Annotated in this window: 60 protein-coding genes, 1 other RNA gene and 1 riboswitch (1 of these 62 running past the window's edge); of the genes, 39 read left to right on the top strand and 22 right to left on the bottom strand. The window is 46.5% G+C overall.

From position 1 onward, the window contains the following. The 5 genes from NLX73_RS23850 to NLX73_RS23830 all read left to right on the top strand — a co-directional run. On the top strand, positions 1 to 31 hold the 3' portion of the coding sequence (locus tag NLX73_RS23850) for an NAD(P)-dependent oxidoreductase (protein ID WP_254327530.1). 917 nt of this gene lie to the left of the window's left edge; 31 of the gene's 948 nt are visible here — the last part of the coding sequence; its start codon lies beyond the left edge, outside the window; it ends in the stop codon at positions 29 to 31. A 377-nt stretch (positions 32 to 408) separates the two neighbouring features. Next, positions 409 to 750, top strand: coding sequence for a hypothetical protein (locus NLX73_RS23845; RefSeq protein WP_029514958.1), 342 nt, complete (start codon positions 409 to 411; stop codon positions 748 to 750). A 28-nt stretch (positions 751 to 778) separates the two neighbouring features. Continuing rightward, entirely contained in the window at positions 779 to 949 is a 171-nt protein-coding gene (locus tag NLX73_RS23840; RefSeq protein ID WP_007428073.1) for a hypothetical protein, read from the top strand. A 72-nt stretch (positions 950 to 1,021) separates the two neighbouring features. Then, the gene (locus NLX73_RS23835) at positions 1,022 to 1,177 is read left to right on the top strand and encodes a small acid-soluble spore protein P (protein ID WP_029514956.1); all 156 of its coding nucleotides are present in this window, start codon (positions 1,022 to 1,024) and stop codon (positions 1,175 to 1,177) included. Positions 1,178 to 1,375: 198 nt separating this feature from the next. Further along, a complete protein-coding gene (locus NLX73_RS23830; RefSeq protein WP_254327529.1) occupies positions 1,376 to 2,452 on the top strand; it encodes a hypothetical protein in 1,077 nt (358 codons plus the stop codon). Positions 2,453 to 2,566: 114 nt separating this feature from the next. Here the strand turns inward: NLX73_RS23830 and NLX73_RS23825 are convergent, their stop codons facing one another. Together NLX73_RS23825 and tadA are read right to left on the bottom strand one after the other, a co-directional pair. Next, positions 2,567 to 3,133: a GNAT family N-acetyltransferase gene (locus tag NLX73_RS23825; protein WP_254327528.1), complete on the bottom strand. Its 567-nt coding sequence runs from the start codon at positions 3,131 to 3,133 to the stop codon at positions 2,567 to 2,569. 60 nt (positions 3,134 to 3,193) lie between these two features. Next, positions 3,194 to 3,694: a tRNA adenosine(34) deaminase TadA gene (gene tadA / locus NLX73_RS23820; RefSeq protein ID WP_254327527.1), complete on the bottom strand. Its 501-nt coding sequence runs from the start codon at positions 3,692 to 3,694 to the stop codon at positions 3,194 to 3,196. 329 nt (positions 3,695 to 4,023) lie between these two features. Here tadA and NLX73_RS23815 point away from each other — a divergent pair, with 329 nt between their 5' ends. Together NLX73_RS23815 and rluF are read left to right on the top strand one after the other, a co-directional pair. Then, positions 4,024 to 6,300, top strand: a complete 2,277-nt coding sequence (locus tag NLX73_RS23815) for a PAS domain S-box protein (RefSeq protein WP_254327526.1) — start codon at positions 4,024 to 4,026, stop codon at positions 6,298 to 6,300. A 50-nt stretch (positions 6,301 to 6,350) separates the two neighbouring features. Further along, complete coding sequence (rluF, locus tag NLX73_RS23810; RefSeq protein WP_069290781.1) at positions 6,351 to 7,052, top strand: 23S rRNA pseudouridine(2604) synthase RluF; 702 nt, start codon at positions 6,351 to 6,353, stop codon at positions 7,050 to 7,052. 135 nt (positions 7,053 to 7,187) lie between these two features. On the opposite strand, the gene motB is transcribed toward rluF, so the two are convergent. Both motB and motA read right to left on the bottom strand, forming a co-directional pair. Then, positions 7,188 to 8,015: a flagellar motor protein MotB gene (gene motB / locus NLX73_RS23805; protein WP_254327525.1), complete on the bottom strand. Its 828-nt coding sequence runs from the start codon at positions 8,013 to 8,015 to the stop codon at positions 7,188 to 7,190. Continuing rightward, positions 8,008 to 8,802, bottom strand: coding sequence for a flagellar motor stator protein MotA (motA, locus tag NLX73_RS23800; protein ID WP_025723780.1), 795 nt, complete (start codon positions 8,800 to 8,802; stop codon positions 8,008 to 8,010). The genes motB and motA overlap by 8 nt, the downstream gene beginning before the upstream one ends. A 187-nt stretch (positions 8,803 to 8,989) precedes the next feature. On the opposite strand from motA, the gene NLX73_RS23795 reads away from it, so the two are divergent. Together NLX73_RS23795 and NLX73_RS23790 are read left to right on the top strand one after the other, a co-directional pair. Further along, positions 8,990 to 9,283 carry a hypothetical protein gene (locus tag NLX73_RS23795; protein ID WP_061831817.1) on the top strand — a complete coding sequence of 98 codons (294 nt, stop codon included), beginning with the start codon at positions 8,990 to 8,992 and terminating at the stop codon, positions 9,281 to 9,283. 117 nt (positions 9,284 to 9,400) lie between these two features. After that, positions 9,401 to 9,700 (top strand): 4a-hydroxytetrahydrobiopterin dehydratase, encoded by a 300-nt coding sequence (locus NLX73_RS23790; RefSeq protein WP_007428083.1) that lies wholly within the window; start codon positions 9,401 to 9,403, stop codon positions 9,698 to 9,700. A 78-nt stretch (positions 9,701 to 9,778) separates the two neighbouring features. On the opposite strand, the gene NLX73_RS23785 is transcribed toward NLX73_RS23790, so the two are convergent. The 4 genes from NLX73_RS23785 to NLX73_RS23770 all read right to left on the bottom strand — a co-directional run bounded on the left by NLX73_RS23785 (position 9,779) and on the right by NLX73_RS23770 (position 14,363). Further along, positions 9,779 to 10,285, bottom strand: a complete 507-nt coding sequence (locus NLX73_RS23785) for a GNAT family N-acetyltransferase (RefSeq protein WP_254327524.1) — start codon at positions 10,283 to 10,285, stop codon at positions 9,779 to 9,781. A gap of 305 nt (positions 10,286 to 10,590) precedes the next feature. Beyond that, positions 10,591 to 11,091 carry a C40 family peptidase gene (locus NLX73_RS23780; RefSeq protein ID WP_061831815.1) on the bottom strand — a complete coding sequence of 167 codons (501 nt, stop codon included), beginning with the start codon at positions 11,089 to 11,091 and terminating at the stop codon, positions 10,591 to 10,593. Between the two features lie 5 nt (positions 11,092 to 11,096). Continuing rightward, positions 11,097 to 11,234, bottom strand: a riboswitch (cyclic di-AMP (ydaO/yuaA leader). Between the two features lie 277 nt (positions 11,235 to 11,511). Further along, positions 11,512 to 12,339, bottom strand: a complete 828-nt coding sequence (locus NLX73_RS23775) for a hypothetical protein (protein ID WP_235306874.1) — start codon at positions 12,337 to 12,339, stop codon at positions 11,512 to 11,514. Between the two features lie 11 nt (positions 12,340 to 12,350). Then, on the bottom strand, positions 12,351 to 14,363 hold the full coding sequence (locus tag NLX73_RS23770; RefSeq protein ID WP_254327523.1) for a M1 family metallopeptidase: 2,013 nt from the start codon (positions 14,361 to 14,363) through the stop codon (positions 12,351 to 12,353). Between the two features lie 124 nt (positions 14,364 to 14,487). Between NLX73_RS23770 and NLX73_RS23765 the strand changes: the two genes are divergently transcribed. Together NLX73_RS23765 and NLX73_RS23760 are read left to right on the top strand one after the other, a co-directional pair. Then, entirely contained in the window at positions 14,488 to 14,994 is a 507-nt protein-coding gene (locus tag NLX73_RS23765) for a YwhD family protein (RefSeq protein ID WP_013368743.1), read from the top strand. A 238-nt stretch (positions 14,995 to 15,232) separates the two neighbouring features. Continuing rightward, a complete protein-coding gene (locus NLX73_RS23760) occupies positions 15,233 to 15,784 on the top strand; it encodes an NAD(P)H-dependent oxidoreductase (protein WP_250259947.1) in 552 nt (183 codons plus the stop codon). 9 nt (positions 15,785 to 15,793) lie between these two features. Here NLX73_RS23760 and NLX73_RS23755 read toward each other — a convergent pair whose 3' ends face one another. Then, entirely contained in the window at positions 15,794 to 16,153 is a 360-nt protein-coding gene (locus NLX73_RS23755) for a winged helix-turn-helix transcriptional regulator (RefSeq protein WP_103050231.1), read from the bottom strand. A 295-nt stretch (positions 16,154 to 16,448) separates the two neighbouring features. Between NLX73_RS23755 and NLX73_RS23750 the strand changes: the two genes are divergently transcribed. Further along, positions 16,449 to 16,955: a PTS sugar transporter subunit IIA gene (locus tag NLX73_RS23750; RefSeq protein WP_254327522.1), complete on the top strand. Its 507-nt coding sequence runs from the start codon at positions 16,449 to 16,451 to the stop codon at positions 16,953 to 16,955. A 99-nt stretch (positions 16,956 to 17,054) separates the two neighbouring features. On the opposite strand, the gene NLX73_RS23745 is transcribed toward NLX73_RS23750, so the two are convergent. Continuing rightward, on the bottom strand, positions 17,055 to 17,804 hold the full coding sequence (locus tag NLX73_RS23745) for an MBL fold metallo-hydrolase (protein ID WP_254327521.1): 750 nt from the start codon (positions 17,802 to 17,804) through the stop codon (positions 17,055 to 17,057). Positions 17,805 to 17,945: 141 nt separating this feature from the next. Between NLX73_RS23745 and NLX73_RS23740 the strand changes: the two genes are divergently transcribed. Together NLX73_RS23740 and NLX73_RS23735 are read left to right on the top strand one after the other, a co-directional pair. Further along, the gene (locus NLX73_RS23740) at positions 17,946 to 18,491 is read left to right on the top strand and encodes a histidine phosphatase family protein (RefSeq protein WP_254327520.1); all 546 of its coding nucleotides are present in this window, start codon (positions 17,946 to 17,948) and stop codon (positions 18,489 to 18,491) included. Positions 18,492 to 18,548: 57 nt separating this feature from the next. Beyond that, positions 18,549 to 18,902 (top strand): YunG family protein, encoded by a 354-nt coding sequence (locus tag NLX73_RS23735; RefSeq protein WP_069290787.1) that lies wholly within the window; start codon positions 18,549 to 18,551, stop codon positions 18,900 to 18,902. 270 nt (positions 18,903 to 19,172) lie between these two features. Here the strand turns inward: NLX73_RS23735 and NLX73_RS23730 are convergent, their stop codons facing one another. The 3 genes from NLX73_RS23730 to NLX73_RS23720 all read right to left on the bottom strand — a co-directional run bounded on the left by NLX73_RS23730 (position 19,173) and on the right by NLX73_RS23720 (position 20,625). Next, entirely contained in the window at positions 19,173 to 19,238 is a 66-nt protein-coding gene (locus tag NLX73_RS23730; RefSeq protein WP_323873446.1) for a putative holin-like toxin, read from the bottom strand. 62 nt (positions 19,239 to 19,300) lie between these two features. Next, positions 19,301 to 20,113 (bottom strand): pentapeptide repeat-containing protein, encoded by an 813-nt coding sequence (locus NLX73_RS23725; protein ID WP_254327519.1) that lies wholly within the window; start codon positions 20,111 to 20,113, stop codon positions 19,301 to 19,303. A 119-nt stretch (positions 20,114 to 20,232) separates the two neighbouring features. Further along, positions 20,233 to 20,625, bottom strand: a complete 393-nt coding sequence (locus NLX73_RS23720; protein WP_254327518.1) for a VOC family protein — start codon at positions 20,623 to 20,625, stop codon at positions 20,233 to 20,235. A gap of 119 nt (positions 20,626 to 20,744) precedes the next feature. Between NLX73_RS23720 and NLX73_RS23715 the strand changes: the two genes are divergently transcribed. Both NLX73_RS23715 and NLX73_RS23710 read left to right on the top strand, forming a co-directional pair. Then, the gene (locus NLX73_RS23715; RefSeq protein ID WP_254327517.1) at positions 20,745 to 21,794 is read left to right on the top strand and encodes a hypothetical protein; all 1,050 of its coding nucleotides are present in this window, start codon (positions 20,745 to 20,747) and stop codon (positions 21,792 to 21,794) included. A gap of 135 nt (positions 21,795 to 21,929) precedes the next feature. Continuing rightward, the gene (locus NLX73_RS23710) at positions 21,930 to 22,394 is read left to right on the top strand and encodes a hypothetical protein (RefSeq protein ID WP_028542587.1); all 465 of its coding nucleotides are present in this window, start codon (positions 21,930 to 21,932) and stop codon (positions 22,392 to 22,394) included. Positions 22,395 to 22,532: 138 nt separating this feature from the next. Here NLX73_RS23710 and NLX73_RS23705 read toward each other — a convergent pair whose 3' ends face one another. Continuing rightward, positions 22,533 to 24,590: a transglycosylase domain-containing protein gene (locus tag NLX73_RS23705; protein ID WP_254327535.1), complete on the bottom strand. Its 2,058-nt coding sequence runs from the start codon at positions 24,588 to 24,590 to the stop codon at positions 22,533 to 22,535. Positions 24,591 to 24,872: 282 nt separating this feature from the next. Here NLX73_RS23705 and speE point away from each other — a divergent pair, with 282 nt between their 5' ends. Both speE and NLX73_RS23695 read left to right on the top strand, forming a co-directional pair. Continuing rightward, a complete protein-coding gene (speE, locus tag NLX73_RS23700) occupies positions 24,873 to 25,700 on the top strand; it encodes a polyamine aminopropyltransferase (RefSeq protein WP_053324352.1) in 828 nt (275 codons plus the stop codon). A 272-nt stretch (positions 25,701 to 25,972) separates the two neighbouring features. Further along, positions 25,973 to 27,265: an MFS transporter gene (locus tag NLX73_RS23695; protein ID WP_254327516.1), complete on the top strand. Its 1,293-nt coding sequence runs from the start codon at positions 25,973 to 25,975 to the stop codon at positions 27,263 to 27,265. A gap of 214 nt (positions 27,266 to 27,479) precedes the next feature. Here NLX73_RS23695 and NLX73_RS23690 read toward each other — a convergent pair whose 3' ends face one another. The 4 genes from NLX73_RS23690 to NLX73_RS23675 form a co-directional block, all read right to left on the bottom strand. Beyond that, positions 27,480 to 28,061, bottom strand: coding sequence for an LOG family protein (locus NLX73_RS23690; RefSeq protein WP_254327515.1), 582 nt, complete (start codon positions 28,059 to 28,061; stop codon positions 27,480 to 27,482). Between the two features lie 13 nt (positions 28,062 to 28,074). Next, positions 28,075 to 28,389, bottom strand: a complete 315-nt coding sequence (locus NLX73_RS23685; protein WP_254327514.1) for a MazG-like family protein — start codon at positions 28,387 to 28,389, stop codon at positions 28,075 to 28,077. 208 nt (positions 28,390 to 28,597) lie between these two features. Continuing rightward, positions 28,598 to 30,337: an ABC transporter ATP-binding protein gene (locus NLX73_RS23680; RefSeq protein ID WP_254327513.1), complete on the bottom strand. Its 1,740-nt coding sequence runs from the start codon at positions 30,335 to 30,337 to the stop codon at positions 28,598 to 28,600. Further along, positions 30,334 to 32,088, bottom strand: coding sequence for an ABC transporter ATP-binding protein (locus NLX73_RS23675; protein ID WP_061831791.1), 1,755 nt, complete (start codon positions 32,086 to 32,088; stop codon positions 30,334 to 30,336). The genes NLX73_RS23680 and NLX73_RS23675 overlap by 4 nt, the downstream gene beginning before the upstream one ends. Positions 32,089 to 32,241: 153 nt before the next feature. Between NLX73_RS23675 and NLX73_RS23670 the strand changes: the two genes are divergently transcribed. From NLX73_RS23670 to argS, 3 genes are all read left to right on the top strand, one after another. After that, positions 32,242 to 33,132 carry a LysR family transcriptional regulator gene (locus NLX73_RS23670; protein WP_254327512.1) on the top strand — a complete coding sequence of 297 codons (891 nt, stop codon included), beginning with the start codon at positions 32,242 to 32,244 and terminating at the stop codon, positions 33,130 to 33,132. 92 nt (positions 33,133 to 33,224) lie between these two features. Further along, positions 33,225 to 33,659 (top strand): YwiB family protein, encoded by a 435-nt coding sequence (locus tag NLX73_RS23665; protein ID WP_081112515.1) that lies wholly within the window; start codon positions 33,225 to 33,227, stop codon positions 33,657 to 33,659. A 2-nt stretch (positions 33,660 to 33,661) separates the two neighbouring features. Then, positions 33,662 to 35,341: an arginine--tRNA ligase gene (gene argS, locus NLX73_RS23660; protein WP_254327511.1), complete on the top strand. Its 1,680-nt coding sequence runs from the start codon at positions 33,662 to 33,664 to the stop codon at positions 35,339 to 35,341. A gap of 111 nt (positions 35,342 to 35,452) precedes the next feature. Here argS and NLX73_RS23655 read toward each other — a convergent pair whose 3' ends face one another. Then, positions 35,453 to 36,313 carry a hypothetical protein gene (locus NLX73_RS23655; protein ID WP_235306888.1) on the bottom strand — a complete coding sequence of 287 codons (861 nt, stop codon included), beginning with the start codon at positions 36,311 to 36,313 and terminating at the stop codon, positions 35,453 to 35,455. A 126-nt stretch (positions 36,314 to 36,439) separates the two neighbouring features. Then, positions 36,440 to 37,333 (bottom strand): LysR family transcriptional regulator, encoded by an 894-nt coding sequence (locus NLX73_RS23650; RefSeq protein ID WP_254327510.1) that lies wholly within the window; start codon positions 37,331 to 37,333, stop codon positions 36,440 to 36,442. Positions 37,334 to 37,534: 201 nt separating this feature from the next. On the opposite strand from NLX73_RS23650, the gene NLX73_RS23645 reads away from it, so the two are divergent. From NLX73_RS23645 to NLX73_RS23630, 4 genes are read left to right on the top strand one after another with little or no spacing between them, the layout of a single operon-like run. After that, entirely contained in the window at positions 37,535 to 38,533 is a 999-nt protein-coding gene (locus tag NLX73_RS23645) for an ABC transporter ATP-binding protein (RefSeq protein ID WP_254327509.1), read from the top strand. A gap of 20 nt (positions 38,534 to 38,553) precedes the next feature. Continuing rightward, complete coding sequence (locus NLX73_RS23640) at positions 38,554 to 39,624, top strand: ABC transporter substrate-binding protein (RefSeq protein ID WP_254327508.1); 1,071 nt, start codon at positions 38,554 to 38,556, stop codon at positions 39,622 to 39,624. A gap of 4 nt (positions 39,625 to 39,628) precedes the next feature. Beyond that, positions 39,629 to 41,299: an ABC transporter permease gene (locus NLX73_RS23635; protein WP_254327507.1), complete on the top strand. Its 1,671-nt coding sequence runs from the start codon at positions 39,629 to 39,631 to the stop codon at positions 41,297 to 41,299. Then, positions 41,296 to 42,681, top strand: coding sequence for an MBL fold metallo-hydrolase (locus NLX73_RS23630; RefSeq protein ID WP_254327506.1), 1,386 nt, complete (start codon positions 41,296 to 41,298; stop codon positions 42,679 to 42,681). Before NLX73_RS23635 ends, NLX73_RS23630 begins: the two co-directional genes overlap by 4 nt. 14 nt (positions 42,682 to 42,695) lie before the next feature. On the opposite strand, the gene NLX73_RS23625 is transcribed toward NLX73_RS23630, so the two are convergent. Next, on the bottom strand, positions 42,696 to 43,856 hold the full coding sequence (locus NLX73_RS23625; protein WP_254327505.1) for a S8 family peptidase: 1,161 nt from the start codon (positions 43,854 to 43,856) through the stop codon (positions 42,696 to 42,698). Positions 43,857 to 44,260: 404 nt separating this feature from the next. Between NLX73_RS23625 and rpoE the strand changes: the two genes are divergently transcribed. From rpoE to NLX73_RS23555, 14 genes are all read left to right on the top strand, one after another. After that, on the top strand, positions 44,261 to 44,812 hold the full coding sequence (gene rpoE, locus NLX73_RS23620; protein WP_013308216.1) for a DNA-directed RNA polymerase subunit delta: 552 nt from the start codon (positions 44,261 to 44,263) through the stop codon (positions 44,810 to 44,812). A 402-nt stretch (positions 44,813 to 45,214) separates the two neighbouring features. After that, a complete protein-coding gene (locus tag NLX73_RS23615; protein WP_013368772.1) occupies positions 45,215 to 46,816 on the top strand; it encodes a CTP synthase in 1,602 nt (533 codons plus the stop codon). Between the two features lie 212 nt (positions 46,817 to 47,028). Next, complete coding sequence (locus NLX73_RS23610) at positions 47,029 to 47,397, top strand: response regulator (RefSeq protein ID WP_013308218.1); 369 nt, start codon at positions 47,029 to 47,031, stop codon at positions 47,395 to 47,397. Positions 47,398 to 47,643: 246 nt separating this feature from the next. Next, entirely contained in the window at positions 47,644 to 48,498 is an 855-nt protein-coding gene (gene fba / locus NLX73_RS23605; protein WP_013308219.1) for a class II fructose-1,6-bisphosphate aldolase, read from the top strand. A gap of 227 nt (positions 48,499 to 48,725) precedes the next feature. After that, positions 48,726 to 49,979, top strand: coding sequence for a UDP-N-acetylglucosamine 1-carboxyvinyltransferase (locus NLX73_RS23600; RefSeq protein WP_013308220.1), 1,254 nt, complete (start codon positions 48,726 to 48,728; stop codon positions 49,977 to 49,979). 259 nt (positions 49,980 to 50,238) lie between these two features. After that, the gene (gene rho, locus NLX73_RS23595; protein ID WP_069290792.1) at positions 50,239 to 51,576 is read left to right on the top strand and encodes a transcription termination factor Rho; all 1,338 of its coding nucleotides are present in this window, start codon (positions 50,239 to 50,241) and stop codon (positions 51,574 to 51,576) included. 97 nt (positions 51,577 to 51,673) lie between these two features. Next, positions 51,674 to 52,945 (top strand): radical SAM family protein, encoded by a 1,272-nt coding sequence (locus tag NLX73_RS23590; protein WP_061831800.1) that lies wholly within the window; start codon positions 51,674 to 51,676, stop codon positions 52,943 to 52,945. A gap of 154 nt (positions 52,946 to 53,099) precedes the next feature. After that, complete coding sequence (rpmE, locus tag NLX73_RS23585) at positions 53,100 to 53,297, top strand: 50S ribosomal protein L31 (RefSeq protein WP_013308223.1); 198 nt, start codon at positions 53,100 to 53,102, stop codon at positions 53,295 to 53,297. A 110-nt stretch (positions 53,298 to 53,407) separates the two neighbouring features. After that, positions 53,408 to 53,674, top strand: an RNA gene (gene ffs / locus NLX73_RS23580) — signal recognition particle sRNA large type. A 158-nt stretch (positions 53,675 to 53,832) separates the two neighbouring features. Then, complete coding sequence (gene dnaX / locus NLX73_RS23575) at positions 53,833 to 55,584, top strand: DNA polymerase III subunit gamma/tau (protein ID WP_254327504.1); 1,752 nt, start codon at positions 53,833 to 53,835, stop codon at positions 55,582 to 55,584. A gap of 43 nt (positions 55,585 to 55,627) precedes the next feature. Continuing rightward, positions 55,628 to 55,939, top strand: a complete 312-nt coding sequence (locus tag NLX73_RS23570; RefSeq protein WP_013308226.1) for a YbaB/EbfC family nucleoid-associated protein — start codon at positions 55,628 to 55,630, stop codon at positions 55,937 to 55,939. 27 nt (positions 55,940 to 55,966) lie between these two features. Then, the gene (recR, locus tag NLX73_RS23565; RefSeq protein ID WP_103050204.1) at positions 55,967 to 56,566 is read left to right on the top strand and encodes a recombination mediator RecR; all 600 of its coding nucleotides are present in this window, start codon (positions 55,967 to 55,969) and stop codon (positions 56,564 to 56,566) included. Positions 56,567 to 56,781: 215 nt separating this feature from the next. Continuing rightward, a complete protein-coding gene (locus NLX73_RS23560) occupies positions 56,782 to 57,093 on the top strand; it encodes a DUF2508 family protein (RefSeq protein ID WP_025676300.1) in 312 nt (103 codons plus the stop codon). Next, a complete protein-coding gene (locus NLX73_RS23555; protein WP_250259929.1) occupies positions 57,090 to 57,365 on the top strand; it encodes a pro-sigmaK processing inhibitor BofA family protein in 276 nt (91 codons plus the stop codon). The genes NLX73_RS23560 and NLX73_RS23555 overlap by 4 nt, the downstream gene beginning before the upstream one ends. A 123-nt stretch (positions 57,366 to 57,488) precedes the next feature. Here the strand turns inward: NLX73_RS23555 and NLX73_RS23550 are convergent. Then, the coding region (locus tag NLX73_RS23550; RefSeq protein WP_254327503.1) for a hypothetical protein at positions 57,489 to 57,671 on the bottom strand (183 nt) is incomplete at its 5' end.

The raw sequence follows: 57,671 nt of genomic DNA, 5'->3' as shown, positions 1-57,671 counted from the left end.
GCCTGAAAGCAAGCTCAATCAGTTATTATAGTTTTGGTGCAATAAAAATGAGCTATCGGAGCAGCTCCGTGCACCTGGTTGCCTCCAGATAATGGCAAGGGGGACACGGCAGCGTTGCAGACAGGCCAGCAGTTGTAGCGGTTCTTGCATTAGACTTCACAAACCCAGTCATACCAAGGCTCGGCGGCTTTTCATAGGTAGTAACGGTCTTGAGAACCGTTAGAGTGCAAGCTCACATGGGTTCGAGTCCCATCCTCTCCGCCATACTCTAAATAAACCAAGCCATTCAAATACGATAGCTGATACATTGGCCTTTATAAGCTAATGATTAGGAATCGTGGAGAGTGGCTTTTTTGTTGTATAAAAAGCTCGTTTTTTTCACACGTTATCAGATGTGGAGGTGCTGGCATGAATCGAGAAATGACAGTAGATCAGCAAAAGCTGGTAGAGGCCTGGCAGGAACAACTGCCGATTCTTTTGAATTCAGGGGACAAATCACAGGTACAGGCAGATGAAGCTGACAACCGGGCTATACGGATCCATATCGAGGTAGAAGGCCGACAAATGTACTCCTTTGATTTTGCATGTACTTATGTAGACTCCCGGGAAGTACAGGTTAGCTTAGTCGATGTAGAGCGGGACGGACAGTCTGTGGATGAACGAACAGATATCATTCAGCAGCTAGTGTCCGATTATACTCGCCATATTCACCAATGTGCCCAAACATTACAGTCGTTGACGCATTCGTAGGTCATGAAGGAATGAGGAGGAAGGCTACATGACAAAAGCCAAAAACGGACTGGATAAAAACCTGTCTAACATTGTTGATGATTTGGAGCAGCGTCCAGTTAATAGTCATCAGGCACAGCAAGTGCAGCAGGATCGTAATGATCGCCGTCATCAGGATTCACTAAATCACGATAAAACGGAAGATCTACACCATCTATAGTCCTATTTTAAATGGTAATAAACGGATTCGTTGATGTACCACAAATATAGACTGAGAATGGAGGATGCATAAATGGGTAAGCCTAAAGCCATTCCTGTACCCGAAGCACAGGATTCTGGTGGAAGTAACGAAAAGCGGGAGCGTAGTCATCAGCAAGAGCCGTTATCCGGTTCCAAGAAGGTAAAACAGCGGAATCACGTGGATCATCATAATAGAGAAGGCTCATAAGCAGGCAGACCTTTCTCCTAAAATATATTGCATAGTGTAAGACACCCTGGTAAGAGAGCCAGGGTGTCTTTGTGCTTATTGTAAGAAAATTTTCCAATAAGTGTTTCGCCGTTTGAGAATATGAGTTAAAATAGGAGGTGTGTATTTTTTTTGTTAGCATAAAAAAGGGGTTAATTACGAGAGGAGAGAATCTACACAATGAGTAAAAAGTTATCCGTCTTGGTACTCACTATGGTGTTGCTTTTGACGGTAGCCCTGGTAGGTTGTAGCAAGAAGTTAGAACCGAAGGAAGCTGTTACGACTGGTACTGCAAATGCAATGAAGTTGAACTCTTATGAATCCAAAAGTCAATTCACGATTAAGGAACTGACCATTACATCCGCTTCTGTTCCAAGTGAGCAAAGTGCAATGGTAACTAGCATGCTGAAAAATGCTGATATTACGCTGGATGGTGTATACCAAAAAGAACCTTTCCAATCTGAAATGACGCTCGGCATTCATTTGAAAGGTGATCTTTCCACCAGCTTCACGATTCCAATGGTAATGACTAAAGATAAACTGTACGTTAAAATTCCTAATATTCCATTTTACCCACTTCCACAGGATGTTGTAGGTAAATTCCTCGTCATTGATCCACAAGAACTGGCTAAACAATCAGGACAAGAATTTAATCCTGCAGCCATGGATCAGGAAAAATCGCAGAAATTTGCGAATGAAGTGATTGCTGCTATTATGAACGAGTATGATCAAGCTACGTACTTCTTTGATATTGATACTAAAGACGCTAAATTGCCACAAGGCGTTGAAGCTAAACAAGTCGTTCAATTCAAAATTACGAACGACAATGTGAAGCAAGCTACCAATACATTTATCACTAAGGCGCTTCCTAAAGTCCTTGATGTGATGTCTAAAGATGAATATGCTGGCATGCTTCAAGTGAAGAAGGAAGAACTGGCTGAAGCGAAGAAAGAATTGCAATCCAACACCAGCGAAGTTAGCAAAAAGCTGGATGAGTTGAAAAATTACTTGACAGTGAAACAGTTTGACATTAACACAGCTTTGAACAAGGATAACATTCCTGTGTATCAAGACCTGAATGCGAATGTAGAGATGAATGATCCGGCTACAAAAGACAATGTAAAATTGTCCGTAACAGGCTACACGCAATACAGTAAAATCAATGCTAAAGCAGCATTTAAAGTGGGTATTCCAACAGGTGATCAAGTCCTGACTATGGAACAGCTGCAACAAAAAATGCAAACTGTTGCTCCTTAAGTATGGGATGACATGATTGTATAACATCATTTTTTCGAATATGATGTAAGAAAACCGCTCGGCATAAGCCGGGCGGTTTTTTGTTTACTGTTAATGTTGTCCCTGTGCAGTCATTTAGCTCTGCCACACGTCATCCTCAGCTAAAAGTCCAAACATCTGGTGATCCTGCCATGTGCCCTGAATTTGTACAAGCTTGCGAGCAATGCCTTCTGGCTGGAAGCCGCACTTTTTTAATACACGTTGTGAGGGATCATTATGCAAAAGGGTACCCGCTTGGAGACGATGTAGAGATAAGGCACGAAAGGCATATTGTATGATCAACTTTAAGGCTGCGGTCATATGCCCTTTACCCTGTTCATGATGATCCATCATGTAGCCGATATCAGCGAATTGTCCAACTCCACGTACTAGATTGGAAATAGAGATATAACCGATGAGCCGTTCTTCCTTTAAGAGAAAGATACCAAACACGTAACCTTGATCCTCTTCGGCCTGACGCAATTTCTGACGGATATAATCCTGCTGTTTCTCTAATGTGAAAAATGAATCCTCGTAAAGCGGCTCATAAGGCGCATGGGAATCCCTATTACGGTGCCTAAGGGCGAGAAGGGCTTCGCTATCCGCCAAGCTAAATGGCCGTAAAAAGATACCTTGAGGCGTATTATACAAGCTCATAGGCATGGGTTGGTCTCCTTCCATGGGGAATTAGCAATGAGATGAAGTGTTTTGGACTTTTCCCCCTCAGGATGAGGATGGGGGAGGAGACAATCTGGCTGCCGCTCTTTTTTGCCGGAGATGCCGAAAAAAGTTCGTTAGCAGCGAGGCGCATTCCTCCTGCAGTACACCACTAGTTACTTCTGTACAATGATTGAACCGAGGCTCCTGTAATAAATTCATCAGCGTGCCTGCGCAGCCTGCCTTGGGATCTGTAGTTCCGTATATCAAATGGGGAACCCGTGATTGAACAATGGCTCCGGCGCACATTGGGCACGGCTCCAAAGTGACATACAGCCTACAATCCAGCAGGCGCCAAGCGTCTAAGTGCTCACTGGCCTGACGAATGGCAACCATCTCTGCATGTGCGGTTGGGTCAGCATCCGTCTCGCGCAAATTGTAGCCGCGACCGATGATTTCATTATCTTTTACGATGACAGCCCCGATGGGGACTTCACCTAACATTTCTGCCTTATACGCTTCCTGAATGGCTTCTTTCATCCAATAGGCGTGATCCATGGTGGTCACTGGGAAAATGCTCCTTTCAAAACGCGGAATTATCCAACGAACAAATATTCCGTTGTTAACATGATGTGAATAAAATTGTGGATAACATGGCACTTGTCCACAGGTTTATCCACAGTTTATAATAAAATCTGTGTATTTGTGGACTACTTGTGGATGATTATCTTCTTATATTGTAGGCAAACCCTCGTCTATTGACAATACTGTACACAAGGTGTGTATTTATGTATATCCGGTAAATGTAAATGCTGGTATCACAGGCGCTATTACGGTATCATTGAGTTAGCAATTGCCAGTAATCGCCAGCATACGGCAAGAGGTGAGAAATCAGTGTGTCGATAAAAATCAGAATAACGATCATTTTGTCGGGGTCCGTCCTATTTATCCTTTTATTAAACATCGCCCTCAATTATTACACGACCCACGAAAATCTAAGAAGTGACAGTGAAACTAAAATGGTTCTGACGGCTAAAATTATCGGAGGAGCTATCGAACAAACCCAACATAGCTGGGAGGCCGTTGACAAGCAGCTCGGATATAATCTGTGGCTTTCTGCCACGTTGGCTGCTAATCAGCTAGGTCCTGACATTCGAAATATTCAGCAGGAACAGCTTCAAAAGGTGGCCTCACTCCACAGAGATACTAATATTTCTTTGATGATTCGAGATGGGCAGGGGTATAAGGTTGTTAAATCCTCGGATCCAAAAGAAGTAACGCCATCTGATCCATTGACAGGGTATTGGAAAAATGCAGTTGACCAATTATATGAGCACGGACAGGCTGCAATGGCGCAAGGTCAGAAACTGGATCATTTTTGGACCGGATCATTTGACTACACCGGTTCAGGCTCCTCACAGATTAACAAATGGGGATTTTATTATGACCAAAAACGTAACTACTTAATTCGAATTTCCTTTCAGGATACTTCAGTGCAAGATTTCATAACCATACTGAGCCCCGATGAGATTGTAAAGCAAACCCAACAAGTGGATTATCGCATCATGGAGATTACAGGAATTAACCCTGCAACCTTTGGTGGCGCTTCGATGGACAAGAACGGGAACGATTCGAAATACTATTACATGTACAATAAACCGATCCAATTTGGCACGTATCAACTAACGAGAGTGCAGGAAGATCGTTTGGCCGTGTCCAGAGCTATCCTCTCCGGGGAGAGTATTGTACAAGACTGCTATATCAAAGGCGAACGGGTTCTCGTCAGTTACATACCTTTTTACCCGGCTAACCGCGAAGCCTATGTTATCCGTATTGTTATGAATTATGATACGATTACTTCTGTTATTTCCAAGCAATTGATAAGCTTAATTGCTATTTCCATTGTCCTTTTGGAGGTTGTAATCATTGGAAGCTATGTGCTGGCAAGTCTGTTTGTCCGCCCAATTCAGTCGATTCTGGGGAAAGTGAACGAGATGGCTGATGGTCATTTTGATACACGGCTAGAAATAAAAGGTGGTCATGAGCTTGCACAGTTGGGTGAACGCATCAATGCGATGGCCTACAACCTAGGGATGTACACGAGAAGACTGGAACAGATGTATGAAGAGAACCGTTCTGTAAAGGAGCATCTGGAATCGGTTATTAATCAGACAGCGGATGCGATTCATGTAACCGACGAGGAGGATCGCGTCGTTCGGGTCAATCATGCCTTCGAAGCTTTGTACGGCTGGACCAAGAAGGAATTGGTTGGTCGTAAGCTGGAGTTTGTACCTCCGCAGCAACAGGAGGAGTATGAATTTCAGAAGAAGAGCCTGCTTCAGGGAGAGAGCATCGTATCAAGTGAGACCCTTAGAATGCGTAAGGATGGAAGTACAGTAGAGATCAGTATGAGCACGTCGCCTATTCTGGATGAAGAAGGCCAAATTTTGGGGTTTATCTGCGTGTCGCGTGATATTACGGGTCGCAACCGAATGGAGGAGTTGTTGCGCAGATCAGAGAAACTGACAACCGTCGGACAATTGGCGGCAGGCGTAGCGCATGAGATTCGTAACCCGCTAACTACGCTACGAGGCTTTCTCCAACTACAGCAGCAAAATCAAGTGTTGAATATGAAACACAACGATATTATGATGTCTGAGCTGGATCGCATTAATTTGATCGTTAGCGAGTTTTTAATACTGGCGAAGCCACAGGCAGTGCATTTTCAGAAAAAGGATGTTCGCTATATTGTGAGCGACGTGATTTCTTTACTAGATAGTCAGGCGCACCTGCTGGGCATTGTATTCAATCTTCAGGTCACGGACGAGCCTGCCCTAGTATACGCTGAAGAAAATCAGTTAAAACAGGTATTCATTAATTTACTTAAAAATAGCATGGAGGCTATGAGTAAAGGTGGTATCATCACGATTCATTTGTTCTTGGAGGGAGAAAGCGTTAAAATCTCTATACGGGATCAGGGAGCGGGTATTCCCGCAGAAATGCTGTCCAAGCTAGGAGAACCTTTTTTCACAAACAAAGAAACAGGGACAGGACTAGGACTTATGGTCAGTCAGCGTATTATACAGAGTCATAAAGGCACACTGGATATTGAAAGCATAGAGGGAGAGGGAACGACAGCCCTGGTGCAGCTTCCGATTGCCAAGCCGGAGTAACGGGCTGGGCGCAGGAGGAAGTGTGTTAGTAGAAATGGAGGGTACACAGGTTGCGCATTAACAAGTTTATCAGCGAAACCGGTTTTTGCTCGCGCCGCGAGGCGGACAAGCTGGTAGAGAGCGGCCGCGTGACGATTAACGGCGAAGTGGCTGTGCTGGGTAGTCAAGCGGAAGAAGGCGATGATGTTCGCGTGAACGGCAAGCCACTGCGCGAGAAGTCCGATCACGTCTATATTGCATTGAACAAGCCGGTGGGCATTACAAGTACAACCGAGAGCCACATTAGAGGCAATGTTGTTGATTTTGTGGGGCACCCACAGCGGATATTCCCGATTGGACGCCTGGATAAGGATTCGGAAGGTCTCATCTTACTTACCAATGATGGGGACATTGTAAATAAGATTTTACGGGCAGAAGGCAAGCATGAGAAAGAATATATCGTAACGGTGGATCGCCCTGTCATACCGTCTTTTGTGCAGGGCATGTCCAGCGGGGTGAAAATACTCGGCCAGCGGACGCTACCTTGTGAGGTGACGCGTGTATCTGAGTATGTATTCCGTATTATCCTGACTGAAGGCAAAAATCGTCAGATCCGGCGTATGTGTGCTGCCTTCGGTTATGAAGTAAAAAAACTGCAACGGCTGCGAATCATGAATATTCGGTTGGGGTCCCTTCAGAAAGGTGCCTGGCGTGACCTGACAGAGGCTGAGAAGCAGGAGCTTGGCCAGATGCTCGATTATACGCTTAGCTAATGCCAGAGGGGCTTTGTATAGCCTACAGCGTATGATCCTCGTATATGAAAGTCCAGATTATAGGAAGCACTAAACAAAGAGGCACCAGCTGCATAAAAATGCGGCGGTGCCTTTGTTCATATAACATATGCATAATCAACCTTCATTCGAGCTTGAGGTAGGACTGATGACTTGTGTCCCGTTCTGATATTTGCGGAGAACAGATATTTCAACACGACGGTTTTTGGAGCGTCCTTGACCATCTTGATTGCTTGCCAATGGACGATACTCGCCATAACCGATGGATACAAACTTGGTTGGATCGAGATCTGGATTGAGCAACAAGATACGCAAGAAATTCAGAGAGCGCTTGGCGCTCAAATCAAAGTTGGACGGGAACTGGCTGTTGGAGATCGGTACATTATCCGTATGACCCGATACGATAACATCATAGCCAGGGAACTGCTGGAGCATACTAGAAATAGACTTGGCCAGCTTTCTTGCTTCCGGCTTTACTTCGGCCTGCCCGGATGAAAACAGGGCATTATCACTAATGGTGATCATTAGTTGCGATTGGTTTAGCTTGGTATTCAGCAAGGGGGTCAGGCCGTTATTTTGAATATATTGATCCATCTGTTTTTTAAGCTTTTTTAAATCTTCTTCTTCCCGCTGGGCAAGCTGTTTTTGCAGTTCAGAGGTAGAAGTAGCTTTCGATTTTAAGGGTTGTGATACTTGTTCTTTATTTTTGCCCATATCCATGGATTGTGACGACGGATTCGCAGCTGAGTGATCCAGTACACCAGTGCCGCCACTAAAAGCTGCACTCAGGGATTGAGCCATAGTTTCAAATTTTTTGGCGTCGAGCGAGCTCATACCGAATAAGACAATGAAAAGAGCCAACAGAAGGGTCATTAAGTCGGAATATGGCAACAGCCAGCTTTCGTCAGCATGCTCTTCATGCGGTTCATGTCTCTTTTTACTCACTGGAATCGCCATCCTTCTGGGTCATCGTAGCCCGTTCGGTCGGAGTCAGGAAGATCGTCAGTTTCTGACTGATGGCAATTGTCGATATCCCCGATTGAATGGAAAGCAGACCTTCGACCATCATTAATTTAAGCTCCACTTCTTTTTTGGATAACCGTTTCAGCTTGTTGGACATCGGATGCCACAGGACATAACCTGTAAAAATACCGAGCAACGTCGCAATGAAGGCTGCTGCAATGGCATGAGAGAGCTTTTCCATGTCACTAAGGTCAGCCAGAGCGGCGATCAGACCTACAACCGCACCGAGTACCCCGAGCGTTGGAGCGTACATACCGGCTTGGGAGAAGATCAGTGCGCCAGAGCGATGTCGATCCTCGGTAGCATTGATATCCTCCATCAGAACGTCCCGTACGAATTCCTGATCATTGCCGTCAATAATCATTCGCATGCCGCCACGCATAAAGGGATCGTCGATTTCCTCTACCTTAGACTCCAAGGCGAGCAGACCTTCACGACGGGTAATGGATGCCCACTCGGTAAACGTACCGATGAGCTCTTTGCGGTCTAACAGTTTTTGTTCGGTGAAAATAACCTTGAACAGCTTCGGAATCCGTTTGATTTCTGCCATCGGGAAGGCCATAAATATACTCGCTGCCGTTCCGACGAAAATAATCATGTAAGCAGCGGGATTATTGACCAAATTGACGACCGGAGCGCCTTTTAAGATCATCCCGACGACCAGTGACACAATCCCGAGCACAAGTCCGATAATGGTTGAAATTTGCATGATACACCTCATCCATGAGAATAGATTTTGAATCCTTTCATGCCGCCGGGGTCGTCCTTGCCCCAAGCGCGTCATTACAAGACGGATTATAGTATTTATCGACAAAACTCTCTTTTTTGTTAAGTGCGAATTTCCGGTATAATAAGGTGATTATGTATTGAATAGCGAAACCATTGGAGGAAATGGCATGGGAGTAAAGCATGGGCGTGAGTATGAACAAATTTTGAACGATTTGACAGAGGCTGTGGGGCGCATCCCAGATAGCTATGAATTTTTTGAGATGGAAGCAGAAGATTGGGACAGGCTGGACCCGGCGGGACGTCAGGAAGTCAATGAAGCTTTGGCAGAAGACTTATTTTATGCACTGGGTACAGAGCCCACAATCACTGTAGGGAGTAGCGTTGTGATCTATGAGCCGGAGCAGCATCGCATCTATGTACTTATTGGGGACGAGGAGCTGACGTCAGTCCCTTTGATTTGAGGTCCGTCTTATGGATTTATCAACGGGGCCGTGGTAATATGTACACCAATATATCGTAGTTTTGGCCGTATTTAAGCGGTCGAAAGGCTTCCGTATAAACGGGGAGGAGTTCGTAACATGCCTTTTACACAAGAAGAGATTGAAGCACATCTGGAGAAACTGGAGGGCTGGGAACTGGAAGAAGGACGTTGGATCGTTCGAAAATATAATTTTTCCAGTTTTATGAAAGGGATTGCATTCGTGGATGAAGTTGCCGCTATATCTGAAGCATTCAATCATCATCCATTTATTACGATTGATTATAAGACCGTGACTCTGCGTTTGACCTCTTGGGACGACGGCGGTATTATGGCCGTGGATATTAAGGAAGCCCAACAATATAATGAAGCTTTTGAAAAAATGCGCAGCAGTCATTGAGCTTGTAATGATCTGTCGTATGATGATAAAAGCGCCTTCGCTATACAACATCGTGGTTGTATGCCGAAGGCGCTTTTATCATAGAATCTGGGTTGGGTGCTCGGGACGATATACCATACAATAAAATGGTTTTTTGCCATCAGGAGTCTGGCGTTCATAGGTATCTGTAAGCTCAAATCCAGCCGCCTTGTAGGCCCGGATAGCGCGCCCATTCCAAGTGAGCACCTCTAAATCAATTTCATTCTTCGGGTTGCGTCGTTGAGCTTCCTCTGCAATGGCACGGACAAAATCAGAGCCTTTGCCATGTCCGCACCTGTCAGGATGCATTCCAAGACCTAGCCGGGTCACACCGATCATAGGAAAATATTGAGCAAATCCTGTTAGCTTGTTCTCTTCATCCAGTACGGCAACATATTGCTCTTGGCGAAGCGTGGGACTTCCAAATTCGACTTCAAGCGCCTTCATTTGTTCCCAGGGGAGCCAACCGTATATGTTATAAGGTGGATCATAGTGCCACTCACAGATTGCAGCCGCTTGATGCTCGTCCATCGGTACGATCCGATAGTTGGATATTAAGGCCGGCATGTGTTCCATCCTCCTTTTACACAGGTACTTCAATCATTAACAACAGATTGTAGACAAGTTGCAGAGGAATGGCAAGCGTGTTTATTTCATACCTAAGTCGGGTATACATTCAATAAGAAGGAATTACTGCTCATATGCTCCCCCAGCGGTGACGGTAAAACCGACGATGTTCGCTACAATTGAAACCTTTTGAGGTCTCAGTTCGTCAGTAAAGATAATAATTGCTGATGTTGTGGACATAAAAAACCGCAATTCGATTCCGGCCAGAATCAAATTGCGGCTAGGGTTAGCTTGCTGTGCGTTAGTTATTCTACGTTATCGTCATCAGGAATGTCTGAAGCTACAGAATGGTAAGCGTCTGTGCTCATAATTCTTTTTGCACCGACATAGCGGTTAGCGTAATAATTTTCGTTCAGTGAGCTAACTACTACACCACGTGAAGTCGAGGAGTGGGCAAATTTCCCTTCACCTACGAAGATACCTACATGGGAAATGCCTCTTCCTGTGGTGTTGAAGAACACCAGGTCCCCAGGTCTCATTTCATCGCGGGATACAGAAGATCCCATTTTGAATTGTGATCCAGATTGATGCGGAAGTTTAATTCCCAGTTTGTTGTATACGTACATTGTGAAGCCGGAGCAATCGAATCCCTCGAGTGTAGTGCCTCCGCTTCTGTAGTTCGTTCCTTTGGCATCTTGGATGACCTGGTCCATCTTAGAGTCTGCATATGCACTGCCGCCACCGAATGTAAAAGATGTAAAGGCAATGGCAAGACCCATAGCTGCGATCGTTAGCTTCTTCTTCAAAAAAAATATACCCCTTCCAATGCCTGCGAGGTTAGCTTAAGGATTCGGTAGAAGGTTCCCCTATGACCACTCTGTTGCGAGATCAATTCACCCAAACTGGTTCCCCCGCTTCCTAGGTGCCAGGAATTAGGCTTAACTTAAGATGTGCACCTTGGAGAGCAGTATTCACAGAAACGTTATTTTTGAGATAAAGGTTACAATAAAGATTACAAAGTTGTTACTATCAGTTCACTGCGATTATTGTAACAAAGACGGCTGGCTTTGGCAAATGTTTCATTGCAAAAAGTTACAAAAAAAATCTGCTCCTAATGTCCCAGGAACAGATCTTGTTAACAGTATTCAGTTATGTGTCGTTTGCGCGGGTATGAATCAAGGTTTTTCGACAGACGGAAATGAAGTAAAAAAACATAAAGGCAGGGCTTAGCTTCTACTAGAGATATCGGTATGCCATAGTCTGTACTGCGAACTGATATGCCACAGCCTGACCAGACTAGTAACAAAATGATACGATTGCTGGAGAATGAGCGCCAGCATGCCAGTCCAAATCATCGCCACGGTGCCAAATAGACCGAAGACCAGCAGCACACAAGCACCGAGCAAAAGGGATATACCGACAGCTGGGAGGAGCTGGCGAAAGAAGGCGAGCAGGGACGATAGTATGGCGTGACCACCGACAGTACCCAGTTGCATATACAGGATGCACTGCCGAATGAACCATCCGTATGCCATCCATCCAATGACATAGGGCAATAAATGCAGCAGATAAGAGGAAGATTGAAGTGCTCCTGCTACAATAGGGTAGAGTCTCGGTACTACCCAAAAGGCGGGAAGCAGCAGCAGTCCCAACTCGATGGTGTAATACAACAGCGACGACATGCCATGGCGTTTCATACCCTTGAAAAAGGACAGGCTTTGCGGTTCAGTCGCATCGGTATGCAGACTTTGATATATTCCGGCTCTAATGAAGGGAGTGATCAGTATACGTAGTACAGTCGCCCCTAGTAGTATCCACAAATACACATGTACTTCCCGGCTGTCCATCAGAGCAATCTGACTCTCCATCCAAAATAAGGTCTGTCCCAGCTCGTTTTGACCCTGATCAGGATAACGGAGCAATAGCGGGATAACGGCAGACTGCACCAGCCGATAGAGAAACACCCCCCACAGTAGTCGATACAGAAATAAAATGATAACGATATAGAATCGTATGCGCACCAGCGCCCAGCCCTCTTTTATAACAGTCCGCATCTATAGACACCTCACCATGACAGACTTCCAAGCAGTGTCTCCAACAGCTTGGTTACACTTACACTCCAACGGGTTTGTTGCTTTTCGTCCAATTCGGCTTTTAGGCTATTGTTAATATGCTTGTTCTCCAGTGCAATGGTATATAGGGGATCAAGGGTTACATAGGAAACGGGAGAAGTACTTTTGATCCGAAAAGTTGTGCTTTTGCCCGCGCCGTCCCAAGCCTTGAATATCGTGGTACCATCCTTGAAGGTAAATTGGACAGGGATCTTGGGATAATCCGCCCCTTTTTTGCTGACCGTCACGACTGCTTCATATCCATTCTCCAGCTTGTGGTTTGTGATGTGATCCACTGAAAAGTCCGCCATCTGGCCGTCATATACATACTGTTCAAAATAGTGGCTCCATGAGCGTCCGGTGACTCTCTCCACGATACGTTGAAAATCCAGTGAGGACGGATGCTTAAATCGGTACGTCTGGACGTAGGTCCGCATAATGCGATCCATTTTTTTCATACCCACCTGACGTTCAATGCCCCGTAGTACCAGCTTGCCTCGAGAGTAGGCATTTTGCGCGTACTCAGCAGCTGAGCCGTACTTCCATGACTCACGGTTTAGCGGCTGTGGGGAGGCTACCTGTCCCGATTGTAATGGCAAGTTAGGGGTAAGCCCATATTCTTGCTCCATAAGCCGCTCCTCTGCATAGGAGGTGAAGCCTTCATCCAGCCACGGCTCCTCAAATTCATTATTGGCTACCATTCCGTAGAAATATTGATGTCCAATCTCATGAACTAATGTCCGTTCCAGACTATAGCCAGGATTCAGATTACCCGCAGCAGCGGCCGTGATGAGTGTCGGATACTCCATACCGCCGGCTCCATTGCCTGATTTGGGTGGAACCACGATGGATAGGGTGGAATATGGATAAGGCCCGTACCATTTGCTGTAGTACGAAAGGGCGGCCTTTGCTGCGCTCATATAGCGCCCTTTGAGCTCCTTGTGCGACGGGTCAAGGTAGAGCTTGATTTTGACACCAGGGACTTCAGCAGAAGAAAAGGGTTCTTCTACGGTTACAAAGTTGGGTGAAGCGGACCAGGCAAAATCGTGTACATCATCGGCATAAAATTGATATATTTTTTGGCCGTTCTGTCGGACGGCACCACGGGTGGGAAATCCGGTCGCTGCTACGATATGAGTTTCAGGCACCCGAATCCGTACGCTGTAAATTCCAAAATCGGCATAAAACTCGGAGTTACCATGATACTGGTGGAGGTTCCAGCCCTCCTCGGCGCGTCCACGCTGTCCTGCAGTCTCGTAGACGCTGAGCTTCGGGAACCACTGTCCTGCCATTACAAAATCATCTGTCGCGCCCATACGAGCGAAGATGGCGGGCAGTTTTACCTCAAACTTCATATATAATGTGATTTCTTCGCCACCTCGTACCGGCTTGGGTAGACGCACCTTCACGAGCGAACGGTCGCCTGCGTTACCGTCATCTGGCTGCACATATTGGATGCGGTGCATGAGAGATAAGCCGTCTTCTGTTTTTAGTTCAGTCAGCGTCATGGAGCCAAAGCCGTCTTTGGGCATGGTGTCTCCGCGCAGCTTTCCACCGGATTCCTTCATAAAGGTAGTTTCCATGGAAGAAAAGGCATTCGGGTATAGATGAAGATACAGATCATTCACGGTTTTCTTGCCCGGATGCTTCCAGGTCAGTGTCTCAGTGCCTCGCAAAACCTGTCCTTTTTCCAGAGACACATCAATGTGGTACTCTACCACCCTCTTGCTGAGGATTTCTGTAGCGGGCTGTGGAGGGTTCTTGGGCAGGTCAGGCAGGATGTTTGCCCCTAGAGGCTTGCCCATATTTGGGGCAAGCGCAGACTCAGACAGGGACCCGTATAGTGGTTGGCCTATGGACTGCGGGTCGGATTGCGGTTGGGGCTGCCAGGCAAACCATAACGTCCCTGCGAGGAGACCGAGGGCTAGTGTAGACAATAAAACGATTTTAGTGCGTGCTGGGGTCATACAATGGATACCTCCCGTTGACAAGCATCTACAGCATGTATATGTTTGCTTTCAGGAGATTATTAGTTAAAATATTTATAGTGTAGAATGAGTGTGAAGACGGAAAATGGAGGTCTAGTGACGCATGAGTGAAAATCAGCCGGACGGCAAAAAACAGATTGCACTGAACATTGTCAGTGGCAAGAGTAAACATAAGGGTTTCGGCGCAGGCTCAATCGACCTGAACAGCATGTCTCCGGTTATCATTGACCGAGGAGAGGCGAAAATTGATATCGGTGCCATGCATGCCAAAAGTAAAGTAGAACGTGGTATCAAGTTCTCTACGAATAAAGAGGATGTACCGAACGGACGCCAAGTATGGCTCGTATGGGTAGCCGTGGATCGTACGCCCGAAGGGCGTATGTACGGCGGTGCCACCGCCTGCGAGATGCTGATTGACGACGAAGCCAAACGCGGCTGGAAAATCCTCGCCGATCACGTCAACCGTATGGATTACGCGCTCAAGCGTCGTTTCATGCTGGATGATCTCGGCAGTGAAGATAAAGCAGCGCTCAAAAGCCTGCTAATTTCGCATAACGAGGAATGGTGGGACGCTTCGCCTGAGGAATTGAAGCAGGCGCTGGAAGGGTAGGCCCAGCGTTAACGCAGTAATAATAGTGTAAAAAAGCAGCCACATCTGTGGGCTGCTTTTTTTTATTGCGAAATAGCTTTCAGCATGAACGTATGATCGTGGTGATGGTATAGAAAGAATATTTTTCTGATTTGACACTAACCTTTTAGTAAGTAGTTGTACTAAAAGTGCATACTTACATATTTGTAGTGCGCGCTTTATACTCAGAAAATAAATAATACTCAAGGAGGATAAGTCTTTGAAAACTCTTGTTATCGTAACACACCCAAGCATAGAAACATCTGTGATAAATAAGCAATGGGTAGGAGAACTCAAAAAATATCCAGAAAAGTATACTATACATGAATTGCATACGATTTACCCTGACGGGAACATTGATGTGGAAAAAGAGCAGCACTTAATTGAATCGCATAGTAAGCTTATTTTACAGTTCCCTGTTTATTGGTTTAGTAGTCCGCCTCTCCTTAAAAAATGGCTTGACGATGTTTTTGCTTATGGCTGGGCTTATGGTTCAAATGGAGGAGACAAATTAAAGAATCGCAAAGTTGCTTTAGCTGTATCTGCCGGAATTAAAAAAGAAGATTATAGTGAAAAGGGAAGATATCGCTATACACTTGAGCATCTACTATCCCCTTTTGAAACAACCTTCCTATATTGCAGTGCAGATTATCGTTCGTTCTTTGCGTTTTATGGTACAGAAAATGAGCCTGGCGCAGATGCCCCAGGTTTGTCCGAAAGCGAATTGGAAAAAAGCGCACGAGATTATTTGAGTTTTATTGACAGCCTGTAATAGGAATGCCTATTGCTGTCCGTCCTCCAGAGCTGGCAAACCATTTTCCTCTCCCCACTCGCACATCATATTTAACAATGGAATGAGAGAAAGGCCACGCTTAGATAATGAATATTCAACTTTTGGAGGTATCTGGGGAAATTCCTTGCGTATGATAAGGCCATCTGCCTCTAGCTCTTTTAACATAATGCTTAGTGTTTTGAAGGAAATGGTGCCGATACTTCGTTTCAGCTCGTTATGCCGCATAACCTTATTTTCAGAAAGCCAATATATAATGATCATTTTATATTTACCGCTTATTAAGGACAACGTATATCCAAAGCCAGTGTCTTTTAGGACCACGCCAGACGGAACACAGGTTTCACCCATAAGTTACACTCTCCTTTAGGTAAGTATATAATATAAATGTGCATACTTTACAACTGATCATTATGCAATCTTAGTGAAAGGATGTAAAGTATGCTCGTTATAAAATGTTTTAAATAGAGTGATTTTAGAAACGGAGAGGAGCGCCTTGACATCCTGAACAGGCATTCACTATAATTCAGATAGAAATCGCTTCCACTTTTCTTTTTATTTATTTTGTGGAACCGGTTCCTTGAAATGTGTAGCTAAGTCCCATTCACTGTTTATGAATGTAATCTCTAAATAAGGTGGCATCGTTATGTTTAAATGGTTGAAAAAGAAGGCGGCTCCTCGTATTGAACAATTCGACATGGTAGCACCAATCAAAGGAAAAGTGGTTTCCCTTGAAGAGGTTCCAGATCCTGCGTTCTCCACGAAGGCTATGGGGGAAGGTATCGCTATTCATCCGACTGAAGGTAAAGTGACTGCTCCTTTCGCGGGTAAAGTGGTTCACGTGATGGAGAAAAGTAAGCATGCTCTGATCATTGAGCATGAATCCGGTGTACAAATTTTGATACATGTCGGGATTAATACAGTTTCCCTCAAAGGACAAGGGTTTAACCCTCACGTTCAAACAGGAGATAACATTAAAGCAGGGCAATTACTGATGGAGTTTGATCTAGACGCGATTCAACAGGGTGGCTTGCCTGTAATTACTCCGGTAATCGTTCCAGACGGGCAAGAGATGATCAGTCATGTGGAAATCTTGGAAGGTACATCTGCCTCTCCAGAAGTCCCCGTATTAAGAGTTCACTTAAAAGCTTAGTTCTCATTCAGAAAAGACTAACCAGGAATTCCTGGTTAGTCTTTTCTTTAGATGATTCACTGACTGGTCAAGGATCGGGTATGACCATGTGATCAAAAGCTAGGATTCACATATTTCAGATATCCGCTGATTACAATTGCCTTCGTACAGCCCTCCATGAAAGCAGATCACTTTTTTAATATCATAGGGCAGCAGGTTTTTAAGAGATTCTTTGGCCATATTGAAATCACAGCAGTATTGCGGGTCTGGAGCCAATAATTTGCCGCTTACCACGCGTAGAGCATCTCCTGCAATCAGGGTTTGACTGGATTTATGATAGAAACTTAGGTGTCCTGGTGTATGTCCAGCAGTATCTATAACTACGATCCCCCCACAGAAGGGTAATTCCTCTCCGGCAACGATGGTGGAGTTTACAATAGCCTTTGGGGGATTTTCAAGTGTACGCCGGAATGCGTGTCTCCACTCTACCGGAACGGATTCGGGCATGGCGCTTACAGCTTGATCTATTGCTTCTGGAGTCAGCTTTATAAGCTGTTGTTCTCCCTGTATATAAGGCTTTTCGATAGAACTGGCTAATACTTGAACTGGGGATGAAGAAGCCCGGATTATATCTGCTAAACTGCCGATATGATCAAGATCCTGGTGTGTTATTAATATGAAGGTAAGTTTATGGATTGTTAATCCGGTGCCTAGAATAGCCTCATGCAAAAGTGAGAATTGCCCGGGGTAAGCCGTATCAACTAAAATCATGTTATCTTCGTCCCACATTAAAGTGGGGTGAATACTCTCTATACTTCCCATAATGTTAGCAGAAACCTGGAGCATGTGTATTCCCTTGTCTAATTGCATCGTATCCCTCCCATAAGAGTTGATGTAATACAAAGGAATCGTATCATGAAATATAAATATGTAAACCTATATTATATCATAAAAATAATTATTTGTAAATATGTAGAATTTTAAATTTGTGTGACAGTTAGGAGTGATGACGTGAAGAAAATTTATTTTGTCAGACATGCCCAAGCAACAGGACAGGAACCAGATGCCCGACTTACCGATGAGGGTACCCGACAAGCTGAGCAGTTAGTTGAGTTTATGGAGAATGTAGGTGTGGAATATATTGTGTCCAGCCCGTGGAAACGGGCCTTGCGAACCATTCAGCCCTTGGCTGAACGGAAACAGTTGCAGGTGTATACTGATGTACGTCTTCAAGAACGGGTACTTAGCCATGAGCATTTGGAGCATTGGCTGGACGTGCTGGAACAGACCTATTTGGACGAGGACTTGAAGCTGGAGGGAGGGGAATCATCCCGTGAAGCAGTAGATCGAGGAATCCAGCTTGTTCAGGAGCTTATAGAGCGGGCGGAAAAAACGGTTATCATTGTAACTCATGGAGCTTTACTATCTCTTCTCATTCGACATTACGATCCGCAGTTTGGGTTTGAGGACTGGAAAAAGCTTTCGAATCCCGACGTGTATTTGCTAGAACTGAAAGAAGCAGAAGCCAAGATTCACAGAGTGTGGAATACGGGTTGAAATAAATAAAGCACGTTCACCATAAGTGCAGAATGGAATCGAAAGGGGAGGCGCATGTTGAATGCAAACCGTTTTTTAGAATTAGAAAAGGCGTTGTTTCAAGCTTGGTCTTTGGAGTCTAGTTCTAAATGGACAGCAAATAATCCTGCGGCTGGACAATGTGGTGTCACAGCGCTTGTCGTTCAGGACAGGCTTGGCGGCGATATTTTGAGAACATGGCTGGATAGTGGCTGGCACTATTACAACCGCATTGGTGAGGACATTATAGATTTTACGAGGTCGCAATTTTCAAGCCTTCCTCAGTATCAGGATGTATACTCCAACCGGGAGGAGGCTTTTTCGGACACCAATGCAGGGCAGTATGCAGCCTTAAGTCAGAGATTAAAGGAATTTCTAAACGAAGAAGAATAAGGGGATTTAAATCTGGATGCAGTCATAAAGACGTGATTTTTGAACCTGATCCAATGGAAGGTACTTTTTGTTGCCCAATATACATTAAAGAGCTGAGTAATCAGTAAAATTCTTGAAGATAAAAGCTGTATTTACGTTATAAAATGGGCTATACTGAGGTAAGAATAGTAAAGGAGTCGTGCGCTAACACGACTCCAGTATACAACCACTGCTTAGTGAGCAGTCGGCAGTAGGGTCCAACAATAGACCGTTACCTTGGATCGGGGCGGTCTATTTCTTTTTCATGTAGGTAAGCAATGCCAGAATGAACATGCCGAACATGATCATCAAGGAAATTGCGTCTTGAGATATTAATTACTTAATTACGTATTTTTTTGGAGAGTACTATAAAATAAACTCTAATGCAGCCAATGACCGGGAATGCTTAGAGAAGGGGGCAGTTTGGTTTTACAATTGCCCTTAGCCGAATTTAATTGCGCCTGTGTAAGAAAGATACTTCCTTCCAGATTAGCCCCACTTAAATCAGCATCTCTAAAATCCGTACCGATCAAGTCTGTCATTCTCAGATCAGCCTCTCGCAGATCAGCAGCAATAAGTAAAACTCCTCTCAGGTTGGTACCTCTAAGATTAGCCCCTCTCAAATTTGCCCCGATAAGGTCTCTACTCCTGATTTTTTTACTATATTTATTGTGCTCTATGTTTTTCTTAACTTTTTCTCGTACTAACTCACTTGTTTGTAAAAGTAAATCATTGACTAACGTCCTATGGGTTGGTACATGAAGATCTATGAGGGATTTTGGATCTTGATTCGTAAGCTGCTCGGTTTTCGCCATAGCTTTTTGTAAGTCTGTATAGATGGGATGAGTTTCTTTTAAGTTAAGGGCTTCATTTAGGTAATAAAGCATCTCATGAAGCTGTTGCATGATGGGAAATATATTGAACATTTCCTCAGCTATTGCCGGATCGTCCCGCCAGCTTTTTCCGTTGTATGTAACTTGGGAAATTTTTTGACCTGCTCCAAAGCAATCATATACCGTACAGCCTCGCAAGCCGTTATTTCTTAGGTTCTTATGAATATCACAACGATAATCCGCATTGAGGTTTTGACAAGGAGTTCCTCCATCCTTATTAAAAGCAAAATCAGCTGATTTTGCATAAGGCAATGCTACACAGCATAAACCAAAACATTGTTCACAATTTGCACTATACAATAAACACACATCCTTTTACTGGCACCTATTAAATGTAATATTACCAAAAAAGGATGGAGCATGGTCTATTTTTTTTTCTATAGACTTCTAGAGTCTGCTGGATCGTTTAGAGAAGAAATTTAGTCTTTTGCCAAATTCAATTGCCATGAAACACCGTATTTGTCTTCAACCCAGCCAAATTGTTGGCTTACGGGCGAGGCTTTAAGGGGCATTAGAACTCGGCCTTCCTGAGATAGCTGACCAAACACACGATGAATTTCTTCTTCCGATTCACAAGTGACGAATAGCGATAGAGCTGGGGTAAAAGGGTGTTTGTCCTGATGGTTATAGTCTATAGCCATAAAAGTTTGCCCTTTGAGGTTGAATACGGCATGTAACACGGTCCCATCTTCCTGATGAAAAATGCTCATGATACCAGACGGCTTAAATAAAGAAGTATAATATTGCATGGCTTCTTCTGCTTGACCAGAGAACATGAAAAATGTTGTAATTTTTGGACTGGAATCATGCATGAGATCAACTCCCTAGATTGTATCGTAGATGATAACATCTTTCCTCCTTTTTAATAGAAATATTCAGTATTAGAGAAGTGCTCCATGAAGACGTACACACGTGAAAGGAGAAAGACAGGATGATGGACGCGACAGCAAGGCTTATGGATATGTTCTGCTCAGGCAAGAAGCTGGACGCCAGCATCATTTCCGCCTATACGGATGTGGTTGCCCAATATGGGACAGTGGAGGATGCGTGGGAGTTATATAGGCTTTTTGTAGAAGATCCCCATCATTATATCAGGGGGTTGCTCCTCCAGCCGATCATGAGATGCGGGGATGTTACTTTGGCGCAGGATATGTACGAGCGTTACGTCCGAAATCAGGCATCCCCAGAACATATACCTGACGGTGTGCTGTATGCGCTAGGTTATTTGGGTTATGTGGAGGCTGCTGCTGATCTTGTCGCTTTGGTGAACGGACCGTATGGAGCTGTGTCTGTGGATGCCTGTTTGGGACTGGCACATCTTCCATGCGAACCGTATCGTGAGAAACTGGCGGCTGAATTGGAAAAAGCGCTGGATCAGAATTTGTTTAATGAATTCTTACCTCTGTTAAGCTTCAAATGCACTACTGAAGATATGATTCCGCGATTGGTACATTGGGGAGAGCAACATGCTTCCGTAGACTGTAATGCAGGAATTATTGCTGGAATAGCATTGTTTGGAGAAGGGCAGAAGGATACGATTCGTTCTATCCTGTGGAATCCGTTTTGGGAGGCTCATGGAACGGCTACAGGCAGTTGTGTGTGGTCTTATTTTGCTATGCAGCATGTAGGGCTAACCTTTAGGGAGCTTGTTCAGGATATAAAAAGCTACGATGCATCCAAAAAAGATGTACAGGCATTGGAATACCGTTTGGACGTGCTATATGAGATGTTGGAACTCAAGCTAAGCTATACAGCCCGACCGTTCCGGTTCGCTCGCAGCAGTGAGGAATCATTTGGTCAGCTATATAGCGATTTGTTTAGCTGGTCTAACGAACATCACGATGACTCTATTATAGGCTGGATGAATGAACAGTTGGGGGTGGAGCACCGACTGCTGGAACGGTATTATGAGCTAAGGAAACGAGTCGAGATTAAAATGGTGCATGAAATTGAGCTGGAGCATGTTCGGAAAGGGAGTTAATCGTATCAGGAAATAAGAACTTTTGATGTAAAAGGACGAAATAGCAGAGTTTGGCGGCGATATGGGGATTCGCCCAGTCCGCGGGCTGATGTCCCGCATAGGATACATCAGCCTAGAACACAAGGAGTGAAACACATGTCTTTACTGCCACAAGTTCCTTTCGGAACGCAACCGGGTACTCCGGGTCCATTCACGCCGTCAGGTCCTTCGATTCCACAATTTCCTGATATGCAGGATTCCTTCCCATCTCCGATAGGTCCGCCACCAGGCCCAGGGCCTTTTTCGCCACAGCCGTTCTCACCTCCGCCGCAGGGACCATTCGGTCCGCAAGGTGGGCAGCAAACTCAAGCACCAACTTCCCCACCACCGCAATTTACGCCACCGAAGCCGCTGGTTTCGGCATATGCGGTTGACCCTGGAGCCATTTTCGGTTGTTTGTTCCGCAACACGTTTGTATGGCTGACGAACGGAGAGCGTTTCTGGATGTACCCTGTCTTTGTAGGCAGGACATCCGTAGCGGGTTTTCGGTGGAGTGGTCGTTTTTGGTTTTATTACGGTGTAGACACTAACCGTATTGAGTCGTTTAGCTGTTATTGGTAATAGCGCAGCTTTAGGGAAGAGCGGGGCTTAACGGGATGATGGCTGATGGCACTGGCAAGAGAGGTAAATGGGTAAGTGAAGCGAAAATAAAAAGACTGAGAGAACGCTCATCGCGTTCCCCCAGTCTTTTTTTTGCTATTAATCCATCCACCAACGTTTAAAATTGCCCCACCACGATTTCTTTTCGGCTTGTCGCTCCGCTTGGTCAGTTGGTGTTGATGCCGGTGGGTTATCTTGCCCCGAGAGCGTCTCCTTCGGCTCCGTGCCGCTTACAAATACCTCCAGCCGCTTGTCCGGGCTGTCCGGTGCAGCCAGTTTGCCGCTGGCCGGATCAATATAAGCGCTGACTACGCCGTCGGGGATAGGAAAGATTTTGGGCGGCACATTCTCCAGCGCTTTCTCCGTATATTGCGCAAAAATCGGAGCCGCCCGTCGGGCATCCTGTGTGCTGATGTCCTTGCCCTTGTCATAGCCAACCCAGACAGCGGTGGATAGTTCGGGGGTAAAGCCGACCATCCACGCATCGGTGTTGGTCGTGCCGCTCTTGCCGGCAACCGGGCGCTTGATCAGCTTCGCGACCCGGTTGCCGGTGCCGCCTTCTTCGAACACGCCTTCCATGAGGCGTGTGAGGACGTAGGCGGAGGCGGGCTTCACCACCTGCACGGGTGCGGATTGGGGCGCTTCGTACAGCGACCGCCCGGCCGCATCGGTGATGCGCAGCACTGCCACCGGAGCCACCTTTTGCCCGCCACTGCCGATGACCGAGAAGGCCGAGGCCATCTCGAACGGGCTGACGGGCGACACGCCCAGCGCCAGCGAAGGTACGGGCTTGAGCTCGCTTGTAATGCCCATTTTGCTGGCGAGGTCCATGACCTTATCCGTTCCCACCTTCAAAATGGTGCTAACGGCATAGATATTATCGGACGCCGCAATTGCGCGCCGAAGATCTATTTCGCCCAAATATTTGTCTCCAAAATTTTTGGGCTTATAGGTCTTGCGATTGTTATCATAGTGGAACAACGTCGGTCGGCTTTCGAACTTGGACGTACTCGTCAATTCGCCGGAATCCAGCGCGCTCAGATACATAATCGGCTTGAAAGCGGAGCCTGGCTGCCGGGTTGTGGCCAGCGCATGATTATATTGATTCCCGACATAGTTCGTTCCGCCGACCATGGCCTTGACATGTCCGTTGCGCGGGTCCATGGAGATTAACGCGGTTTCCAGTCCGTTGCTGCTCTTCATGCCCTCGTTTACAGCCGCCTCGGCTGCCTGCTGCATGTGCATGTCCAGCGTGGTATAAATGCTCAGGCCACCATGCTCAAGCACCCCTTCGCTAATCCCAAGCTGATGAGTCGCCAGCTGGCGGACGTAATCGCGGAACCAGGGAGCGGCTTCCACTGTCCGGCGCTGGCTCTCGGGCCGCAGGGCCAGCATTTCCTCATAGGCCTTGGTGGCTTCGGCCGGAGTAATTTTGCCGGTGAGCGCCATCGAGTCCAGCACAATTTTCTGCCGATCCTTTGCATTTTTCATATGATTATACGGTGAATAGTAGGTCGGTCCTTTCGGAATACCTGCTAACAGGGCGCTTTCGGCCAAATCCAGATCTTTTGCGGATTTACCGAAATACATTTGCGAAGCTGCTTCAATGCCATAGGCGCCGTGACCATAGTAAATTTCGTTCAAATACATTTGCAGCAGCTCATTTTTGGTGTACTTCATTTCAAGCTGTGCGGTATAGATGGCCTCCTTGGCCTTGCGCGTCCACGTTTTCTCATGAGATAAGTACAGATTGCGTGCAAGCTGCTGAGTCAGCGTGCTAGCCCCTTGCGACATATCCCAGCGGGTCAGATTAACGATTACCGCCCGGCCCAGACCTTTGAAATCAAAACCAAAATGATCGTAAAACTTCCGATCTTCCACAGCCAGGGTGGCTGCAATCAAATCGGGTGAAATGTGATCAAGCTGGACCGGAATGGATTCCTTGCCTCCAGCAGAGAAAGTGGCGATGACTTGTCCCTGACTATCGAGCAGACGTGAATTCCGATCCGTATCCGCGAGCGGAAGGCTGGTCGTGTACAAATAGGCGAGCAGGATGCAGGCGGCGATGACCGTCAGAATAGTGAGAGACATCATTCCTTGAAAGCATCGAAGCCAAAGCGGTTTACGCTTGGGGGATCGCCCGGTCGTATCGGTCATCATGCCACCTCCTTCCATAGTTGATGTTCTCAGTATAGTCAATCCGAAAGCGTCTATTCATCAGATGCACATACGTATCTATTTTAAACAAGATTAAATCTTCAAATTGCTTTTGCAGTCCATTCAGGTATCACTTATAATGCAAAAAGTGTGAAATTCCAATGTGTTTGGTACAATAAATATAGCAAACTCGGCGTTTGCGTGTTGCTGATATAAGGAAAGTCAACGTTTATGCTACCGGATTGCCGGACACATACTTTGATCAGAAAGAAGGTTGGAATGATGGACTTGTGGTTTACGGAGAAGCAGACTCCCTCTTTCGGCATTACAGCAAAAATCAAACAAACCTATGTCTCTGAGAAAACGGATTTTCAGGATCTGGCTATGATCGAGACAGAGGAATTCGGCAATATGCTTGTTCTGGATGGCATGGTGATGACAACGGTTAAGGATGAATTTGTGTATCACGAAATGGTAGCACATCCGGCCTTGAATACACATCCGAATCCGAAAAAAGTTTTGGTTGTGGGCGGTGGCGATGGCGGCGTTATTCGTGAGGTCATCAAGCACCCTGAAGTAGAAAAGGCGGTATTGGTTGAGATCGACGGTAAGGTGATTGAATATTCCAAAAAATATTTGCCTGAAATCGCAGGGAAGCTGGACGAGCCTAATGTAGAAGTGCTGGTCAATGACGGATATATGCACATTATTGAACACAAAAATGAATACGACGTCATTATGGTCGATTCGACGGAGCCGGTAGGTCCGGCAGCCCCGCTGTTCGAGCGCGGGTTTTACCAAGGTATTTTTGAAGCGTTGAAGGAAGACGGCATTTTCGTTGCGCAAACGGATAATCCTTGGTTCAAGGCAGACCTGATTCAGAAGGTCAACAAAGATGTGAAGGAAATTTTCCCGATTGTGCGTGTGTATGGTGCGAACATTCCGACCTATCCTAGCGGTCTTTGGACATTCACGTTGGGTAGTAAGAAGTATGATCCGCTCGAAGTAGACGAGACCCGAATTCCAGAGATGGACACCCGATATTACAGTCCGCGTCTACACAAAGCGGCGTTTGTACTACCTAAGTTTGTAGAGGATTTAACGAAGTAAACATTTTAAGAAAAAGCGTCTTAGTGGTCTTTATTGCCTGTTTTTGGGTGGAAAGGAGCGCTATAGGCGCTTTTTTGTGTTGAATAAGATTTAAAAATGACCATGAAAGCATACTGGACACTGAATTTCCTTTTAAGATAAAAGAAGGAAATTTAAGGGTGTGTGTAGAATATACAAAAAACCAGACATTTAACAGATTTGTAATGTCAACAGGGACGGTTTGGTTATGGAAATACATAAATCGGCGATGTACCAAAGAGGGGGAAACTTTTTTGATCAGACGCTCTTTTTATTACCTGTGGGGGTCTCAGACGATCTCCAATGTAGCAGATATCATCTACATGTTGAGTGTAGTGGTATTGGTGTTCAGTTCAAGTAATTCCTTAATGACGACAATTTTGATTCCGTTGTTCCGATTGTCTGCTCAAGTGCTTAGTGGGCTCGTTGCACCAATAGTCCTCGGTCGATTTCGGCTGACACGAGTGTTGCTATTTTCCCAGTTTGGACAGTTTGTCATCTTTACGCTTCTGCTGCTTTATTTGTGGATCGTACCTGAGCAAAGGTCGTTTCTGTTTATTTTTGTGATGGTGTTCGGTATGTCTTTCCTGGATGGCTGGACGAATCCTGCGCGTAATTCGCTTGTACCCCGTTTGGCTACTGGCGAAGGACTAATGCGGGCAAACGGCATGGTAGCGGTTAGTGATCAGGTGGTCAAATGTGCAGGCTGGGCGTTGAGCGGAATTATTGTGGCTTGGCTAGGTTCCCTGAATACGCTTGTGATTGCGTCTTGTTGCTATCTCGTGGCTGTAACTGTCACATCCTTCATTCGTGATCCACTGGATCAGGAGGAATTAGGTCTCAATGCTTCAGATTCCTCAACTAATGCAGTAGAACCTGCAAAGGGAAAGGAAAAAGGCTCCCATTGGAAAGAGCTTGGGGAAGGCTGGAAAATCATTTGGCACAACCGTCGTATTCGTTCTCTGATGATCGTCGATAGCGTGGATAGTATTGGGGGAGTCTCCTGGCTCGGCGTATTTATTTTGGCGTACGTCAGCCAAGTGCTGCATCGGGATGCGAGCTGGTGGGGCTTTATGAATGCATCCTTTTTCTCGGGCATGATTTTAGGTGGATTGATTGTCGTTGGCTTGGTCAAGCGATTGCAAAAGAACAGCTTTTTATACATGCTTGGAGCGTTGCTGGTGTACGTGCTAATTACGATTGTATTTGCACTGAATACCGTTCCGGTCGCGGCCCTTATTCTTTTTGCTGTATCAGGCTTACCTGTTCAAATGGCGGGTATCATTCGCCGCACCTTGCTGCAAACCAGTGCACCGGCAGCCCAGCTGCCCAAAGTGATGGCGGGAATTGATGTGCTGACCAATCTCGCTTTTGGCCTGTCCTTGTTATTTATGGGCTGGTATGCAGACCGTTTCGGTATGGTGCAGGTGTATTTGTTGGCTGCGGTTATGACGACCATTGCTGTCTTGATCGGCTGGTTGTATCGACGTGATTTTCAGGAAAGTGAGCAAATGGACCATCCAACCGCTACGGGCGCTGGGGTTTAAAATTGGGGTTCTCGTTAGGCGTGACATCATTCATTGGATGACTACATAATTAAATGCAGGTGTAAAAGTGAACGTGAAGATTGGGGAGAATAAAAGCCTGCAATTCTCCTCAATTTTACAGGAACACCACTGGAATAACGTTGACGGTGGTGTTCCTTTTATAACTATTAAATTAATTGGTATGTCTGTTGAGCAGTATGTGCCATTCCTAATGTCAGGTCCGTTTGCTCGTGAGATATGTTTTGACGGCAGGAGGAGTGTAATTTGTAAATTGCCGTAGGATTCCTTGCGGAGTGGTATCCGTAATTACCATCGCACGATATTTTTCCTGCATAAATTGTTCCTCAGCCATACGATCAAACAAGGATATAAGAGGATCGTAATAATGGTTAATGTTTAAAAGACCGCATGGCTTTTCATGCAAGCCTAATTGCGCCCATGTGAAGATTTCAAAGTATTCTTCCATTGTACCTGGGCCACCTGGTAAAACAATGAATCCGTCCGCAATCTCTGCCATTTTAGATTTTCGTTCGTGCATGGAATCAACAATGATTAATTCGCTCAGGCCATTATGTGCAATTTCACGGCTTTGCAAAAAGTGAGGGAGCACACCGATGACGCGACCTCCTGCATGAAGTGCCGCGTCAGCCACTGCACCCATTAAACCAACACTTGCTCCTCCATAAACCAGGCTTATTTCCTGTTCGGCAAGTGTCTTGCCCAGAGCAACAGCATGCTCTCGATAAATCTCAGACGCTCCATTACTGGAACCGCAAAAAACAGCAAGGCTTTTCATATGAGATTCTCCTTTATGTATATCTTTTTGCAAGTTTTTCCTGGTGTGTTCGAAATATATCCTCCAAGGTGATGTTATACTTGTTGGCGATCACGATGAGATTACCCAGTACGTCTCCAAGTTCTTCAGTTAAATGGTCCTTGTTCTCCTCGAATGAACCATCGATCTCATCAGGCCGGTCTCTGCCGATCTCCAGGGCGCGAATAGCTCTCGCAACCTCCCCGGTTTCCTCTGCCAAGAAACCAATTCGGACGAAGATATCCAAATCCGACCAGTTTCTCTCCTGATAATATTGCTTGACCCACTTTTGAAATTCATTAATATCCATATTCAGCCTCCCAACTGAAACCCACGCATAGGTGTTGGCTATACACAAACCATAAGGTTTAGATGAAACGGAAACGTTTGTTCGTGTTTTATTATATAATATAAGGGGGGATTTATCAAAGAAAAATTAAAAAGCCGTTTGCTTAAAAAGCAACCGACTTTTTTAAAGAACGTTGACCTTAATAATGCGACCGTATCCGTTCAGTCTTTTAAGCTGTAGTGAACTGGCTGTTATAGAGCGAGGCATAATGGCCGCCGCTGGCAAGCAGTCCCTCATGGGTACCGCTTTCCACGACATCGCCGTTTTTCATGTATAAAATCAAATCCGCTTCGCGGATGGTTGATAGTCTGTGGGCGATTACAAAGCTGGTGCGTCCGGCAATCATTTTCATAAATGCTTTTTGGATACGTGCTTCTGTCAGGGTATCTATGCTGCTGGTGGCTTCATCCAGGATTAGCATAGGTGGATCGACGAGGATCACCCTCGCGATGGTGAGCAGCTGTTTTTGGCCTTGCGACAGGCTGTCGCCTGACCCGCTAATGACCGTATCGTAGCCATGAGGCAGTCGCTTGATGAAGCTATGCGCATTGGCAGCTGTTGCAGCCGCGATGACTTCTTCATCCGTGGCCTCTGGCTTCCCGTAAGCGATATTGTCCCGAATGGTCCCGCTGAACAGCCATGTATCTTGAAGCACCATACCAAAGTTAGTCCGTAGGCTGTTCCGGCTCATGTCGTTGATATTCACCCCGTCGATGGATATCGAGCCGCTGTCCACATCGTAAAATCGCATGAGCAGATTGACGAGTGTGGTTTTGCCAGCTCCGGTCTGCCCGACAATGGCCACACGAGTGCCTGGCTTTACCTCCAAACTAAAGTTCGTAATGAGCGTACGTTCCGGGTTATAGGAGAATTTGACATGATCAAAAAGAATCGTGCCTTTGCTGCGCTCCAGCTGTACGGCGTTCGATTTTTCGGGCTGCTCTGGCGGTGAGTCCAAAATAGCAAATATGCGCTGAGCAGAAGCCGTAGCTGCCTGGAACTGGGTCAGCACACCCGTAATTTCATTAAAGGGCTTGGCGAACAAATTGGTATAAATCAGAAAGCTCGACAATCCGCCTACCGAGATCCCACCTAAAATAATGGAGATACAGCCAATCATGGCGGTGACTGAAAAAGTCATGTTGTTCACCAATCGGGTAGAGGGGTTGGACAATGATCCGTAAAACTGCGATTTCACTCCGGCTTGATACAATTGTTCGTTTCTGGCGGAAAATTCCTCAAGCGAGCGGTTTTCATAATGAAAAGCGGTAACTACCCGTTGCCCGCCGATCATTTCTTCCACATAACCGTTCAGGCTTCCTAAAATTTTGGCCTGTTCGCGGAACATACGCTGCGATCTTGTGGTAATGAACCGTGCTACGCCATATGTGATCGGGGCAGACACCAATACGACCAACGTCATGATCGGACTGATATACAGCATGAGTACAATGGAGCCTATAATCGTAATAATCCCGGTAATCAATGTGGAAAAGCCTTGTAGTAATCCATCCGACACAGCATCCATATCGTTCACAAAACGACTAATGCTGTCTCCTTGTGGATGAGTGTCATGAAAGCTTAACGGAAGGATATTAAAATGATCAAATAACTCCCGCCGCATTTCATTTACGGTCTGAAAAGCAATACGGTTCGTCAAATACGTGAGCAGCCAGCTAAATAGACTGCCTACAACATATACAATGCCTAATCCAGCTAGAATCTGCGCAATACCTTTAAAATCTACTACTCCCTTATCCACCATGTGGTCGATAGCTTGACCAATCATGTAGGGTCCGATCAGACTGGCAAGCACGCTGAGAACCGCACTGACGATGACCCAACATGTTGTTGTTTTATATTGACCCACATAGGTTAACAATCTTCTCCAGGTTTCCTTGCCACTCATTGGTCTACCTCCTGCGTTGAGAGCTGGGAATGATTAATTTCCTGATATACATCTGAGCTGCTCATCAACTGTTCATGTGTTCCGATACCGACAATTCGCCCCTCATCAAACACAATTATTTTATCAGCATGCTGTACGCTGCTTACTCGTTGCGAGACCAGCAGGACGGTCATGCTGGTGCTATTTTCCCGTAACGATTTACGGAGGGCGGCGTCGGTTGCAAAATCAAGTGCGCTTGAGGAGTCATCCAAAATGAGAATTTGCGGATTGCCGACAATAGCTCGGGCAATGGTAAGTCGCTGCTTTTGTCCTCCTGACAAATTAAGCCCCCCTCGGGTGATCGGAGCATCGAATTTTTCCGGCAGGTTGGAAATGAACTCATCCGCTTGCGCGATTGCTGCGGCTTGAGCGACTTCCTCGTCGGTAGCGTGTTCATGCCCCCAACGGATATTATCCGCTATAGTACCAGTGAACAGCAGTGCCTTCTGAGGGACAATTCCGATTTTCTGCCGCAATTGCTCGAGCTTATATTGCCGAACGTCGATGCCATCAACCTGCACACGACCCTCTACCGCATCATAGAAGCGGGGAATAAGATTCACAAAGGTGGATTTCCCCGAACCTGTTCCTCCGATGATGCCGACCGTTTCACCGGGATAGATGTTTACTACTACATCGCTCAGTGCCAGTTGTCCTGTCTTATTGTATCCAAAGGAAACATGATCAAAAGAGATGGCTGGTACAGCGCCATGCTCACTTGCTCCCTCCCTGTCTATAGATGTAGGAGTAGCAGCAGTGTCGGAAATCGAAGCTTGTGTGTCTAGGACCTCCTGAATACGCGCTGCTGAAGTGGCAGCTTTGGTGAACAAAATAATTAAATTGGTTACCACAATCAGAGCCAGTAAAATTTGCGTAATGTAATTAATGAAGGCAATAATCTCCCCTTGTGTAAGAGATCCATATTGGATATGGATGCCGCCGATCCACAGGATAGCAATAATAGCTCCGTTCACCACCAACAAGGTGGCGGGGCTTAGCAAAGCAGAAATACGTCCGACACGAATAGCAGTCTGGGTCAGGTCATCTGAGGCGGCATTGAACTTTACTCGTTCAGCTCCTCTTTTGGCAAATGCACGTATGACCCGTACGCCTGTAAGATTTTCGCTAAGTACCAGAGCGATTTTATCGAGTTTTTTCTGGTATAGCCGGTACAGGGGAGAAGCCTTCGTAATGACTACATACAGAATCAAAGCCAGAATCGGTGTAGCCGCCAATAGCACCAAAGCAAGGCGGAAGTCCAGAATCATGGACATGATAATCGCCCCGATACAAATAAAAGGAGCACGAATGACCAAACGAATCAACATCGCAACAGCTGTTTGCAGCTGATTGACATCATTCGTAATCCGGTTGATAAGCGAGGGTGTACCGAATTTATCGAGATCAGCATAAGAAAACGAAGAAATATGCTTAAACATCGTATTGCGCAGCGTAGTTCCGAATCCTTGCGAGGCACGGGCTGCGTAAAACTGACACACTAATGAACTGCCAAAGCCTAGTATAGTCATAAGTAACATCAAAAGACCCATCTGCCAAACATAATGGGTGTCTCCTTTACCTACACCATGATTGATCATTAAAGCAACCATAGTAGGTAGCAATAGTTCCAAGATGGCCTCAATCAATTTAAACAGAGGCCCAAGAATCGTTTCCTTTTTATAGGGTTTCAAAAAAACAGCAAATTTCAGCAAATAAACCATCACCTAACCTAAATAATGTATATAGCCTCATGCCGCAATAGCATAACTGAATTTGATTATGGCATATCCCCAACCATATGAATAATATTTAATATATATTAGAGGTATAGGCTTTACATATATCAGTACCGGAGGTCCATAAGGATGGAATTGAGACATCTCAAGTATTTTTTGGCGATCGCAGAGGCCGGACAGATTACAGCGGCAGCCAAAAAGCTGCAAATCGCGCAACCTCCCTTAAGTCAGCAGCTCATGCAACTAGAGGAAGAGCTTGGTGTAAAGCTCGTGCATCGAGGCTCACGAAGCATCCAGTTGACGGAGGCCGGCATCATTTTACAGAACAGGGCCAAGCAGATCTTGGAGCTAGCAGATGTCACAACAAGAGAAATAAACGATTTTGCCTTGGGGATGAAGGGTACGCTCACCATTGGAACGGTCTCCTCCTCTGGGGCAACACTGATGAAAGACAGGCTTTCCGAATTTCATAAAACCTATGCGGGTGTAAAATTTGAAATTCATGAGGGAAATACGTTCATGATTCTCGATCTTTTGAACAAAGGAATTGTCGAGGTCGGTATCGTCAGAACCCCTTTTAATACTACCGATTTAGGGTGTAGATATGCGTCCACTGAGCCGATGATAGCAGTGATGACAGAAGAATATGACTGGAACCCCGAACAGAAGACCATTTCATTGTCCGAGTTAAAGGACAGGCCACTCATCGTATATCGCCGCTTTGAACAATTGATCCACGATACCTGTATGAAGCATGGCTTTGAGCCAAATTTCTTTTGCAAAAACGACGATGCTCGCACCACGCTTCACTGGGCTAATGAAGGGCTGGGGATCGGTATGATTTCGCGGTCTGCGTTGTCACTCGGAAGCAATAACCAGTTAATCGTTAAGGAAATTATGTGTGAGGAATTGCATACACGTGTGGCGGCTGTCTGGCTGAAGGATAAATACATGTCTTCTCTAGCCTCTCGATTCATTGAAAGTTTTAGCCAAGCATCCGATGGAGCTGACTTAAGGTAGCTAAATTTTTTGGATGAAAGCATCTTTTTGTAAAAACTCATTTGAATTGCAATCGGGAACTGGATATAGTAGTACAGTAGGATAGCAATAGAATGGAGTTTGAATACATGCCACATAATGCAAAGGTCCGAATCCGTCTTCATAGTCACCATGACGGAGAAGATGTGGTACAGGAACTTCCCGGAGAAGCGATCGTGCGTGGGAAGCATCTATATATAAGGTACGATGAGCCGCAAGAAAGTCCTGAGGGCGGTACGACACGGAACACAGTCAAAATCGGATCGGATGAGCTAAAGCTGATTCGTCACGGTGAGGTACAATCAGAGCAGTCGTTTGCGCTGGGACGCAGGTTGCCTGGATTTTACCGCTCGCCTTATTTAAACCTGAACATGTCTGCGCATACGCAGAAGCTCGATATTCGGATGGATGGTTTCACCGGACATGTGAGCTGGACCTATGATCTGTACGTATTTGAGGATTTCTCGGGGCATTTTGCCATCAGTTTGCATATACAGGAGGAGCAATAATCATGACAAGCAATCCACTGGAACTTATTAATCAAAAGGTGACTTCAGCAATCGAGGCGGCAGTGCTGGCTACCGGAATCGTGAGCCGCGAAGAGTTGCCGACCATTACGCTGGAGGTGCCCAAGGACAAGTCACACGGTGATTTGGCTACCAACGCTGCGATGCAGCTCACCCGCATTGCGAAGAAGAACCCACGGCAAATCGCTGAAGATTTGATCACGAATATGGATTTAGCTTCCGCTTCTATTGAAAGTGCGGAAATCGCTGGACCGGGCTTTATTAACTTTCGCCTGAACAAGAGCTACCTTTATGCTGTCATTGGACAAGTGCAGGAGCAGGGGGCAGATTACGGGCGTATACAGGAAGGTGCAGGCAAAAAGGTACAAATCGAGTTTGTCAGCGCCAATCCGACAGGTAGCCTTCACTTAGGTCATGCACGTGGTGCAGCCGTAGGGGATGCTCTCTGCAACGTGCTTGATTTTGCCGGATACAAAGTAACTCGTGAATACTACATTAATGATGCGGGCAACCAGATTTACAACATGAGCCGCTCTATTGAAGCGCGTTATTTGCAGGAGCTGGGACAGCCTGCGGAGATGCCGGAGGATGGTTACCATGGTGAGGATATCATCGGGTTTGCCAAGGAACTGGTGGCCGAAAAGGGCGATTCTCTGTTGTCCATGGAACCGGGAGATCGCGCAGCTTATTTCCGTGACTACGGTCTGGAAAAGGAACTGAACAAGATTAAGCGCGATCTGGAGCTGTTCCGTGTACCTTTTGACTCCTGGTTCAGCGAAACGTCACTGTATGAAAACGGTGAAGTGCTTAAAGCGCTGAATGAGCTGCGTGACCGTGAGGAGATTTACGAGAAGGACGGAGCTACATGGCTGAATACGACCAAGTACGGCGACGATAAAGACCGTGTCTTGATCAAAAATGACGGTACATATACGTACCTGACCCCAGATATCGCTTACCATCGCGATAAATATGCTCGTGGGTATGACACGATCATCAACATCTGGGGAGCGGATCACCACGGCTACATTCCACGGATGAAGGCAGCAATGGAAGCACTGGGCAATGATCCAGATAAGCTTAAAGTGCTGATTGCCCAAATGGTCAGCTTGTTCCAGAATGGGGAAAAAGTAAAAATGTCCAAACGTACCGGCAAGGCCGTGACGATGGAAGATCTGATGGAAGAAGTGGGTGTAGACGCGATCCGTTACTTCTTCACTATGCGCAGCATGGATTCGCATCTGGATTTTGACATGGATTTGGCGATTTCCACTTCCAATGAGAATCCAGTATTCTACGTACAATATGCGCACGCACGTGCATGCAGCGTATATCGTCAAGCCGAAGAGCAAGGTATTGCTGTGCTACCGTTGGCAGAAGTTGACTTGTCCAAGCTGACGGCTGAGCATGAATACGATCTGTTACGCAAAATCGGCGAGCTGCCGGAAGAAGTATCGGTGGCGGCTGCAAACTTTGCACCACACCGTATGATTCGCTATGTCTACGAGCTGGCTTCATTGTTCCACAGCTACTATAAGGCAGAGCGCGTCATCACAGAGGATGCCGCTCAAACACAGGCACGCTTGGCGTTGTTTGGTGCGGTGCGCACGACCATTGCCAACGTACTGAAGCTGGTGGGCGTGTCTGCACCAGAACGTATGTAAGCAAACAACTTTAACGTAATGACCTTGTAGTCATATAATTAATAATAAAAGGAACCGTTCGTATCACCCTCAACAGGGTGGCGCTTCGGTTCCTTTTTATGTTGGATTAGCTTAGTAGCGTTCCAGTACCAAATTCGTTTTCAGGGAATCGGCGGGAACCAGCCATCCTTTGGATTGCAGCAGGTTCATCAGCTTGGTGCGGTTGCTGGCGGCAACACTGTAATCCGAGGTTTTGAAGGAGATTTCGATAATATGCTCTGTACCTGATCCGTTTGCGCTGCGAATAGGCCATATTTCAACGTCGGTATCCAATCCCTGAAAGCTACCCTCGTATTTACTGACCTGTACAGGACCGCGTACTCTGGAGTCTGCCAAGGTTTGTTTGCCCCAATTGCTGTTTTTCCAGTTTTGCAGCTTGCCCGGAAGATTATCCTGCAATTGCTTTAATGCTTGATCTGGGGAAGGCAGAGCCAATCCTTTGGAGGCGTTTGTTTTTTTATCATTGGAAAAGCTTAGTGTTTGCTTGCTGTATCCCCAATCCACCTCAGCCTCATAATTATCATCAGATGCGCTGAACCCTTCTTTATTCGCTTGGGTGAGCGCCGCGTCAATATTTCCATTTGTGACCGTATAGCGCTTTTTGTAGGTTAATTCATAATTTTTTTTGTCCTCTTTTTTGCGAAATCTCACGTTCCAGCCCTCGTCATTTAATTGCAATGAATTTGTATCAAAATACTCGACGCTTAATCTTTGTGCATCGTTGCTAATTTGAAACTCGTTCACGATGCCACTTTTTAATGAGCCATCCGCATTGAGGACCTGAGCCGTATCCAGTAGTAGCTTCACCTCATAGCTTGGTGTGGCATTGGCGGCAGCTTGTACCGGTTCTGCTCCTTTCCATCCTGTTACGAGCAGTACTGCACTCAGAGTTACTACCGACATCAATTTGGTGATACGAAGGCCTGTTTTCATTTCATCCTCTCCTGTTCGTCCGAATAGGTTACACGCTACACTTTACGGGTGTATTGTCAGTCGTATGTCAAAGCAAGAGGGGACTCCGGTTAAAAAATTACATAATTTCTATATGACAGGTAAGATTTAATCTTGGTTCCATGACAAATATTCGGTGAATCTGTGAATGAGCGCCGAGCGATGACGGTCTTTGTTGCTGACCATATAGATGTACCGCTCAACAGACTGCCCCGGAATAGGTCTTACAACCAGTAAGCCCCGCTCAACCTCTGATTGAACGGCAATGCGAGAGACAAAGGAGATGTGTTCTCCCAGCATAACCGCCTGTTTAATGGCTTCTAGTGAATCCAGCTCCAGATAGGAAGGAAGTCGCCGACTCCCACGCTCCAGCCATTTGTCGGTCACGTGGCGTGTGCTGGATTCCTTGCCATGTAATACGAAGGAGGAAGAAGCGATAAGCTCGGGCGTCAAATCGATTTCGTTGGCGAGCGGATGAGTGGGTGAGCAGATGAGTATCAGTTCATCTTCGCCTAAGGATTCGGAGAGTAGCGTTGGGGATTGAAACGGCTCTGCCGAAATGATGCCGAGGTCAATTTCGTGGCGAGCGAGCATGTCCTTGATCACGGGCGCTGTTTTCACGGACAAGGCGATGTGAATGCCCGAATGCTCACGGGCAAAGCGGTGCAGCACAGCAGGAAGCAGGTAGGTAGCGGGTACATAGCTTGCGCCAATACGTATACTTCCCCGCTGGAGCGTATCGAACTCGCGGACGACTCGCTCAGCTTCAGAAGCCAGTGCATTAATTTTGCTGGCATAGTGCAGCAGTGCATTTCCGGCATCCGTCAGGATGATTTTGCCCATACGTGTGTCAAACAGCTTTACTCCGAATTCACGCTCCAGATTTTTCATATGAAAAGTAACGGTGGGTTGCTTTAGGCCAAGAAACTCGGCGACCGTGGTAATTTTATGGTGCTTATTCAGCAGCTCTACAATATGTAACTTTAAAAGACTTAAGTTCACTTAGAATGCCTCGCTTTCAGGTTAATCGAACAATCATGCCTATTTCTTTGGGGAGCAGCATCAATCCCTCTATATAGATTAAATCTATGAGTGTTAACACAATTCATTGAAATAATTAATTTTGTTTTAACTTTCCAATAACACAGGTTGCGAATTCAAGTTTTACACTGGGGTCAGTCAGAAGAACAGGCAGGTAATGCGATGAATCAGGATCTATATATTCACGGATTAAGTAAAACCTTCAGCCAAATAACCGCGCTGCATGAGACGAATCTGGTAGTACGACGGGGCAAATTCACAACACTGCTCGGACCGTCCGGCTGTGGGAAAACAACGCTCTTGCGCTTGATTGCTGGTCTGGAGACACCGGATACAGGCACAATCACGATGGGAGAGGAAATTCTTTTTTCGGCAGAACGCAAAAAGGATATTCCCGCCCATCTCCGCCACTTTGGCATGGTCTTTCAGGATTTCGCGTTATGGCCGCATATGACGGTGTTTGAAAATGTGGCCTTCGGCCTGCGTGCGGGCAAGCGAGGGAAAGGGTTCGCCAGCGTACGAGACAAGGAACTGCGGACCGTGGTGCTGGAGGCGCTCAACATGGTCAGATTGTCAGGGATGGAGGATCGGTATCCTCATCAGCTGTCCGGTGGCCAGCAGCAGCGGGTTGCCTTTGCAAGAGCGGTTGCTATCCGGCCTCGACTTGTGTTGTTCGACGAGCCACTCAGTGCGCTGGATGCAGTGCTACGGGAGGAGATGCGCATTGAGATGATATCGCTTGTGCGCGATTTGGGGCTGACCGCCCTATATGTCACCCATGATCAGATCGAGGCCATGTCCATGTCTGATGAAGTGGTTGTTATGAAAAGTGGACATATTTTGCAGACCGGAACACCAGAGGTGATCTACGATTGCCCAGCTCATCGAGAGGTGGCGAGGTTTATTGGCAAATCCAACTGGCTGGAGCCGGAACGGACACTATTTCGTCCTGAACATGTCCGTTGGGAACAGGAGCAAGCGGATCAGCATGCTTTTACAGTAGAGATCCTGCATGTCAGCTATGTCGGTGATCGTTATGAAATTCGTATACTAGCCGAGAACGGCGAGCATTGGACTGCATATCATTCCATCCGCTTGCCCATAGGTCAACAAATGCACATTTGGGTATCACCGCAACACATCCACCAACTTGAAGCATAGGGAAAAGGGGTATTTACAAGATGATGAATAGGCATGTTTTTCGTACAGGATGGAAAAAAGGGACGATGCTCGCATTAACCTTGACTTTTGGACTCACTGTGGCGGGTTGCGGAACAGCAACGCCATCCAAGGATGGGGCACAAGCTACTGGATCAGCAGGACAAGCGGAGGCGGCATCCACCGATCAGAAGCTGGTGGTCTACAGCGCAGGCCCGGATGGACTGGCGAAAAAGTTGGTAGCAGGGTATGAGGCGCAGAGCGGAGTTAAGGTAGAGTTGTTCCAGGGAACGACAGGGAAAATTTTGGCCCGCATGGAAGCCGAGAAGACGAATCCGGTAGCGGACGTGGTTGTGCTGGCATCGCTTCCGTCTGTACAAGGCTTGAAAAAGGAAGGACTCACGCTGCCTTACCCGGATGCCAAGAATGCAGACAAGCTAAATCCAGACTGGTCCGATAAGGAAGGCAACTACTTCAGTACCAGTGCTTCTGCTCTGGGCATTGCGTATAACACGAAGCTGGTGAAAACAGCACCAACTTCATGGGCTGATTTGGCGAAGCCTGAGTACAAGGATCAGGTTAATATTCCCGATCCATCCCTGTCCGGCTCAGCGTTGGATTTTATGACAGGCTATCTGAGCGCCAAGGGCGATGGAGGCTGGACGTTGTTCGAGCAGTACAAGGCTAACGGTGTTGCTATGGCTGGTGCCAATCAGGAAGCGCTGGACCCCGTGATTACCGGAGCTAAAGGTGTAGTCGTCGCTGCGGTCGATTACATGACCTACAAGGCTAAAGCCAAAGGTGAGCCGATTGATATCGTCTATCCGACAGAGGGGACAGTCATCAGCCCACGTCCTGCCGCAATTCTCAAGTCAACGCAGCATGAGCAGAATGCGAAGGCATTCATTGACTATCTGTTGTCGGATGAGGCACAGAAACTAGTAGCCGATGCCTCCTTACTCCCGGGCCGCACGGATATCAAAGCTGACAAGCGTGCCAACCTGGACGAGATCCCATTGCTGAAGACCAATTGGGAATGGATGGGCGAGCACGGATCAGACGTGACGGAGAAGTTCACGCAAATGTTCAAATAAGACGATGGGAGGCTTATCCGTTAAACACATCAGAGCGTGGTGTCTGACGCTGGCTCTGATCGCGCTTCTTTTCCTGATTGTGATGCCGTTGCTGCAAATCTTTATCCAAAGTGTGTATGTTGATGAAAAATTTCAATGGGATGCGCCTTTTCGAACGTTAGCTGCTTCATCATTTGCAGGAGTGCTATTTAGCTCGATTTGGCTAGGCATCTGTGTGATTGCAGGAACGACGGTACTTGCACTTCCGCTAGCCTGGATCATGTCCAACACTCGTCTTGCACACTGGCGCTGGTTGGATGTCGTGTTGCTGATTCCGTTTATGACCCCGCCCTATATCGGGTCCATGGGCTGGATTCTGTTTATGCAAAAAAACGGATATCTGGAGCAGTTGTTCCCGAACCTGCATTTCTTAACGCCGTCCTTCTTTAGTCTTGGTGGCATGGTGATGATTATGAGTCTGCATCTGTTTCCATTCCTGTACCTGCTGCTGCGCGGGGCGCTGGTGAGGATTGGCGGGAGCCTGGAAGAGGCGGGTGCCGTAATGGGCGGTGGCTTTCTATACAGATTCCGTCGAATTATTTTACCGCTGCTGCTTTCGGCTTACGGCATGGGCGCGCTGCTCATTTTCGTTAAAACAATTGCCGAGTTTGGCACCCCCGCTACCTTTGGGCGACGTATCGGGTATGAGGTCATGACTTCGGAAATTCACAAATATATTTCCAGTTGGCCTATAGACTTTGGCAAAGCGACGTCAATGGCCTCGGTGCTGTTAACCGCCTGCCTGCTCATGTGGTATGCGCAGTCGGTGATCAACCGAAAGTTTACGTACAGGCTGGTAGGTGGTAAAGGTTCGCGTCCGTCCCGTCTCCGTATATCCGGCTGGACTACGGGGCTGAGTGTTGCATTTATTCTATTGTTGCTCATTGCGTCCATTGGCATTCCTTATTTTTCAATTCTTTCAGCCTCGACGATGAAGCTGAGGGGAATGGGGCTTGCCTGGGATAATTTGACGCTCGACTCTTACAAGGAACTGCTGTCTTGGGGATCAGAGAGCATGGAGGCGCTCCTGAACAGCGTATTTCTCTCTTTGGGCGCTTCGACGCTTGCTGTGGTGCTGGGCACTTGGTTTGCGCTTGTCATTGGCGCCTCACGCACAAGAATCCAACGGACGGTTGATGCATTTAGCTTGCTTCCGAATACGGTGCCGGGAATTGTTATGGTGGTTGGCCTGATTTTATGGTGGAATTCGCCGTGGATGCCGATCCCGTTGTATAACACATACGGCATGGTCATTCTGACGTATGTTATCTTGTTTGTTCCTTATACGGTGCAGTATGTCAAAAGCGCCTTTACACAGGTGGACACGGGCCTTTTTCAGGCGGGGCAGGTATTTGGCGGACGACCGTCTTACATATTCCGCCGGATTGTACTGCCGCTGATTGTACCGGGAATGCTCGCTGGTTGGATGATGACATTTACGATCGCTTCACGCGAGCTGGTAGGATCGTTGCTGATTTTGCCGCCATCCGTTCAGACGTCTGCAACCTACATATTTGCACAATTTGAGCAGGGACAAGTGTCACTTGGGATGGCGATGGCCGTCATATCGGTCGGAATGACCACACTGCTGCTGATCTTAATCGAAAGCTTAAACTCGCAAAGAAAGTGGAAATGATCATGACCAAGCTTAGGATTTGGGGAGGAGCGGGCGAACATGGCCGCTCCTGCTATGTTTTTGAAGGAACGCAGCATCGCGTCATGCTGGATTGTGGCGTGAAAAAGGAAGGAACTGGACAGTATCCGGTTTTTCCGCCGCAAAAGGCGAAGGGACTGACCATTGTATTGCTGTCTCATGCACATGAGGATCATTCTATGGCGCTCCCCTTACTGTACAAGTATGGATACCAGGGGGAGGTCTGGACAACCAAGGCCACCGCTGAGCAGTTAGGCTCCTATTTTCGCTCCTGGCATACTTATGTTGAATCGAGAGGAGCCGACTTGCCATACGACGAACAGGATATCCAATCCATTGCTTATCGCTATCTAGAAGATGAAGCGCCAGCAGGAGAATGGATTGAGGCTTGTCCGGGTGTGAGAATCATGTGGGGACGCAGTGGACATTTGGCTGGTGCAGTGTGGTATGTGGTAGAAATGGAGGGGAAACGGTTGTTTTTTTCTGGAGATTACAGCCGCGAATCTGAACTTCTTGCTGCCGATGCGCCAGACTTGGGTGTTGGGGAGGGGCTGCATGACCTACCTGAATGGAAGTCAGAGCCCAATCTAGCGGACATATCCATTATGGACAATGCCTATGGCATGGATATAGACCCGCAGCCTGTTAAGCTGGAGCGGCTGAGGGTCGAGATGGAGCGGATATTATGGTCTGGAGGTCATGTGTTGTTGCCGGTGCCTGCCTTTGGTAGAGGACAGGACATGATCGTATGGGCTAGCGAGCAATTCCCTGAACAGGCAATGATTGTAGAGCACGACATATGGCAGGGATTGAAACAGTTAAACCGCTGGAAAGAATGGCTGCGTCCAGAAGCCCCGGCGCGAATAAAACATGTGCTAAACAGTGACAGGGTCTTCGTGCCTCGTGATGCTGCGGAACGAGTGAGTCTGCTGGAACAGAACCCAACGGTTATTATCATAACAAGAGACGGCATGATGGATTCCCCACAGGCGCGTTGGTACTATCAGTATCTTTCGGATAACCGCAACATGGGGGAGGGTGAAGATAGCGGAGAAAGCATTAGCAACAGTGTTATATTGACCGGACATGCTCCACAGGGTTCTTTTGGCAAACATCTGTTGGAACGTGCGGATGAAAATAACAACTGTGTAGCTCGGCATTTGATTTATAAGGTGCATCAGGGATTATCAGATGTGCGGCAAATGCTGAAGGAGCTGCCTAGCAAACAGGTTGTACTCGTTCATGCGCCGAAGCTGCAGACCGACCTGGTACGAGATGAGTTGATAAGAGAAGGAAATAGTGGATGTGAAGGTCCTGCCAGAAAAGTTCACTCTCTGGAGCCGGGCGCTACACTAGAGGTTTAGCATCACAATATCATTCACTTTGTGCCCTCCTGCATCAATCGGAAGGCATCGACTTCTCCAAGTTTGGTCGAGATAGAGCTCCGTCCGGCACTTTTACGCAGACGGAGCGGTGTGGCGGTACGCTTAAGCAACGCCTTGATTTCTCCAGGCCTCAGTTCCGGCCTCAGTGAAAGGAGAAGTGCGATGCTTCCGGTCACATGGGAAGTAGCCATAGAGGTACCGCTCATTTCGTGATGCTTGCCATGGATCCAGGAGGATGTGATCTTTTCGCCAGGTGCGTACACGTCTACAAATTGCCCCCGGTTGCTGAAAGGCGCGATGCGTCTGTATTTGTCGGTAGCCCCCACAGAAATCGTCTGAGAATAGCGGGCTGGATAGTCAATACTTCGGCGCTTGCCCTCATTTCCCGAGGACGCTACAATCACAATGCCGTTATGATATGCTTTATTCACCATATCAAGTAGTGCCTTGCTGCGCGACTTCATACCAAAGCTCATATTGATGATATCGACACGATTTAATACACACCAGTCGATACCAAGGATGATATCGGAGACGTAGGCGGCTCCATTATGATCAAATGCTTTTACGGGATGAATTAAAGCCCGTGGTGCTACGCCGACCATACCTTCGTCATAGTTGGACGCCGCGATAGTTCCAGCAATATGAGTACCATGGCCGTTATCGTCATAGGGTAACATGGTTCGGTTAAGCAAATTAATACCTCTGGCGAGAGAGTGACGAAGATCAGGATGTTGAAAATCCGCTCCTGTGTCGATCACACCGATTCTGACCCGATTCCCTGTCGAGGAAGGCCAAGCCTTGTATGCACGTACCTGTTTGACTCCCCATGGCATGGAAAGGTTCTTTTCTGCTTTTGGTATATGAGCAGTTTCAGCGTGGACCTTCATGCGGGTATCTTCTTCAACGGTGACACCGTTGTGATATTTGCCCAGCCTGTCTCCCCCTGAAAGCGGAGCGATTAAAGCACGGATTAGTCGGGCCGGTTGTACTTGCCGTAATCCCGCAAGCTCGGGTTTCAGCTTCCTGAGATAGGACAGGCATTCCCGGTATTGGTGAGGCTTATCGAACGTGATGATCTGTTTGTTCCGTCCACTGCCGGACGGCTCCGAAATACCCTCATGCAGACGCTGCAAAAAATCCGGATAGTCCATTTGAGACGGTCCCCCTCCGATGAGCCATGCTGAGGTATTGTATGAGCAAGCGTCAACTGCGGCATGGGAAACCTGCCCCTTTTTTATGGAAATAGGCCTGCTTGTCGTGTCAAAGTGGCCGTGGACACATACGATACATGGAGGGCATAAGCTCTTGTGCAACAACTTTGGGGGGTTCTCCCGGAGCGGGTACAGTCGAAGACGGGGGGGACCCCGTCTTTTTATGTATGCCGTCTTGTTTAGAGGGATATTCCTGGAAATTATGACGATACCCATCTTTAACTTGCAATTTGCTTCCAAATAGGTTTTACTTAGTTTTGATAATGGATATGTTAGTATTGCATGTATCGTGTATGCTCTGAAACATGTTCTTGTGAATTACGTGTGAGAGGAAGTGTCCCTAGGTGAGTACCCCACTCAACTTGAAGATTGACCCGGAGAAAGTCCACGAGACTCCAATGGTGGATTTGGCATTTATGGTATTGAAAGCAGCCAATACTCCGTATTATTACCGTGACCTGATGAAGGAAGTCGCCAAATTGCGTGGCTTTTCCGACGAAGAAATTAATGACGTTATTGCTCAGCTATATACTGAAATCAACATTGACGGGCGTTTTGCCTGTGTCGGTACGAATCTGTGGGGCTTGAAACGTTGGTATCCGGTAGATAAATCCGAAGATGCCCTGACAGGCGCCAAGCGTCCTCGTATTATTAACGACGAAGACGATGACGACGAAGATGACTATCATGAGGAAGAAGAAACATACAACTCTGATGACGACTTCGATGCAGATAGCGAAGACGAGGATGGCGAAGATGAGCTGTTCGACGGAGAAGAAGATGATGATGATAGTGATGAAGACGTAGTTATAGACGATGAAGACCTCAGTGATGAGGAAGATTCAGAAGATGAAAACGACGATGAGTCGACGGAAGACGACGATTCGCTTCGTTAGGAACAGGCTGCAAGGGGAGATGCGTTCTCCCCTTTTTCATGACCGTTTTCTTGAAAACCTCTTCTGATTTAAAGCTTTCAGGTGGATTCTCTCCAATCTGGTTCAATGGACAAATTAACACGGATAACTTCCTTGACAGCGGATTGGACACGGGGTAAACTATTGCTTGGGCTTATGATTGATTCACTTATATGTTTGCTTTTTGTATAAAAGTGCCCCGTACTACGGGAGTGCTTTTTTGTTTTTTATAGGGGTGTTTTCACTCATGAAAGAGGGCTAAGGGCGGCGGACATGGAAAATGATTCCGCTGCCTTCTTCATGGATGATAATCCGTGCAAACGGGTTACGATAACATCATAATGTCGCCTGAATTTTGCATCTTATCTAGGAGGGTTTTGAACAGTGACAAAGTATATTTTTGTGACAGGCGGGGTTGTGTCTTCCTTGGGCAAAGGGATTACGGCAGCTTCACTGGGGAGGCTTTTGAAGAACAGGGGACTGAAGGTAACGATCCAAAAATTTGATCCTTATCTGAATGTCGATCCGGGTACGATGAGTCCTTACCAGCACGGTGAAGTATTTGTAACGGATGATGGTGCGGAAACGGACCTTGACTTGGGACACTATGAGCGCTTTATTGATATTAATCTGTCCAAGAACAGCAATGTCACAACAGGCAAGGTATATTCCAGCGTAATCAGCAAAGAGCGTCGCGGAGAATATTTGGGCGGTACGGTGCAGGTTATCCCTCATATTACGAACGAAATCAAGGAACGCGTGTACCGTGCAGGCCGTGAAGCAGGTTCGGACGTAATTATTACAGAAATCGGCGGTACGGTGGGCGATATTGAAAGCTTGCCATTTTTGGAAGCTATTCGTCAGCTCAAAAGCGAAGTTGGGCGCGAGAATGTGATGTACATTCACGTAACACTCATTCCTTATATTAAAGCTGCTGGTGAGGTTAAAACCAAACCAACTCAGCACAGTGTAAAAGAACTGCGCAGTATCGGTATCCAACCGAATGTCATTGTTTGCCGTACAGAGCATGAACTGTCCTCCGATATGAAGGCTAAAATTGCATTGTTCTGCGATATTGATGCGAATGCAGTGGTAGAATGCCGCGATGCTTCAACCCTCTACGAGGTTCCGTTGAACCTGCGTGAAGAAGGCTTGGACGAAATCGTAGTTAACCACCTCAAGCTGACAACACCTGCACCAGATATGACCGAATGGGAAGGGTTAGTTGATCGAATCAGCAAGCTGGATAAAACGGTTGAGATTGCCATTGTTGGTAAATATGTCGCGTTACATGATGCGTACTTAAGTGTGGTTGAATCACTTTCCCACGCTGGATTTGATGCGAATGCAGACGTAAAAATCCGTTGGGTGAACGCTGAAGAAGTGACGGACGAGAACGTAGCTGACATGCTGGGCGGCATTGGCGGCATTCTCGTACCGGGTGGCTTCGGCGATCGCGGAATTGAAGGCAAAATTAGTACCATTCGTTATGCACGGGAGCAAAAAATTCCGTTCTTCGGCATTTGTCTGGGTATGCAGGTATCTGTCATTGAGGTTGCCCGTTCCCTGGCTGGTCTCGAAGGAGCCAACAGCTCGGAAATTAACCCGGCTACTGATTATCCTGTCATCGATTTGCTTCCTGACCAAAAAGACATCGAAGATTTGGGCGGTACGATGCGTCTTGGCTTGTATCCATGCAAACTGGTGGAAGGTTCCCTGGCTTCGGCTTGTTACAACGACGAGCTGGTGTACGAAAGACACCGTCATCGGTACGAATTCAATAACGAATATCGTGAAGTTATTGAAAAAGCGGGTCTTCGTATTTCCGGTACTTCACCGGATGGACGCTTGGTGGAAATTGTGGAGCTCCCTGAGCATCCGTGGTTCCTGGCGGTACAATTCCATCCAGAATTTACTTCCCGTCCGAATCGTCCACAGCCTTTGTTCCGTGAATTTGTAAAGGCAGCATTGCAGCTTCAAGGTTAATGCTATGCTTGTAAGACCTCCTCAGGGAGGTCTTTTTTTATCCCATGCTTCCTGATTATGAAAGAATATTCCACAATTATGTATAAGAGCAGGATTTTCTTTTTGCAGGAGCGAATATAGTTTTAGGTATGGGACGGATATTGTACGTCATCGGACGCTGTTATGGCAATAGCTGCATGATCCTCGTTTTAAGATCTTAGGAGGTTAAAACATTGGAAAAGAAGAAAGTATTAATCGTCGATGACCAGAATGGAATACGGATTTTACTGATGGAAGTGTTCGGAAGTGAGGGTTATGAGACCTTTCAGGCGGCGAACGGGAAAATTGCACTTGAAATTGTTGAGAAGGAACCACCTGATCTGGTTCTGCTCGATATGAAAATTCCAGGTATGGACGGACTCGAAATTCTGAAGCATCTAAAAACCATGAATCCTGATATCAAGGTTATTATGATGACAGCATATGGAGAACTGGACATGATTAAAGAGGCGACGGAGCTAGGTGCGCTAATGCATTTTACCAAGCCCTTTGATATTGACGAAATGCGGATCGCTGTGAACAAGCAACTCAGAGGTGATTAGGTGAGTCACTATGGTTGAGAACTCTGTTAACACAACAGGGTTTTTTGTTTGTGATTATGGGAAATACTGAAAGTAAATCCTCTCCTTATACAATTCTATGGAAAAACGGCGTCCTAACGTGATTTTTGTATGTGTTGATATGCAAAAGCTTGTTTAGTATTTAACATGGGTTGTGGTATAATAAGCCCGTATGTGATGTCGGCTAAAATATAGACAAACCCAAACACCTTTAGGAGGACTGTAACCATGCCATTGGTATCTATGAAAGACATGTTGAACAAAGCACTCGAAGGAAAATATGCAGTAGGTCAATACAACATTAATAACCTGGAGTGGACTCAAGCTATTTTGGGCGCTGCTGAAGAAGAAAAATCCCCAGTAATCTTGGGCGTTTCTGAAGGCGCAGCACGTCACATGGGCGGATTCTACACTGTTGTTAAAATGGTAGAAGGTCTTATTCATGACATGAAAATCACCGTTCCAGTTGCGATCCATTTGGACCACGGTTCCAGCTTTGAAAAATGTAAAGAAGCTATCGACGCTGGTTTCACATCCGTTATGATTGACGATTCCCACAGCCCGATCGACACAAACATTGCTACAACGAAAAAAGTGGTTGAATATGCTCATTCCAAAGGCGTTTCTGTTGAAGCTGAAGTTGGAATGGTTGGCGGTCAAGAGGATGATGTTGTCGGCGACGTAATGTACGCTAAGCTGGACGACTGTCTGCGTATCGTTAACGAAACAGGTATCGATACACTGGCACCTGCACTGGGTTCCGTACACGGACCTTACAAAGGCGAGCCAAACCTCGGATTCAAAGAAATGGAAGAGATCTGCAATGCAATCAAACTTCCACTCGTTCTGCACGGTGGTACTGGTATCCCAACACATGACATTAAAAAAGCAATCTCTCTGGGAACTTCCAAAATCAATGTAAACACTGAGAACCAAATCGTATTTGCGAAAGTGGTTCGTGAAGTGCTTGCTGAGAAACCGGATGCTTATGACCCACGTACATTCATCGCTCCAGGTCGTGAAGCGATTAAACAAACCGTTATCGGTAAAATTCGTGAGTTCGGTTCCAACAACAAAGCGTAATAATGAATCAAACTGGTCGTGCGTCTGCACAGGCTAGATGTATTTCTTAGTTGTAGCTGTAGTTCTGCTGCACAAAATATTTAAATCTGTACAGTTGAATAGTTTGGTATGGAAAGCACACCGCTTAGCCGGTGTCTTTCCATTTTCACCACTAAAAAAGTTAAAGGTTTATGATTTGAGATTATTGTTTGACCGACTGCAAAACACGTAGGGGGACCCTCAAGCTTATGGAAAAATTGATGATCACCGGTGGACGGCCGCTTCAAGGTACAGTTTCCATCAGCGGTGCCAAAAACAGTGCCATCGCCTTGATTCCCGCAGCCATTCTGGCAGAGTCGGAAGTCATTTTGGACAATTTGCCACTGTTGAGTGATGTGGCGGTGTATTCCGAAATACTGGAGGAACTTGGTGCAACGGTTACCTGGGAAGGTAGCCAGATGAAAATAGATCCTTCTTCCATTAAATCCATTCCTATGCCGAATGGGCCTGTTAAGAAATTACGAGCCTCTTATTATATGATGGGAGCCATGCTGGGCAGATTCAAGGAAGCGATCATCGGTTTGCCAGGAGGGTGCAATTTCGAACCCCGGCCCATTGATCAGCATATCAAAGGTTTCGAAGCGCTGGGTGCCACGGTAACGAACGAGCACGGCGCTATTCATTTGCACGCCAAAGAACTGCGCGGAACTAAGATTTATTTGGATGTTAGCAGCGTAGGCGCTACCATTAATATTATGCTGGCGGCTGCACGTGCCAAAGGCGCCACAATTATCGAAAATGCGGCTAAAGAGCCTGAGATTATAGATGTAGCAACTCTTTTAAACTCGATGGGGGCTATTATTAAAGGTGCCGGTACGGAAACGATTCGAATTGAAGGTGTGTCGGAGCTGCATGGCTGCCGTCATTCCATCATACCTGACCGTATACAAGCGGGCACATATATGATTGCTGCTGCGGCAACCCGTGGAAATGTATTGATTGACAATGTAATCCCCAAACATATGGAGGCTCTCACTGCAAAAATGCAGGAAATGGGCATCGGCATCGAGGAATATGATGAAAGTATTCGCGTACTGGGTGCACCTTCCTATGAACATGTCGACGTTAAAGCCTTGATATACCCCGGATTCGCTACAGATTTACAATCTCCCATGACCAGCTTGCTTACCCAAGCGCAGGGTGTCAGTGTATTGAGCGATTTTGTGTACAGCAATCGTTTTAAGCACGTCCCTGAGCTGGTGCGTATGGGGGCTAAAATTCGCGTAGAGGGTCGGTCTGCCATTATAGAGGGTGGTCAACTGAATGCAGCTAAAGTAAAAGCGGCAGATCTGCGCGCCGGAGCGGCCCTTGTCATTGCTGGACTTACAGTAAGCGAAGGTGTAACTGAGGTGACGGGTGTCGAGTACATTGACCGTGGTTATGATCACCTTGTTTCCAACCTGCGTCTTTTAGGCGCGGATGTATGGCGGCAGACTGAATAATTAGACCATGCCATTTTTTCGAACTCCCGGAACGAAAGCGATAGAACGGGCAACACCTATGCAGCCGCTGCTTGATACAAGATTGTGGTTCATACCTAACAATCTTTTATCGGAAAACCGGAATAATTCGGTATAATTCAGGCAGATGGCTGCATAACTTTATTTGTTTTGGTTAAAATTATGTTAATGGTGTTTATGATATCATTGTCTATCATTTAGATGTATGAATGGACTTAATAATTGAATAGGTGGTTATTATATGGATCTGCAAATTTCCGATCTGGAAGAAATGAAGCTGACCGACCTGTACAAGCTGGCCAAGCAATACCAGATCCCGTACTACGGAACGCTCAAAAAGAAAGAATTAATATTCGCGATCCTGCGCGCACAAGCTGAGAAGAGCGGATTGATGTTTATGCAGGGGGTTCTGGAAATCCTTCCCGAAGGTTACGGCTTTCTGAGGCCGATCAATTATCTCCCGAGTACCGAAGATATTTACATCTCTGCTTCACAAATCCGCAAGTTTGACTTGAGAACAGGCGATCTTGTTTCCGGTAAATGCCGAACGCCAAAAGAGAATGAACGATATTTTGGATTGCTTCAAGTTAACGCCGTCAATGGAAGAAGTCCTGAGCAAGCTGCCGAGCGGCTACATTTTCCTGCACTGACTCCACTGTATCCGCAAACCAAATTAGTCCTTGAAACTTCCCCCAACCATTTGTCTACGAGAATTATGGATGTACTGGCCCCTGTCGGACTTGGACAGCGCGGACTCATTGTAGCACCTCCCAAAGCTGGGAAGACGCTTCTCCTCAAAGAAATTGCCAATAGCATTTCTACTAACAATCCCGAGATCGAGCTTTTTGTCTTGTTGATTGATGAACGCCCCGAAGAAGTGACCGACATGCAGCGTTCTGTTAAAGGTGAAGTTGTGGCCTCTACATTTGACGAACTTCCTGAAAATCACATTAAAGTGGCAGAACTCGTGTTGGAGCGTGCGCTGCGTCTCGTAGAACATAAAAAGGATGTTGTCATCCTGTTGGATAGCATCACACGTTTGGCTCGTGCGTACAATCTCGTTATCCCTCCTTCTGGTCGTACTTTGAGCGGGGGTATTGATCCGGCGGCATTTCACCGTCCAAAGCGCTTTTTTGGTGCGGCTCGGAATGTGGAGGAAGGCGGTAGCTTGACGATTCTTGCTACAGCGCTGATTGATACGGGATCACGCATGGACGATATCATTTATGAAGAGTTTAAAGGTACAGGCAACATGGAGTTGCATTTGGACCGCAAGCTGGCAGAACGTCGTATCTTTCCTGCGATTGATATTCGTCGTTCCGGCACACGCCGTGAGGAAGTGTTGTTGAACAAGGAAGAATTAGATACCATCTGGGCCATTCGTAAAAACATGACGGAAAGCCATGATTTTGTGGAAGGCTTCCTCAAAAAGCTGCGTAATAGCAAAACTAATGCTGAGTTTTTGGCTTCGTTTGATTTGACGGCACCTTCTTCCAGTAGCTCGCAAAGCAGTTCTGGTGGGCAACAACGGAGAACTGCGCGTTCTACCACAGCGTCAGTCCCGGCCACAACCAACTAAAACCCATTCATTGTATTTTATCTGTTCCGTAAGTACACAGTCGTTACCATTCATTTTGTTAATGGCGTAGGCTTAACGGAGCGAAAGGAGCTCCATAATGTATTTGGTGTATGCCGACGAAAAAGGCAATGTATATGATCATGCTTCTTTGTATGGGCTTGCCCGTAGTGCAGACATGATTGTTGAAATCATGGAGGATGAGCTTATTCCGTTACCGGAAGGAGCTACATTGGTAAGCCTGCCCAGCACTCGCCCGGTCGGTATGAATCCTGAAACAGGGGAAATGGTTTCTCTTCCCGGAGATATGCAAGCAGTAGGGGCTTTATTGCCGCAAGGTTTTACGCGCTTGTGCCTACCGGGATATGTGAAGACCGATAAGGAGTACAAACTTCCCTTGTTCGGTTATTCGGCTGTAGTCTGGAAAGACGGGGCATTTTATGTAACGGCAGAGCAGAGTGACAGTCCATCCAAGTGGAATCCGGAAAACTGTGACCGTCATCAAGTTAAATTGGGTGTTCAGAGGATGACGGAGCAATATCCTGAAAATCGGCTGTACCAACATTTGTCTAACTGTGCGCTGGGCTACGAATGTCTTACTTCCTCGAACACATTCCTAAATCGCTGGGAAGGAGGAGTTCCGGTATCTTATTCTTGTAATGCGGGTTGCTTTGGCTGTATATCCGAACAGCCGGATGACAGTGGCTTTGTATCTCCGCAGACAAGAATGAACTTCCGTCCCCGTGTCGAAGAAATTGTAGAAGTTATGCTGGAACATTTGAAGACACCGGAGTCCATCATCAGTTTTGGCCAGGGTTGCGAAGGTGAGCCTTCCACACAAGCCAAACTGATTATTGATTCGATCAAAGAGGTGCGCTCCATTACCGATATGGGATACATCAATATCAATACGAATGCGGGATTGAGTGATCATATCCGGGGAATCGTGGATGCGGGTCTTGATCTGATGCGCGTTAGTACCATTAGTGCACTGGACGATCACTACAATGCGTATTACAAGCCGCGCGGCTACACATTGGCTAATGTGGAAAAATCACTTCGTTATGCTTCTGAACAGGGAGTATATACGTCGATTAACTATTTGATTTTTCCGGGTGTAACTGACCGAGAGGAAGAAATTGAGGCAATGATTGAATTTGCCAAACGTACTAAGCTCAAGCTGATTCAAATGCGTAATTTGAATATCGATCCTGAAAGCTATCTGGAGTTGATTCCACCTGCTCAAGGTGAGATCCTTGGCATGAAGCAAATGCTTGAGATTTATCGTGAGGAACTGCCTGATGTAGTCATCGGTTCTTACACTCATGTACCCCCACAAGGGCTGGCACGTCCCAAATTTGCCAAGGCCTAAAACGGTCACACAACTGAAATACACTTGTTTAACGCTGTTTCTGAATGCAGAAAAGAGTTGTTGAAACGCTTATATTCAAGTGCTATAATGTGAACATGTGTTCATACAACTCTGGACTGATAGGACGTTCAGGGCGGAAAGAGGTGAAAGTTCAATGCAACAAGCTATTCAACCAACATTTAACGTAACTACTGTCACTTGTGCTTGCGGAAATTCGTTTGAAACGGGTTCTGTGAAAGGATCTCTGCGTGTAGAGATTTGTTCCGCCTGCCACCCATTCTTCACAGGCAAGCAGAAATTTATTGATGCTGGTGGACGTGTGGATCGTTTCAAAAAGAAATACGGTATCTAATGGATTACCGCAGGTTATAAAGTTATTAGAGCCTTCTGCAACTGCAGAGGGCTCTTTTTGTAATAATGTGTATTTGCTTTTTATGCGGCCTTAAGATATACTTATTTTCACCGTGCTAGATGGGGAGGTAGCGGTGCCCTGTAACTCGCAATCCGCTATAGCGAGGTTGAATTCCTGTTAGAGGTGTTGTTGATGTGAGGCTGGTCCCTGCGCACAATGTTGACGGCTGGGTCCTCCGCAATGAGTACTTGTGAACCTGGTCAGGTCCGGAAGGAAGCAGCCATAAGCAAGCCCACTCTTGTGCCGGAGGGTTGCCTAGCCCGAGTTGTTGTTCAGGATTGCCGCTCGGATCACAACGATCAATAACAGGTGCACGGTATATATTAGTGATTAGAACATCTTGGCAATCATTGCGAAGATGTTTTTTTGTGTTTTATAAATTGGAAGGTGTCTGGTTTAGATTCGGACGGGAGTATAGTATAATGAGGTGACCATGAATGGTCATGAAAGTGAATGGGAAAGAGGGTAACGCGCATTGGAACATATAGCGTTGTACCGTGCTTGGCGGCCGCAGGCTTTCAAGGACATGGTAGGACAACAGCATATTATCCAGACATTGCAGAATGCCATCCGCGAAAATCGCACGTCCCATGCCTACCTGTTCAGCGGTCCACGAGGAACAGGTAAGACGAGTGCGGCCAAAATTTTGGCCAAGGCTATCAACTGTGAGCATGGACCTGCGCCGGAACCTTGCAACGAATGCGAAGCCTGTAAACGGATCACGGCCGGAGCGGTCATGGATGTACAGGAGATTGATGCAGCCTCCAACCGGGGCGTTGAAGAGATTCGTGATTTGCGCGATAAAGTCAAATATGCGCCCACAGAAGTGCGGCACAAGGTTTATATCATTGATGAAGTGCACATGCTGACGACGGAAGCGTTCAATGCGCTGCTCAAGACACTAGAAGAGCCGCCGCCACACGTGATGTTCATATTGGCTACGACTGAACCACATCGGATTCCGGCGACAATTATTTCGCGTTGCCAGCGGTTTGACTTCCGGCGGGTATCGCTGGAAGAACAGACAGAGCGGCTTGACCTGATATGTCAACAGGAGAACATACAGGCTGATTCAGATGCACTGCAGTACATTGCGCGTCTTTCAGATGGCGGGATGCGAGATGCAGTTAGCGTTTTGGACCAGATATCCTCGTTTACAGATGGTCGGGTTACTTATCAGCAGGTGCTGGATATGACGGGAGGTATTGCGTCCGAGCAATTCGGTAAGCTTGCCTTGGCATTGCTGAAAGAAGATGTGGGCACGGTGCTCCAAATGATCGAGAACTTTATGCAGGAAGGTAAAAGTGCGGATAAGTGCATGGAGAATCTTCTGTACTATTTCCGAGACCTGCTAATGATCAAGATGGTGCCTCAGGCAACCAAAATGACGGAGCGAGTGCTAGATCCAGAGCGATTTAAGGAAGTGGCAGATGCTTTTACCAAGGAGCAACTCTTTGCGATGATTGACACCCTTAATCGTTATCAGAGCGAGATGAAATATGCCGTTCAGCCTCAAACTTTGTTTGAGGTAGCTCTGTTGAAACTATGCAGTATTCCGGGGGAAGCAGGAGCTGTTGTTCAGCCGGCCGCACAGCGCTCTGGTGCTGCGGCTGAGCAGGAAGATGTGATAATGTTGAAGCGCCAGCTTGCTGAGTTGGAAAAGAAACTGGAGCGCGCGCTGCAAGGTGGATTGGGCGCTGGAGCTGGACAGGAAGCATCGTCGGGCGGCCGTCAGGCTTCCGGGGGTCGTGCCCCTGCTCCGCGGATTTCGGCGCCGGCCAAACTCCCCTCTCAGTTGGATCGCTATATCGCTGAGAAGTCGAGCGAAGCATTCGCAGCAGCGGGGCGTAAGTGGAGTCAGATTTTACAAGGGGTAAAAGAGGCGAAAGTTACGGTTCATGCCTGGTTTATGGACGGTGAGCCAGTTTCTGTGTTAGAGGACAGTGTACTGGTCGCATTTAAGAACAATATTCATCGTGAAACTACCGAAAAGCCTGCCAATAAGCAGGTCATCGAGAAAGTATTGCATGAGCAGTTGGGTCATCCTTATCGTTTAGTAACGATGATGCAAAAGGATTGGAATGCTGCGATTGAAGGAGTTTCCGACCAGCCTGCCGAAGAATTGCAACTGGAGCCGGAGCATGATACGCCGGGAAAGTCCAAGGAGCCCTGGATTGATGAAGCTATTCAACTTTTCGGGGAAGATCTGGTAGTCATTAAAGATTAAATCAAGTGTCTAGATGTATACTTCATTAAAGGAGATGATTGAAATGAACAATATGAACCAAATGATGAAGCAAGTGAAAAAAATGCAGGAACAAATGCTGAAAGCCCAAGAGGAACTTGGCGGAAAAGTAATCGAAGGTACTTCTGGCGGCGGTGTTGTGACGGTGGAGGTAAATGGACATAAAAAAGTGTTGTCCATCACGATCAAACCGGAAGCCGTAGATCCTGATGATGTAGAAATGCTGCAAGATCTTGTACTGACTGCAGTCAATGATGCTTTGTCCAAAGCAGATGAACTGGCTAATGATGATATGGGTAAATTTACAGGCGGCATGAAAATTCCGGGCTTGTTCTAGTCTGCTGCATAAAGGAGAAACGCGCTATTGTATTATCCGGAGCCGATTGCAAAGCTAATTGATGCTTTTACGCGCCTGCCGGGAGTAGGGCCGAAGACGGCTGCCCGGTTGGCCTTTCACGTACTGAAAATGAAGGAAGATGATGTGATTGACTTTGCCAAGGCGCTGGTCAATGTAAAACGCAATCTGCACTTCTGTTCAGTCTGCGGCAACATTACGGATACGGACCCTTGTCGGATCTGTCAGGATAAGACGAGGGATGCTTCCGTCATTTGTGTTGTTCAGGATTCCAAGGATTTGGTGGCTATGGAGCGTACCAAGGAGTTTAATGGTTTTTACCATGTGCTTCACGGGGCGATATCTCCTATGGAGGGAATTGGTCCTGAGGATATCAAACTCAAGGAATTGCTGAATAGACTCAGTGATGAACGCGTCAAGGAGCTGATTTTAGCTACGAACCCGAACATTGAAGGAGAGGCCACGGCCATGTACATTTCTCGGCTAGTGCGTCCTTTTGAAATCAAGGTTACTCGTATTGCTCACGGATTGCCAGTGGGTGGAGATTTGGAGTATGCTGACGAGGTTACCCTGTCCAAAGCGTTGGAAGGCCGTAGAGAGCTCAATTAAATAGGTGTATTTATACGTTATAAATAGGGAGTCTGGAATGTCCTTAGGGTATTCTCGACTCACTTGGGGGAGCCGCTATGGCTCCTTTTTTATTTGCGGTGATAGATGGCAGTATAGATCGTTCCTGGTTCTAAGTTTGTCCTTTGTTCAATAAGTATGAATAAGGTAATCTTGCAGACTGTGCACATAATTCAGCTTGTGAGGAGGATGAACGGATGTGGGAACGGATGAAACAAAATTTCCGTCGTCAGGAGAATGGCAAATCAGAAGCGGAGTATCGGCAGGAGTTGTTTGCCCAGATTCGGGCTTCGCATGCGGAATGGTTAAGAGCGCATCGTTTATTTCATGAAGCAACGGGTAAAGATGAGATCGACTACGCTATATTTGTTCTAGAAGCTGCAGAACGTAAATATCAGATACATTTAAAAAGTGCGAAACAGCAAGGCCTGCATCGTTTCCATCTGCCTGCAGATGAACCGGGGTATGCCAATGATACGGATCGTGTTCACAAGCGGAGAGCTGAATGAAAGGGGCGGTCTGGTTTGTTTTGATTGCCTGTGTCGGGATGTTACTATTTCTAATCTTAAAAAAACGTTTGGGTATCAGCTGGCTTGTAGTATTCGGGGCACATATGGGCCTGGCAGCCATCGCATTGTATGTTATCAATTATTCAGGGTGGATTACGCAGGTGTACATCCCGATCAATCCAGTGACAATGGGGGCGGTAACGATATTAGGTTTGCCTGGGATTGTCCTTTTACTGGGATTGAAAATAGTATTATTCGGACAGGCTATATGAAAACTTAAATGTTATTGTTTCTATTTTTAAAATATAGTTGACGGCGAATTCAAAAATGTGATACATTAATTCTCGGCCCTTAAAGCCCGGGAATTTTTTTATGAGAACAACATTTAAATGAAATTAAAAAATAATTTTAAAAAAGTGTTGACTTAAATCCCGAATATGTGTTATATTAATCAAGTCGCCGCTGAGATGCGGTGGTGAAACAAAGTAAGACATAATGCAGGTTTGATCTTTGAAAACTGAACAACGAGTGAGTAAAATGATTTTGTTCGCAAAATCAAACAAGAGATATTTTATCTC

This window comes from Paenibacillus sp. CH40 (assembly GCF_024213605.1).
GTDB classification, from domain to species: domain Bacteria; phylum Bacillota; class Bacilli; order Paenibacillales; family Paenibacillaceae; genus Paenibacillus; species Paenibacillus polymyxa_B.
This window is presented reverse-complemented; position numbering and strand designations above follow the sequence as displayed.

Excerpts from the sequence above, each read along its gene's own strand:
- NLX73_RS23845 (WP_029514958.1), top strand. The coding sequence starts at position 409 with ATGAATCGAGAAATGACAGTAGATCAGCAAAAGCTGGTAGAGGCCTGG.
- NLX73_RS23840 (WP_007428073.1), top strand. The coding sequence starts at position 779 with ATGACAAAAGCCAAAAACGGACTGGATAAAAACCTGTCTAACATTGTT.
- NLX73_RS23835 (WP_029514956.1), top strand. The coding sequence starts at position 1,022 with ATGGGTAAGCCTAAAGCCATTCCTGTACCCGAAGCACAGGATTCTGGT.
- NLX73_RS23830 (WP_254327529.1), top strand. The coding sequence starts at position 1,376 with ATGAGTAAAAAGTTATCCGTCTTGGTACTCACTATGGTGTTGCTTTTG.
- NLX73_RS23825 (WP_254327528.1), bottom strand. The coding sequence starts at position 3,133 with ATGCCTATGAGCTTGTATAATACGCCTCAAGGTATCTTTTTACGGCCA.
- motA (WP_025723780.1), bottom strand. The coding sequence starts at position 8,802 with ATGCAAATTTCAACCATTATCGGACTTGTGCTCGGGATTGTGTCACTG.
- NLX73_RS23795 (WP_061831817.1), top strand. The coding sequence starts at position 8,990 with ATGGGAGTAAAGCATGGGCGTGAGTATGAACAAATTTTGAACGATTTG.
- NLX73_RS23790 (WP_007428083.1), top strand. The coding sequence starts at position 9,401 with ATGCCTTTTACACAAGAAGAGATTGAAGCACATCTGGAGAAACTGGAG.
- NLX73_RS23785 (WP_254327524.1), bottom strand. The coding sequence starts at position 10,285 with ATGCCGGCCTTAATATCCAACTATCGGATCGTACCGATGGACGAGCAT.
- NLX73_RS23775 (WP_235306874.1), bottom strand. The coding sequence starts at position 12,339 with ATGCGGACTGTTATAAAAGAGGGCTGGGCGCTGGTGCGCATACGATTC.
- NLX73_RS23770 (WP_254327523.1), bottom strand. The coding sequence starts at position 14,363 with ATGACCCCAGCACGCACTAAAATCGTTTTATTGTCTACACTAGCCCTC.
- NLX73_RS23765 (WP_013368743.1), top strand. The coding sequence starts at position 14,488 with ATGAGTGAAAATCAGCCGGACGGCAAAAAACAGATTGCACTGAACATT.
- NLX73_RS23755 (WP_103050231.1), bottom strand. The coding sequence starts at position 16,153 with ATGGGTGAAACCTGTGTTCCGTCTGGCGTGGTCCTAAAAGACACTGGC.
- NLX73_RS23750 (WP_254327522.1), top strand. The coding sequence starts at position 16,449 with ATGTTTAAATGGTTGAAAAAGAAGGCGGCTCCTCGTATTGAACAATTC.
- NLX73_RS23745 (WP_254327521.1), bottom strand. The coding sequence starts at position 17,804 with ATGCAATTAGACAAGGGAATACACATGCTCCAGGTTTCTGCTAACATT.
- NLX73_RS23720 (WP_254327518.1), bottom strand. The coding sequence starts at position 20,625 with ATGCATGATTCCAGTCCAAAAATTACAACATTTTTCATGTTCTCTGGT.
- NLX73_RS23715 (WP_254327517.1), top strand. The coding sequence starts at position 20,745 with ATGATGGACGCGACAGCAAGGCTTATGGATATGTTCTGCTCAGGCAAG.
- NLX73_RS23710 (WP_028542587.1), top strand. The coding sequence starts at position 21,930 with ATGTCTTTACTGCCACAAGTTCCTTTCGGAACGCAACCGGGTACTCCG.
- NLX73_RS23705 (WP_254327535.1), bottom strand. The coding sequence starts at position 24,590 with ATGACCGATACGACCGGGCGATCCCCCAAGCGTAAACCGCTTTGGCTT.
- speE (WP_053324352.1), top strand. The coding sequence starts at position 24,873 with ATGGACTTGTGGTTTACGGAGAAGCAGACTCCCTCTTTCGGCATTACA.
- NLX73_RS23690 (WP_254327515.1), bottom strand. The coding sequence starts at position 28,061 with ATGAAAAGCCTTGCTGTTTTTTGCGGTTCCAGTAATGGAGCGTCTGAG.
- NLX73_RS23685 (WP_254327514.1), bottom strand. The coding sequence starts at position 28,389 with ATGGATATTAATGAATTTCAAAAGTGGGTCAAGCAATATTATCAGGAG.
- NLX73_RS23680 (WP_254327513.1), bottom strand. The coding sequence starts at position 30,337 with ATGAGTGGCAAGGAAACCTGGAGAAGATTGTTAACCTATGTGGGTCAA.
- NLX73_RS23670 (WP_254327512.1), top strand. The coding sequence starts at position 32,242 with ATGGAATTGAGACATCTCAAGTATTTTTTGGCGATCGCAGAGGCCGGA.
- NLX73_RS23665 (WP_081112515.1), top strand. The coding sequence starts at position 33,225 with ATGGAGTTTGAATACATGCCACATAATGCAAAGGTCCGAATCCGTCTT.
- argS (WP_254327511.1), top strand. The coding sequence starts at position 33,662 with ATGACAAGCAATCCACTGGAACTTATTAATCAAAAGGTGACTTCAGCA.
- NLX73_RS23655 (WP_235306888.1), bottom strand. The coding sequence starts at position 36,313 with ATGAAAACAGGCCTTCGTATCACCAAATTGATGTCGGTAGTAACTCTG.
- NLX73_RS23645 (WP_254327509.1), top strand. The coding sequence starts at position 37,535 with ATGAATCAGGATCTATATATTCACGGATTAAGTAAAACCTTCAGCCAA.
- NLX73_RS23640 (WP_254327508.1), top strand. The coding sequence starts at position 38,554 with ATGATGAATAGGCATGTTTTTCGTACAGGATGGAAAAAAGGGACGATG.
- NLX73_RS23635 (WP_254327507.1), top strand. The coding sequence starts at position 39,629 with ATGGGAGGCTTATCCGTTAAACACATCAGAGCGTGGTGTCTGACGCTG.
- NLX73_RS23630 (WP_254327506.1), top strand. The coding sequence starts at position 41,296 with ATGATCATGACCAAGCTTAGGATTTGGGGAGGAGCGGGCGAACATGGC.
- NLX73_RS23625 (WP_254327505.1), bottom strand. The coding sequence starts at position 43,856 with ATGGACTATCCGGATTTTTTGCAGCGTCTGCATGAGGGTATTTCGGAG.
- fba (WP_013308219.1), top strand. The coding sequence starts at position 47,644 with ATGCCATTGGTATCTATGAAAGACATGTTGAACAAAGCACTCGAAGGA.
- NLX73_RS23600 (WP_013308220.1), top strand. The coding sequence starts at position 48,726 with ATGGAAAAATTGATGATCACCGGTGGACGGCCGCTTCAAGGTACAGTT.
- rho (WP_069290792.1), top strand. The coding sequence starts at position 50,239 with ATGGATCTGCAAATTTCCGATCTGGAAGAAATGAAGCTGACCGACCTG.
- NLX73_RS23590 (WP_061831800.1), top strand. The coding sequence starts at position 51,674 with ATGTATTTGGTGTATGCCGACGAAAAAGGCAATGTATATGATCATGCT.
- rpmE (WP_013308223.1), top strand. The coding sequence starts at position 53,100 with ATGCAACAAGCTATTCAACCAACATTTAACGTAACTACTGTCACTTGT.
- NLX73_RS23570 (WP_013308226.1), top strand. The coding sequence starts at position 55,628 with ATGAACAATATGAACCAAATGATGAAGCAAGTGAAAAAAATGCAGGAA.
- NLX73_RS23560 (WP_025676300.1), top strand. The coding sequence starts at position 56,782 with ATGTGGGAACGGATGAAACAAAATTTCCGTCGTCAGGAGAATGGCAAA.
- NLX73_RS23555 (WP_250259929.1), top strand. The coding sequence starts at position 57,090 with ATGAAAGGGGCGGTCTGGTTTGTTTTGATTGCCTGTGTCGGGATGTTA.